At 71.5% G+C, this 55,564-nt stretch carries 55 protein-coding genes and 1 pseudogene; 30 read left to right on the plus strand and 26 right to left on the minus strand.

Annotated elements, in window-relative coordinates; all coding sequences use genetic code 11:
- A pseudogene (locus ACLZN2_RS37715) lies at positions 1–357 on the plus strand (hypothetical protein); the annotation flags it as partial.
- Between the two features lie 383 nt (positions 358–740).
- Here ACLZN2_RS37715 and ACLZN2_RS37720 read toward each other — a convergent pair.
- The gene (locus ACLZN2_RS37720) at positions 741–1,472 is read right to left on the minus strand and encodes a hypothetical protein (protein WP_416984095.1); all 732 of its coding nucleotides are present in this window, start codon (positions 1,470–1,472) and stop codon (positions 741–743) included.
- A 330-nt stretch (positions 1,473–1,802) separates the two neighbouring features.
- Between ACLZN2_RS37720 and purN the strand changes: the two genes are divergently transcribed.
- Both purN and purH read left to right on the plus strand, forming a co-directional pair.
- The gene (purN, locus tag ACLZN2_RS37725) at positions 1,803–2,435 is read left to right on the plus strand and encodes a phosphoribosylglycinamide formyltransferase (RefSeq protein WP_416984096.1); all 633 of its coding nucleotides are present in this window, start codon (positions 1,803–1,805) and stop codon (positions 2,433–2,435) included.
- Entirely contained in the window at positions 2,432–4,009 is a 1,578-nt protein-coding gene (gene purH, locus ACLZN2_RS37730) for a bifunctional phosphoribosylaminoimidazolecarboxamide formyltransferase/IMP cyclohydrolase (RefSeq protein ID WP_416984097.1), read from the plus strand. The genes purN and purH overlap by 4 nt, the downstream gene beginning before the upstream one ends.
- Positions 4,010–4,093: 84 nt before the next feature.
- Here purH and ACLZN2_RS37735 read toward each other — a convergent pair whose 3' ends face one another.
- The 5 genes from ACLZN2_RS37735 to ACLZN2_RS37755 all read right to left on the minus strand — a co-directional run bounded on the left by ACLZN2_RS37735 (position 4,094) and on the right by ACLZN2_RS37755 (position 8,819).
- Positions 4,094–4,564, minus strand: coding sequence for a hypothetical protein (locus ACLZN2_RS37735; RefSeq protein ID WP_416984098.1), 471 nt, complete (start codon positions 4,562–4,564; stop codon positions 4,094–4,096).
- 47 nt (positions 4,565–4,611) lie between these two features.
- Positions 4,612–5,523: a hypothetical protein gene (locus ACLZN2_RS37740; protein ID WP_416984099.1), complete on the minus strand. Its 912-nt coding sequence runs from the start codon at positions 5,521–5,523 to the stop codon at positions 4,612–4,614.
- A gap of 116 nt (positions 5,524–5,639) precedes the next feature.
- Complete coding sequence (locus ACLZN2_RS37745; protein WP_416984100.1) at positions 5,640–7,337, minus strand: protein kinase domain-containing protein; 1,698 nt, start codon at positions 7,335–7,337, stop codon at positions 5,640–5,642.
- Positions 7,334–8,086 (minus strand): FHA domain-containing protein, encoded by a 753-nt coding sequence (locus tag ACLZN2_RS37750; protein ID WP_416984101.1) that lies wholly within the window; start codon positions 8,084–8,086, stop codon positions 7,334–7,336. Before ACLZN2_RS37750 ends, ACLZN2_RS37745 begins: the two co-directional genes overlap by 4 nt.
- Before the next feature lie 115 nt (positions 8,087–8,201).
- Complete coding sequence (locus tag ACLZN2_RS37755; protein ID WP_416984102.1) at positions 8,202–8,819, minus strand: hypothetical protein; 618 nt, start codon at positions 8,817–8,819, stop codon at positions 8,202–8,204.
- A gap of 212 nt (positions 8,820–9,031) precedes the next feature.
- Between ACLZN2_RS37755 and ACLZN2_RS37760 the strand changes: the two genes are divergently transcribed.
- From ACLZN2_RS37760 to ACLZN2_RS37785, 6 genes are all read left to right on the plus strand, one after another.
- Complete coding sequence (locus ACLZN2_RS37760) at positions 9,032–9,886, plus strand: bifunctional methylenetetrahydrofolate dehydrogenase/methenyltetrahydrofolate cyclohydrolase (protein ID WP_416984103.1); 855 nt, start codon at positions 9,032–9,034, stop codon at positions 9,884–9,886.
- Complete coding sequence (locus ACLZN2_RS37765; RefSeq protein WP_416984104.1) at positions 9,876–10,349, plus strand: DUF3017 domain-containing protein; 474 nt, start codon at positions 9,876–9,878, stop codon at positions 10,347–10,349. Before ACLZN2_RS37760 ends, ACLZN2_RS37765 begins: the two co-directional genes overlap by 11 nt.
- A gap of 164 nt (positions 10,350–10,513) precedes the next feature.
- A complete protein-coding gene (locus ACLZN2_RS37770; protein ID WP_416984105.1) occupies positions 10,514–10,963 on the plus strand; it encodes a helix-turn-helix domain-containing protein in 450 nt (149 codons plus the stop codon).
- A gap of 117 nt (positions 10,964–11,080) precedes the next feature.
- On the plus strand, positions 11,081–12,037 hold the full coding sequence (locus ACLZN2_RS37775; RefSeq protein ID WP_416984106.1) for a DUF2690 domain-containing protein: 957 nt from the start codon (positions 11,081–11,083) through the stop codon (positions 12,035–12,037).
- Between the two features lie 365 nt (positions 12,038–12,402).
- The gene (locus ACLZN2_RS37780; protein ID WP_416984107.1) at positions 12,403–13,392 is read left to right on the plus strand and encodes a malate dehydrogenase; all 990 of its coding nucleotides are present in this window, start codon (positions 12,403–12,405) and stop codon (positions 13,390–13,392) included.
- 113 nt (positions 13,393–13,505) lie between these two features.
- Positions 13,506–13,991 carry a carboxymuconolactone decarboxylase family protein gene (locus ACLZN2_RS37785; protein WP_416984108.1) on the plus strand — a complete coding sequence of 162 codons (486 nt, stop codon included), beginning with the start codon at positions 13,506–13,508 and terminating at the stop codon, positions 13,989–13,991.
- Between the two features lie 108 nt (positions 13,992–14,099).
- Here ACLZN2_RS37785 and ACLZN2_RS37790 read toward each other — a convergent pair whose 3' ends face one another.
- Genes ACLZN2_RS37790 through ACLZN2_RS37815 form a run of 6 tightly spaced genes read right to left on the minus strand, consistent with a single transcriptional unit; the run spans position 14,100 to position 22,258 of the window.
- A complete protein-coding gene (locus ACLZN2_RS37790) occupies positions 14,100–14,894 on the minus strand; it encodes an aminotransferase class IV (protein WP_416984109.1) in 795 nt (264 codons plus the stop codon).
- A gap of 10 nt (positions 14,895–14,904) precedes the next feature.
- Positions 14,905–16,083 (minus strand): FAD-dependent monooxygenase, encoded by a 1,179-nt coding sequence (locus tag ACLZN2_RS37795; RefSeq protein WP_416984167.1) that lies wholly within the window; start codon positions 16,081–16,083, stop codon positions 14,905–14,907.
- A 5-nt stretch (positions 16,084–16,088) separates the two neighbouring features.
- The gene (locus ACLZN2_RS37800; RefSeq protein WP_416984110.1) at positions 16,089–17,663 is read right to left on the minus strand and encodes a class I adenylate-forming enzyme family protein; all 1,575 of its coding nucleotides are present in this window, start codon (positions 17,661–17,663) and stop codon (positions 16,089–16,091) included.
- A gap of 32 nt (positions 17,664–17,695) precedes the next feature.
- The gene (locus tag ACLZN2_RS37805; protein WP_416984111.1) at positions 17,696–19,468 is read right to left on the minus strand and encodes an AMP-binding protein; all 1,773 of its coding nucleotides are present in this window, start codon (positions 19,466–19,468) and stop codon (positions 17,696–17,698) included.
- A complete protein-coding gene (pabB, locus tag ACLZN2_RS37810) occupies positions 19,465–21,633 on the minus strand; it encodes an aminodeoxychorismate synthase component I (RefSeq protein WP_416984112.1) in 2,169 nt (722 codons plus the stop codon). The genes ACLZN2_RS37805 and pabB overlap by 4 nt, the downstream gene beginning before the upstream one ends.
- A 28-nt stretch (positions 21,634–21,661) precedes the next feature.
- Positions 21,662–22,258 carry a hypothetical protein gene (locus ACLZN2_RS37815; RefSeq protein WP_416984113.1) on the minus strand — a complete coding sequence of 199 codons (597 nt, stop codon included), beginning with the start codon at positions 22,256–22,258 and terminating at the stop codon, positions 21,662–21,664.
- 222 nt (positions 22,259–22,480) lie between these two features.
- Between ACLZN2_RS37815 and ACLZN2_RS37820 the strand changes: the two genes are divergently transcribed.
- From ACLZN2_RS37820 to ACLZN2_RS37830, 3 genes are all read left to right on the plus strand, one after another.
- The gene (locus tag ACLZN2_RS37820; protein ID WP_416984114.1) at positions 22,481–23,269 is read left to right on the plus strand and encodes a DUF3050 domain-containing protein; all 789 of its coding nucleotides are present in this window, start codon (positions 22,481–22,483) and stop codon (positions 23,267–23,269) included.
- A gap of 138 nt (positions 23,270–23,407) precedes the next feature.
- Entirely contained in the window at positions 23,408–23,773 is a 366-nt protein-coding gene (locus ACLZN2_RS37825; protein WP_416984115.1) for a hypothetical protein, read from the plus strand.
- Positions 23,774–23,786: 13 nt separating this feature from the next.
- Positions 23,787–24,974, plus strand: coding sequence for a glutathionylspermidine synthase family protein (locus ACLZN2_RS37830; protein WP_416984116.1), 1,188 nt, complete (start codon positions 23,787–23,789; stop codon positions 24,972–24,974).
- Here the strand turns inward: ACLZN2_RS37830 and rocD are convergent.
- Positions 24,971–26,194: an ornithine--oxo-acid transaminase gene (gene rocD / locus ACLZN2_RS37835; protein ID WP_416984117.1), complete on the minus strand. Its 1,224-nt coding sequence runs from the start codon at positions 26,192–26,194 to the stop codon at positions 24,971–24,973. The genes ACLZN2_RS37830 and rocD overlap by 4 nt on opposite strands.
- Positions 26,195–26,593: 399 nt before the next feature.
- Between rocD and ACLZN2_RS37840 the strand changes: the two genes are divergently transcribed.
- The 4 genes from ACLZN2_RS37840 (at position 26,594) to ACLZN2_RS37855 (ending at position 30,941) form a co-directional block, all read left to right on the plus strand.
- Complete coding sequence (locus tag ACLZN2_RS37840; RefSeq protein ID WP_416984118.1) at positions 26,594–28,045, plus strand: glycine hydroxymethyltransferase; 1,452 nt, start codon at positions 26,594–26,596, stop codon at positions 28,043–28,045.
- A 144-nt stretch (positions 28,046–28,189) separates the two neighbouring features.
- On the plus strand, positions 28,190–29,203 hold the full coding sequence (trpS, locus tag ACLZN2_RS37845; RefSeq protein WP_416984119.1) for a tryptophan--tRNA ligase: 1,014 nt from the start codon (positions 28,190–28,192) through the stop codon (positions 29,201–29,203).
- 188 nt (positions 29,204–29,391) lie between these two features.
- Positions 29,392–29,973 (plus strand): 2'-5' RNA ligase family protein, encoded by a 582-nt coding sequence (locus ACLZN2_RS37850; protein ID WP_416984120.1) that lies wholly within the window; start codon positions 29,392–29,394, stop codon positions 29,971–29,973.
- Positions 29,974–30,023: 50 nt separating this feature from the next.
- A complete protein-coding gene (locus ACLZN2_RS37855; protein WP_416984121.1) occupies positions 30,024–30,941 on the plus strand; it encodes a YihY/virulence factor BrkB family protein in 918 nt (305 codons plus the stop codon).
- Here the strand turns inward: ACLZN2_RS37855 and ACLZN2_RS37860 are convergent.
- Positions 30,895–32,382 (minus strand): D-alanyl-D-alanine carboxypeptidase, encoded by a 1,488-nt coding sequence (locus ACLZN2_RS37860; protein WP_416984122.1) that lies wholly within the window; start codon positions 32,380–32,382, stop codon positions 30,895–30,897. The genes ACLZN2_RS37855 and ACLZN2_RS37860 overlap by 47 nt on opposite strands.
- On the opposite strand from ACLZN2_RS37860, the gene ACLZN2_RS37865 reads away from it, so the two are divergent.
- The 4 genes from ACLZN2_RS37865 (at position 32,321) to ACLZN2_RS37880 (ending at position 36,184) form a co-directional block, all read left to right on the plus strand.
- The gene (locus ACLZN2_RS37865) at positions 32,321–32,560 is read left to right on the plus strand and encodes an SCO4848 family membrane protein (protein WP_416984123.1); all 240 of its coding nucleotides are present in this window, start codon (positions 32,321–32,323) and stop codon (positions 32,558–32,560) included. The genes ACLZN2_RS37860 and ACLZN2_RS37865 overlap by 62 nt on opposite strands.
- Positions 32,561–32,563: 3 nt before the next feature.
- Complete coding sequence (locus ACLZN2_RS37870; protein WP_416984124.1) at positions 32,564–33,949, plus strand: metallophosphoesterase; 1,386 nt, start codon at positions 32,564–32,566, stop codon at positions 33,947–33,949.
- A gap of 186 nt (positions 33,950–34,135) precedes the next feature.
- Positions 34,136–35,689, plus strand: coding sequence for an ABC transporter substrate-binding protein (locus ACLZN2_RS37875; RefSeq protein WP_416984125.1), 1,554 nt, complete (start codon positions 34,136–34,138; stop codon positions 35,687–35,689).
- Positions 35,690–35,782: 93 nt separating this feature from the next.
- Positions 35,783–36,184 (plus strand): ATP-binding protein, encoded by a 402-nt coding sequence (locus ACLZN2_RS37880; RefSeq protein ID WP_416984126.1) that lies wholly within the window; start codon positions 35,783–35,785, stop codon positions 36,182–36,184.
- A gap of 9 nt (positions 36,185–36,193) precedes the next feature.
- On the opposite strand, the gene ACLZN2_RS37885 is transcribed toward ACLZN2_RS37880, so the two are convergent.
- Together ACLZN2_RS37885 and ACLZN2_RS37890 are read right to left on the minus strand one after the other, a co-directional pair.
- Positions 36,194–37,711, minus strand: a complete 1,518-nt coding sequence (locus ACLZN2_RS37885) for a sensor histidine kinase (protein WP_416984127.1) — start codon at positions 37,709–37,711, stop codon at positions 36,194–36,196.
- A complete protein-coding gene (locus ACLZN2_RS37890) occupies positions 37,708–38,397 on the minus strand; it encodes a response regulator transcription factor (RefSeq protein WP_416984128.1) in 690 nt (229 codons plus the stop codon). The genes ACLZN2_RS37885 and ACLZN2_RS37890 overlap by 4 nt, the downstream gene beginning before the upstream one ends.
- A 167-nt stretch (positions 38,398–38,564) precedes the next feature.
- Here ACLZN2_RS37890 and ACLZN2_RS37895 point away from each other — a divergent pair, with 167 nt between their 5' ends.
- Entirely contained in the window at positions 38,565–40,970 is a 2,406-nt protein-coding gene (locus ACLZN2_RS37895) for an MMPL family transporter (RefSeq protein WP_416984168.1), read from the plus strand.
- Here ACLZN2_RS37895 and ACLZN2_RS37900 read toward each other — a convergent pair.
- From ACLZN2_RS37900 to ACLZN2_RS37910, 3 genes are read right to left on the minus strand one after another with little or no spacing between them, the layout of a single operon-like run.
- Positions 40,963–41,766: a TetR family transcriptional regulator gene (locus ACLZN2_RS37900; RefSeq protein WP_416984169.1), complete on the minus strand. Its 804-nt coding sequence runs from the start codon at positions 41,764–41,766 to the stop codon at positions 40,963–40,965. The genes ACLZN2_RS37895 and ACLZN2_RS37900 overlap by 8 nt on opposite strands.
- Positions 41,767–41,786: 20 nt before the next feature.
- Positions 41,787–42,347 carry a thiol-disulfide oxidoreductase DCC family protein gene (locus ACLZN2_RS37905; protein WP_416984129.1) on the minus strand — a complete coding sequence of 187 codons (561 nt, stop codon included), beginning with the start codon at positions 42,345–42,347 and terminating at the stop codon, positions 41,787–41,789.
- A complete protein-coding gene (locus tag ACLZN2_RS37910; protein WP_416984130.1) occupies positions 42,344–42,754 on the minus strand; it encodes a hypothetical protein in 411 nt (136 codons plus the stop codon). The genes ACLZN2_RS37905 and ACLZN2_RS37910 overlap by 4 nt, the downstream gene beginning before the upstream one ends.
- A gap of 220 nt (positions 42,755–42,974) precedes the next feature.
- Here ACLZN2_RS37910 and ACLZN2_RS37915 point away from each other — a divergent pair, with 220 nt between their 5' ends.
- From ACLZN2_RS37915 to ACLZN2_RS37930, 4 genes are all read left to right on the plus strand, one after another.
- A complete protein-coding gene (locus ACLZN2_RS37915) occupies positions 42,975–43,436 on the plus strand; it encodes an NINE protein (RefSeq protein WP_416984131.1) in 462 nt (153 codons plus the stop codon).
- Complete coding sequence (locus ACLZN2_RS37920) at positions 43,429–43,830, plus strand: DUF2752 domain-containing protein (RefSeq protein WP_416984132.1); 402 nt, start codon at positions 43,429–43,431, stop codon at positions 43,828–43,830. The genes ACLZN2_RS37915 and ACLZN2_RS37920 overlap by 8 nt, the downstream gene beginning before the upstream one ends.
- A 286-nt stretch (positions 43,831–44,116) precedes the next feature.
- On the plus strand, positions 44,117–44,380 hold the full coding sequence (locus ACLZN2_RS37925) for a TM2 domain-containing protein (RefSeq protein ID WP_416984133.1): 264 nt from the start codon (positions 44,117–44,119) through the stop codon (positions 44,378–44,380).
- 100 nt (positions 44,381–44,480) lie between these two features.
- On the plus strand, positions 44,481–44,924 hold the full coding sequence (locus tag ACLZN2_RS37930; protein ID WP_416984134.1) for an SMI1/KNR4 family protein: 444 nt from the start codon (positions 44,481–44,483) through the stop codon (positions 44,922–44,924).
- A gap of 7 nt (positions 44,925–44,931) precedes the next feature.
- Here the strand turns inward: ACLZN2_RS37930 and ACLZN2_RS37935 are convergent, their stop codons facing one another.
- The 6 genes from ACLZN2_RS37935 to ACLZN2_RS37960 all read right to left on the minus strand — a co-directional run bounded on the left by ACLZN2_RS37935 (position 44,932) and on the right by ACLZN2_RS37960 (position 49,898).
- Positions 44,932–45,543, minus strand: a complete 612-nt coding sequence (locus ACLZN2_RS37935; RefSeq protein ID WP_416984135.1) for a Uma2 family endonuclease — start codon at positions 45,541–45,543, stop codon at positions 44,932–44,934.
- 164 nt (positions 45,544–45,707) lie between these two features.
- Positions 45,708–46,469: a succinate dehydrogenase iron-sulfur subunit gene (locus ACLZN2_RS37940; RefSeq protein WP_416984136.1), complete on the minus strand. Its 762-nt coding sequence runs from the start codon at positions 46,467–46,469 to the stop codon at positions 45,708–45,710.
- Positions 46,469–48,226, minus strand: a complete 1,758-nt coding sequence (sdhA, locus tag ACLZN2_RS37945) for a succinate dehydrogenase flavoprotein subunit (RefSeq protein ID WP_416984137.1) — start codon at positions 48,224–48,226, stop codon at positions 46,469–46,471. Before sdhA ends, ACLZN2_RS37940 begins: the two co-directional genes overlap by 1 nt.
- A gap of 22 nt (positions 48,227–48,248) precedes the next feature.
- Positions 48,249–48,731 (minus strand): succinate dehydrogenase hydrophobic membrane anchor subunit, encoded by a 483-nt coding sequence (locus ACLZN2_RS37950; protein WP_416984138.1) that lies wholly within the window; start codon positions 48,729–48,731, stop codon positions 48,249–48,251.
- A 5-nt stretch (positions 48,732–48,736) separates the two neighbouring features.
- Positions 48,737–49,117, minus strand: coding sequence for a succinate dehydrogenase, cytochrome b556 subunit (gene sdhC / locus ACLZN2_RS37955; RefSeq protein ID WP_310765524.1), 381 nt, complete (start codon positions 49,115–49,117; stop codon positions 48,737–48,739).
- Between the two features lie 190 nt (positions 49,118–49,307).
- On the minus strand, positions 49,308–49,898 hold the full coding sequence (locus ACLZN2_RS37960) for a 2-oxo-4-hydroxy-4-carboxy-5-ureidoimidazoline decarboxylase (RefSeq protein ID WP_416984139.1): 591 nt from the start codon (positions 49,896–49,898) through the stop codon (positions 49,308–49,310).
- Positions 49,899–50,099: 201 nt separating this feature from the next.
- On the opposite strand from ACLZN2_RS37960, the gene ACLZN2_RS37965 reads away from it, so the two are divergent.
- A complete protein-coding gene (locus ACLZN2_RS37965) occupies positions 50,100–51,776 on the plus strand; it encodes a beta-N-acetylhexosaminidase (RefSeq protein ID WP_416984140.1) in 1,677 nt (558 codons plus the stop codon).
- A 128-nt stretch (positions 51,777–51,904) separates the two neighbouring features.
- Complete coding sequence (locus ACLZN2_RS37970; protein WP_416984141.1) at positions 51,905–52,456, plus strand: hypothetical protein; 552 nt, start codon at positions 51,905–51,907, stop codon at positions 52,454–52,456.
- 547 nt (positions 52,457–53,003) lie between these two features.
- Here the strand turns inward: ACLZN2_RS37970 and ACLZN2_RS37975 are convergent.
- Positions 53,004–53,489 (minus strand): DUF1877 family protein, encoded by a 486-nt coding sequence (locus ACLZN2_RS37975; protein WP_416984142.1) that lies wholly within the window; start codon positions 53,487–53,489, stop codon positions 53,004–53,006.
- Positions 53,490–53,623: 134 nt separating this feature from the next.
- Here ACLZN2_RS37975 and ACLZN2_RS37980 point away from each other — a divergent pair, with 134 nt between their 5' ends.
- The 3 genes from ACLZN2_RS37980 (at position 53,624) to ACLZN2_RS37990 (ending at position 55,390) form a co-directional block, all read left to right on the plus strand.
- On the plus strand, positions 53,624–54,016 hold the full coding sequence (locus ACLZN2_RS37980; RefSeq protein ID WP_416984143.1) for a hypothetical protein: 393 nt from the start codon (positions 53,624–53,626) through the stop codon (positions 54,014–54,016).
- A 157-nt stretch (positions 54,017–54,173) separates the two neighbouring features.
- On the plus strand, positions 54,174–54,629 hold the full coding sequence (locus tag ACLZN2_RS37985) for a hypothetical protein (protein ID WP_416984144.1): 456 nt from the start codon (positions 54,174–54,176) through the stop codon (positions 54,627–54,629).
- A gap of 125 nt (positions 54,630–54,754) precedes the next feature.
- Positions 54,755–55,390 (plus strand): RNA polymerase sigma factor, encoded by a 636-nt coding sequence (locus ACLZN2_RS37990; protein WP_416984145.1) that lies wholly within the window; start codon positions 54,755–54,757, stop codon positions 55,388–55,390.
- The last annotated feature ends 174 nt before the right edge of the window (positions 55,391–55,564 follow it).

The following is a 55,564-nucleotide window of genomic DNA, read 5'->3' on the forward strand; positions in this document are numbered from 1 at the left end:
GTGGGGGGTGCGGTGGTGGTGTGGGTGGTGGGGATGGGGGTGCCGGTGGGGTTGTGGGTGCGGAGGTGGAAGGGGCGGGGGGTGAGGGAGTTTTCCTGGACGGGGGTGGGGGCTGTTGTCGGGGGGGAGCGGGATGGGGAGGGGGACGGTGGGGTGGAGTCGGGGGGTGGGGGTGAGCCGTACGACTTCGAAGCGGAGGAGGGGATGGGGATGGGGATGGAGATGGGGATGGAGATGGGGGAGGGGGGAGAGGAGGTCGGGGTGTCCTCGGGGGAGCCGGGGTGGCATGGGGATGGGGCTCGGGAGGTGCGGTGGGCTGCGTTGCGGGAGGTGGCGGGTGACGAGGAGTCCGGCTGAGGCCGGTTTTGTCTCGCCCCCGCCGCCCTTACCCTTCCCATCCCCCAGGGGCTCCGCCCCTTCGACCCGGCCAGGGGCTCCGCCCCTTGACCCCGGCGGGGCTTCGCCCCTGCGCCCCACCGGGGGCTCCGCCCCTTGACCCCGGCGGGGCTTCGCCCCTGCGCCTCGCTGGGGCTGCACCCTAGACCCCCGCGGGGCTTCGCCCCTGCGCCTCGCTGGGGCTGCACCCCAGACCCCCGCGGGGCTTCGCCCCTGCGCCCCTCTGGGGGCTGCGCCCCCGGACCCCGCTTCGGCCCTGAACGGGCCTCGTCCTCAAGCTCCCCCAGAGGGGGCACCCTCAGAGGGGGCACACCCGGACGGGTTGGATTTGTCTGGGCCGGTGCTTAGGTGTTCGCGCCCAGGATGCTTCTCAGTTCCTTTGGGAGGAGGTCTTTGCAGGATTGTTCGGCCTCGGTGGTGAGGGCGTCCTTGGTGCAGGTGTAGTAGTCGCGGTAGACGAGTTGGGCGGTGAACGTCGTGGCGACCAGGGCGAGGGCCAGGGAGGCGGTGACCAGGCCGCTGATCGCGGCCGTGGTCTGGGGGCGGGCCTGGGGAGCCGCCGGGGTGTCGGGGTCGGGGGTGCGGGGCTTGGCGCGCAGGGCGCTGATGCCCCAGTTCAGGGCGAGAGCGCCGAGGAGCAGGGCCACGTACGGCCAGCCGAAGAGGGCGAAGAAGAAGGCCCACATGCCGCACAGCAGGGCGTAGCGGGCGCGGCGCTGGGCGGGGTCGGTGGGGTCCCAGCGGGGGTTGGGGGTGGGGGTCGGGCCTTCCGGGCCGTTGTTGGGGCGCTCGCCGAAGCCGCCGCCGGGGGAGCGGCCGGGCTGCTGGTCGCTCCAGTGGCCGCCCCAGGGGGCGCGGCCGCCGTCGGGGGAGTCGTCACCGTTGTCCGACGGGCGGCGGGGCTGCCAGGGGCGGTCCGGGGTGCCCTCGACGGGAGGGGCGAAGGGGTTGTCCTCGTCTCCCTGCGGCTTGTCGGACTCGGGCGGCGATGAAGGGCGCTCGCGCAGCAGGGCGCCGCGCTCTCCCGGCACGGGCTGCGGGGGGAGCGTGTGGAGTCGCAGGCTGCGGTCCGGCATCAAGTGAGCGTCTTCCCCTAGGTAATACGGCTTAGGTGGTACGGCTGTGGGTGATACGGCTGTCCGGCTTCGGCTTTCGGTGAGCTCTCAGAGAGGAAACGCACCGCAATGGCACCGCGTTCCCGATCCCGCTCCTCGCAGACGCTACCTTCCGGCCACGCCCCCGTCCCGTGGGGGCCGCCTGGTGTGCCGGTATCGTTGCTGACGGTCGGCTGCTTCGTAGGCTTCCCCGTATCCGGGGGCGCGATGCATTCGTACGAACGTACAAGTCGCAAGCCGTAAGTCGCCGCCGGCCGTGCGCAGCTGCTTCCCCGAGAAAGGGCTTCCCCCGTGGCCGCCAAGCCGTCCGTGGCCAAGCGCCTCGTCGTGCTGGTCTCCGGATCCGGTACGAATCTGCAGGCACTCCTCGACGAGATCGCCGCCACCGGCGCCGAGGCCTACGGGGCCGAGATCGTCGCCGTAGGAGCCGACCGGGACGGGATCGAGGGGCTCGCCCGTGCCGAGCGGGCCGGGATCCCCACCTTCGTGACGAGGGTCAAGGACTACGGGAGCCGGGAGGAGTGGGATGCCGCCCTCGCCGACGCCGTGGCAGACCATCAGCCCGACCTCGTCGTCTCCGCCGGGTTCATGAAGATCGTGGGGAAGGAGTTCCTGGCCCGGTACGGGGGGCGGTTCGTCAACACGCATCCCGCGCTGCTGCCCAGTTTCCCCGGCGCGCACGGTGTGCGTGACGCGCTGGCGTACGGGGCCCGGGTCACGGGCTGCACCGTCCACTTCGTCGACGACGGTGTCGACACCGGACCGATCATCGCCCAGGGCGTGGTCGAGGTCCGGGACGAGGACGACGAGAGCGCTCTGCACGAGCGCATCAAGGAAGTCGAGCGAAGGCTGCTCGTCGAGGTCGTGGGGCGGCTCGCCCGCAACGGCTATCGCATTGAGGGACGAAAGGTAGTTATCCAGTGACCGCCCAGACCGCAGAGAGCAGCTCCCAGCGGGCGATCCGGCGCGCGCTCGTCAGCGTGTACGACAAGACCGGGCTCGAGGAGCTCGCCCGTGGGCTGCACGAGGCCGGTGTCGAGCTGGTCTCGACCGGGTCCACCGCCTCCCGTATCGCCGCCGCCGGCGTCCCCGTCACCAAGGTCGAGGAGCTCACCGGCTTCCCCGAGTGCCTGGACGGCCGCGTCAAGACCCTGCACCCCAAGGTCCACGCGGGCATCCTCGCCGACCTGCGCCTCGACAGCCATCGTGAGCAGCTCGCCGAGCTCGGCGTCGAGCCGTTCGACCTGGTCGTCGTCAACCTCTACCCGTTCCGCGAGACCGTCGCCTCCGGTGCCTCCGACGACGAGTGCGTCGAGCAGATCGACATCGGCGGCCCCTCGATGGTCCGGGCGGCGGCGAAGAACCACCCGTCCGTCGCCGTCGTCACCAGCCCCGCCCGCTACGGCGACGTCCTCGCCGCCGTGCAGAGCGGCGGCTTCGACCTCGCCGCCCGCAAGCGGCTCGCCGCCGAGGCATTCCAGCACACCGCCGCCTACGACGTCGCGGTCGCCTCCTGGTTCGCCTCCTCCTACGCCCCCGTCGACGAGTCTCGCTTCCCCGACTTCCTCGGTGCCACCTGGGAGCGCCAGAGCACCCTGCGCTACGGCGAGAACCCGCACCAGCCCGCCGCGCTCTACACCGACGGCAGCGGCACCGGCCTGGCGCAGGCCGAGCAGCTGCACGGCAAGGAGATGTCGTACAACAACTACACGGACACGGACGCCGCGCACCGCGCGGCGTACGACCACGCCGAGCCGGCCGTCGCGATCATCAAGCACGCCAACCCGTGCGGCATCGCGATCGGCGCCGACGTCGCCGAGGCGCACCGCAAGGCGCACGCCTGCGACCCGCTGTCGGCCTTCGGCGGGGTGATCGCCGTCAACCGGCCCGTCAGCAAGGAGATGGCCGAGCAGGTTGCCGAGATCTTCACCGAGGTCATCGTCGCGCCCGACTACGAGGAGGGGGCCCTGGAGGCCCTCACCAAGAAGAAGAACATCCGGGTGCTGAAGGCGCCGAACGGTCCCTCCAACGCCGTCGAGCTCAAGCCCATCGGCGGCGGTGCGCTGCTCCAGGTCGCCGACCGCCTCCAGGCCGACGGCGACGACCCCGCCCACTGGACCCTCGCGACCGGCGAGGCGCTCGGCGCGGACGAGCTGACCGAGCTCGCCTTCGCCTGGAAGGCCTGCCGGGCCGTGAAGTCCAACGCCATCCTGCTCGCCAAGGACGGTGCCTCCGTCGGCGTCGGCATGGGCCAGGTCAACCGGGTCGACTCCTGCAAGCTCGCCGTCGAGCGGGCCGGTGAGGAGCGGGCGCGCGGTTCGTACGTCGCCTCGGACGCGTTCTTCCCGTTCCCGGACAACATCGACGTCCTGGCCGCCGCCGGGGTCAAGGCCATCGTCCAGCCGGGTGGTTCGGTCCGTGACGAGCTGGTGGTCGAGGCCGCGCGGAAGGCGGGCATCACCATGTACTTCACCGGGACGCGGCACTTCTTCCACTGACGGGTGCGTACATCCGACAGGTAGGAGGGCGGTCCGGCGTGTGCCGGGCCGCCCTCCGCCCTCCGTCGTCCGTCGTCCGGTTGATCAGGTGAGCCAGTTCGAGCACTCGCCGGAGGTCACCCACTTGTGGGAGCGGATGTTGTTGTCCACGACCGGCCCGCTGGTGAAGAAGTTGTCGGACAGGTTGTCGGCGAAGTACTCGCCCGGGGCCAGACAGGCGTAGCCGTAGGTGTAGTTCTCGAGGAACCAGAACTGCACGACGTCCCTGCCGCCGGTGTACCCGGCGTTCATGACCGACGACGCCTTGTCGGAGGCGTTCACGAACCCGCCGCCCGACGCGTTCCAGTCGGCGTCGTTGCCCGCGGTGTAGCCCAGCCGGGTGCCCTGGCAGTCGTAGCCGTCCCAGGCGTAGACGTTGCCGTTGCGGCCCGGCCAGGCGTTGTTGCAGCCGACGACCTGGACGCTCGTGTCGGCCGCCTGGGCCGTCGCCGCGGGCACGGTGAGCCCGAGCGCGGTCAGGCCGACGACGGCCGCCGTGATGGCGAACTTCCGCATGGTGAATCCCCTCGTTTGTGTGATGCGTTCGTGTGCTGACTGATGCGTCAGGCGCGCTGCGGCACGATCCGTACCGCGCGGTCGTACGCCTGCCGCGCCAGGCGCCGGTAGGTGTCGAGCGCCTCGCCGTACCGGTCGGGAAGCCGGTCGACGTAGTGGGTCTCCCGGGCCGTGGCCACGGCCCTCAGGGAGGTGGTGCGGGCGCAGCCGGCGTCGGCGACGGCGGTCGCGCGTTCCGTCGCGAACGCCCGGTCGGCGTGCGCCGGGCCCAGCCGCGCGGTGTTCTCCCGCACCGCGTCCCGAGCCGCCTGCGGGTCCGCGTAGGACAGCCCGGCCTTCTTCATGCACCGCGACCAGGCGGTCACGGCGGTGGTCAGCCGCCGGTCGTGCCGCAGGTCGTCGGCGTACAGGGAGTTGAGCCCGGTGGCGGTCTTGGTGGCGCGGAACCATGCGGCGGGGTCGCCGTAGAGGGCCTCCTGCGCCTCCGCCGTACAGCCGCCGAGCCGTTTGCGGACCTCGCGGGCGCCGCCGGGCAGGGTCGCCGACAGCACCTGGGAGCCGGAGCCGCCGTCGAGCGCCTCGTCGAAGGCGGCCCGGCGCGCTGCCGACAGGCCCCGGCGGTAGGCGGCGATCGGGTTGTGCAGCCGCAGCCGGTCCTGCTTCGCCTGGATACGGCCGCCGTAGCCGTACGTCCGTGCCCAGGCCACGTCGTCCTGCACGTACCGCACGGGCATGCTCTCGCGCAGGCTCAGCGTGCGGTCCTCCGCGTAGGTGAAGCCGTGCCGCTCCATGCACCGTGCGGTCAGGTGCTGTTCGGCGTCGGTGACGCGGAGCTCCTGCTGCCAGGTGAGCGGCTCGGGCCGGGTCTCGGGAGCGGTGCCCCGGTCGTGGCCGCATCCGGTCGCGGCGGCCCCCGTCACCGCCGCGACCGCACACAGTGAAGCGAACACTCGCCTCATGGGACGTCCCCCGTTCCCCCGTTGTCCCGTGATCTCCCCCGTCGCCGCCCCGTGGTGGTGCGGCACTCACACCGTGGGGCACGCCGGGGGGCGGGGGTACCTCGGACCTCTGAGGGTCACCGCTGCGCGGGCGGGGTGTACTCCTTGAGGTAGCGGGCGACGCGGACGGTGTAGCCGCGGCACTGCGGGGGGATCCCGCCGACGGCGTTCACCTTCTTGTACGACGTCCGGTACGAGGCCGCGATCAGCAGGCGGCGGTCGCCGGGCAGGGACGTCGTCAGGCGCGGCTCGATGAAGCAGAGGTAGCGGCCCATGGCGCGGATCGACTCGGTGGCGGACAGCGGCGGGCGGGGTGTCGCCGACGCGGGGACGCCGTCGGCGCGGATCCACCAGCGCAGTACGGCCGGGGTCCAGCGGGCGATGCCGTACTCGCCCGTGGCCGGGTCGGAGAGGTCCGGGTCGAAGTCGCTCTCCGCCTTCAGCATCGCCGCGATGAGGACGGGACTGACCTCGCGCTGGAGGCATTCGTGCGCCGAGTCGACGATCATCCGGCGGTACCGCACCGGGACGCCCTTGTCGGTGCGCAGTTCGGAGGCGCCGTAGACGGCCGCGGAGTTCTTGCCGTCCTGCGGCTCTCCGCCGGGGTCCGTCCCGTGGGTGAGGCCGTAGCCGAGGACCGCCACGGCCGCGGTCGCGGCGGCCGAACCCAGTGCCACAGCTGTACGGCGGTGGCGTGCGCGGCGCGTGAGCGGGGCCCGCAGCAGTGCGCGCGGCAGCGGGAGTCCGAGCAACCGGGGCGGGGTGCCCGTGCCGGCCGCCTCCTCGACCCGGGGCAGCAGTGCGTCGGTGCCGACGCGCTCGGCGTGCGTGCGGGCCAGGCAGGCGCGGACGATCCCGGCCCAGGCCGCGGGGAGCCCGGGGGACAGGCGCAGTTCGGCGGTGCCGCGGGCGTAGGCGACGGCCGCGTCGCGGCGGGCCGCCGGGGTGGCGCCGGGCAGCGGGAAGGAACCGGTGAGGACGAGATGGGTGAGGACGCCGAAGGCCCAGACGTCCGCGGAGGGGCGGATGCGGCGGCCGCGTTCACCGATCTCGGCCCACAGCAGCTCGGGCGGGGTGTAGTCGGGGGTGGAGAAGGCGGGGGTGTAGCCGTGGGTGCCCTCCAGTTCGGCGGCCATGTTGAAGTCGGCGAGCCGGGCCGAACCGTCCTTCATCAGCAGTACGTTGGCCGGTTTGAGGTCGCCGTGCACCCAGCCCGCGCAGTGCAGTTGCGAAAGGCCCGCGCAGACCTGGGCGAGCAGGAGGGGGCCGGTCGCCGGTGCAGGGGTGCGTTTCAGCAGGGCCGACAAGGAGTCCTCGGCCTTCTCCAGGACCAGCACGGTGGCGCCGTCGAGGTCGGGGTGGGAAGGGTCGTCGACGGTGAGGGTCTCGTAGAGGCGGATGAGGTGGGGGCTTGTGCGGCGGGGGCCGGTGAGGCGGGGGTTGGCGAGGCGGGGTTTGGTGAGGCGGCTCAGCAACTCCCGCTCGCGCTCGGCGAGTTCCCGCAGATGGGTGAGCTGTCGGGGCGTGCGGGTGCCGGTGGGGAGGAACTTGAGGGCGGCCGACCTGGGAAGACCGGTCGGGGCATCGTTGTCATCAGGGCGGTCGGAGCTGTCGGGGCCGGCGGGGCCTGCGGGGTCGTCGGGCCCGGCGGAGTCGTCAGGGCGCCGCCGCGCCGCGTACACACTGCCGAACGCCCCCGTCGCGATCGGCTCCCGCACCTCCCAGCGGCCGACCCGGTAGCCCCGGGGGACCCGGACGGCGTACGTCCCGCTCACCGCGCGGGCGCCTGGGGGAGAGCCGTCAGGACGCCGAGATCGTCCTCGCGGACGAGGTCGAAGCGGAGCGCCAGCGACACCAGGGTCTCCTTCTTGCCGTTCAGACGCGGGCCCGGGTCGGCCGTCTCCGGGCCCGGTTTGAGGCGCAGCTTCACGGCCAGGTAGTCGATGTTCCACTGCACCGAGGTGCGGGAGGCGGCGGGCCAGCCCGGCCGCAGCCGGGTGACCACCTGGTCCACGGTGGGCAGCGGGGCATGGGGTTCGCCGCGCAGCCGGGGCTCGCACAGCGCGGCCAGAACCGCGAAGTAGCGCTTGCCGCGGTCCAGGGAGAACGCCGGTGCCGTGGTCGCGCCGTCCAGGCCCGACGGCGGCCCCAGATAGTCGTGGCGCGGCGCCCACACCTCGACGGCCAGCAGATCGCCCGCCGCCGGCAGCACCAGCCGGGCGAACTCGAACGGAACCGGCGCGTCCAGCCGGCCCGGCGCGACCTTGATGTGCTCGCCCGCGCCCTCCGGGTTCTCCACGACGTACGTCTGCTCCCGGCTGAAGTTGCTCAGTGTCCAGAACGCGCCCTGCGCGGTGATCTCGCCCGCCCGCCGGGAGACGCCGTCGTGCGGGATGCCCAGGTCGTTGCCGTCGGCCGACCGCCCGAAGCGCAGCCGTTCGCCGGGGGCGAGCCGCAGCCGGCGGTCAGCCCCGCCGCGTCCGGGTCCCGGTTCCGGCGGAGGTACGACGATGATGCTGTACACGGTGTGTCTCCCGATCCCCACCCGCGCCTACCGCCCCAGAGTGGGCGACGGGCCGGGGCCGTGTCACGACGCGACACGGCCCCGGTGAGGAATGGCGAGAAGACGCCGCTGCGGCTCAGTAACGCGGACGGTTGAACCAGTCGCCGCCCTTGATCATGCCCACGAGGATGGTGATGCCGAAGGCGAGCGAGATGATGCCGCCGAGGGCGCCCGAGGCCGCCGTCTGGGAGACGCCCTGCCCGATGTTGACGAGGCTGCCCAGGATCATCAGCGACGCGTAGATCATCGTTCCGATGCGGATGCCGCCGCGGCCGTTGCGCATCTTCACGCCCAGGAAGATCGACAGGGCGCCGAGCGCCAGCATCAGCAGCGCGATCGCGGCGACCACTCCGGCCACGATGTCCACGTCGCTGTCCGCGCTGCTTGCCACCGCGACGAGGATGCCGAAGATCACGGCGGCCAGGAACTGGAAGCCCGCGAGGATGAACAGCAGCACCCGGGCGGTCTGGATGATCCCCGGCATCTGCATCGGCATCTGCATGGGGTAGCCGTACCCCTGCGGCACCGGCGGCGCCTGCGGGTAGCCCTGGCCGGGCTGGGGAGCGGTGGGGTAGCCGTAGCCGGGCTGCTGGGCGGCGGGGTAGGACGGGTAGCCGGGCTGCTGCTGCGGCGGCTGGCCGGGCTGCGGCTGCTGGGGCGGGCCGTAGGGGTTGTTCGGGTCGCCGAAACTCATGGCGCTTCTTCCTCCGTCGGTCGTCGAGTGCAGGGGACGGCGGGCGGCGCACTGCGGAGGAAGATCAGAGATGCGGTGCGTCCCCCCGGTACTGCCCGCGGCACTGTGGCATCAATCGTTCTGCAATGGCCGGTTTCTTGTCCAGTTCCTTCTCCGGCCGCATTCCGGGCCCGGATTGGAACCGGGAGCCCGTCATCCGGGAGGATGGGGGCATGACCGCCCAGATTCTCGATGGCAAGGCCACCGCGGCCGAGATCAAGTCAGAGCTGACCGCCCGCGTGGCGGCGCTGAAGGAGAAGGGCGTGACGCCCGGCCTCGGCACGATCCTCGTCGGGGACGACCCCGGCAGCCAGAAGTACGTCGCCGGCAAGCACCGCGACTGCGCCCAGGTCGGCATCGCCTCCATCCAGCGCGAACTGCCCGCCACGGCCACGCAGGAGGAGATCGAGGCGGTCGTCCGCGAGCTCAACGACGACCCGGCCTGCACCGGTTACATCGTCCAGCTGCCGCTGCCCAAGGGCATCGACGAGAACCGCGTCCTGGAACTGATGGACCCGGCCAAGGACGCCGACGGCCTCCACCCGATGAACCTCGGTCGGCTCGTCCTCAACGAGCCCGCCCCGCTGCCCTGCACCCCGAACGGCGTGCTCACCCTGCTGCGCCGGTACGGCGTCGAGATCAAGGGCGCCGAGGTCGTGGTCGTCGGCCGCGGCGTCACCATCGGCCGTCCGATGCCGCTGCTGCTCACCCGCCGCAGCGAGAACGCGACCGTGACCCAGTGCCACACCGGCACCCGAGACCTCTCGGCGCACCTCAGGCGCGCGGACATCGTCGTCGCCGCCGCCGGGTCCGCCCATCTGATCCGCGCCGAGGACATCAAGCCGGGCGCGGCCGTCCTCGACGTCGGTGTCTCGCGCGACGCCGAGGGCAGGATCAAGGGCGACGTCCACCCCGACGTCCGCGAGGTCGCCGCGTGGATCTCCCCGAACCCGGGCGGCGTCGGCCCGATGACCCGTGCGCAGTTGCTCGTCAACGTGGTCGAGGCGGCGGAGCGCAGTGCCGGCTGAGGACACCCGAGGCGAGGCCGAGGACATCGAGGTGCGGGACCCCGTCAGCGCGCCGGACCCGGACGGCGTGGCGCGCCGGCACACCCGGCGCTTCCCGCTGTTCACCAAGGACACCGCGCGCCCCGAGGGAGCGGGGCGGGCCGCGGCCGGCGACGCGCTGGCCGCTCGGCAGTGGCCGATCATCGTCGTCCTCGCGCTGGTCGCCGCCGGTCTGCTGGTGACCGCGCTCGACCAGTTCCGGGCGGGCACGATCGTGATCGGGGTCGGGCTGTTGACCGGGGCGGTGCTGCGGTGGCTGCTGCCGGGTGTGGGCATGCTCGCGGTGCGGTCGCGGTTCACCGACATCGTCACGTACGTGGTGTTGGGCGCGACGATAGTGCTGCTGGCGTTGATGGCTCAGCCGGATCCCTGGCTGCAGATTCCGTTCCTTAAGGACACGCTGCATTTCACGGTCAGCAGTTAGCCGGGTTGTTCTTCGGGTGCTGCGCCGTCGTGGCTGGTCGCGCCCACGCGGCGGAGCCGCATATAGGCAGAGCCCCGCGCCCCTTCGGGGCGCGCGGTCGGCCAGGGAACCGGTCGGGTGCCGGATGTCGTCCCGTCCATGGGATCGACGAGGAGGTGGGCGGGATGGGCGCCTGGCAGCCGCTGCCGGACGGGCTGCCGCCGGAGGTACGGAACTTCGTGGAGCTACTGCGGCAGCTCAAGGACGGCACGGGCCTCAGTCTCGCCGCACTCGGTGCCCGCACCGCGTACAGCAAGTCGTCCTGGCAGCGCTATCTCAACGCCGTCCAGCCGCCGCCCCGGCAGGCCGTCGCCGCGCTGTGCCGGGTCGCCGGGCTGACCGGCGCGGACGCCGAACGGCACGTCGTGCGCTGGGAGCTGGCCGTGGAGGCCTGGCCGCGCCCGGCCCCGGCGGATCCCGGTGAGCGGTACGAGGACGACCCCACCGTCCCCTGGTGGGAACGCCTGGAGGAACCCGAGCCGGCCCGCCCCGCCGGACGGCTTCTCCTCCTCGCGCTCCTGCTGCTGCTCGTCCTGCTGCTCACCGCGGTCGGCGGAGCGATGCTCTTCGGCTGAGGACCGGCCGCACGGCAGCCGTGCCGATACGTCGGCGGTTCGGGTTTGTGTCCCGGATCGTCTGGACATCGGGGCTAACGTGGCCAAAGGGGGATTTGGCGCAGGGAGGGGGGTTCCATGCCTCGTTGGCGGGATCTGCCGGACGGACTCGACCCGCACGTACGGGAGTTCGCGGAGCAGTTGCGCAGGGTGGTGGACCGTGCGGGGCTGAGCCTCGGGGCGGTCGCGGACCGGACCGGGTACAGCAGGACCTCCTGGGAGAAGTACCTCGACGGCCGGCTGCTCGCCCCCAAGGGCGCGGTCGTCGCCCTCGCCGAGGTCACCGGCACCCCGCCCGTCCAGCTGATCACGCTGTGGGAGCCGGCCGAGCGGGCCTGGAGCCGTGCGGAGCTGCGGCAGGAGCGGACCGTGGACGACTCGCGGATCGCCCGGGCGCGGGCCCCGCTGGGGGAGTTCGGGCCGCCCGGGGACGGTGGGCGGCGGGGCCCCGAGCGTGCGGTGGCCGTCCCGGGAGCCGCCGGTCCCGCGGGGGCGTCGCCGGCCCTGCCGTCCGACACCGCCGGGGGAGCGGGGCGAGGAACTCGTGCGCAGCGGCCGGCCCTGTTCCTCGCCGGGGTGGCGGGGGTGCTGGGCCTCGCCGTGGCCGCCTTCCTGCTGACCGATGCCGTCGTCCCGGGGCGGACCGCCGGTGCCTCCGCCTCGCCCTCGCCGTCGGCCCGCACGAGTACGACCCTGCCCGCCGGGGTGCTGTGCGCGGGCTCCGGCTGCACCGGCAAGGACGCCGAGCGGATGGGGTGCGGCGGCGACCTGGCGACCACGGCGAAGAGCACGGCGGTCGGCCCGGCCGTGGTCGAGGTCCGCTACAGCAGAACGTGCGGCGCGGCCTGGGGGCGGATCACCCGGGCCGTACCGGGGGACGTGGTCCGGGTGACCGTCGGCTCGCGCAGCCGGACCGGCACCATCACCGCCGCCGACGAGACGATCGCGTACACCCCGATGATCGCCGTACGCGGTCCCGACCAGGCGGAGGCGTGCGCGGTACTGGCCTCGGGCGCGGAGGGGTGCACCGGCTAGGACACGACCTGGGTACGACCTGGGTACCTCCCGGGAGGATCCGTCGGGAAAATCCGCCGGGAAAAAGTCGGCGTACAGGAATACCCGCTTCCCCTCTGGGCACGCGAACGGTACCCCCACGGGAGTCCGGAGCGACCGGTACCCCCACCGGCGGCCGCCCGGTTCCACCTCTCCCGGACCGGCGGCCGCCTTTCGCGTGCCGTGGGCCGGGTCTGTGGGCCGGGCCACACGGCCCCGGACGTCCGACATCCCGGATGCGCGATAGCCTGACCGCCGGTGGATCTCTTGATACCAAGAGATCGATCATCTGTACGTCCCATCCGGGGCAGGGACGCCCCACCGACAGCTGTCATACGGAGAACGCCATGACCCGCACTCCCGTGAACGTCACCGTCACCGGCGCGGCCGGCCAGATCGGTTACGCCCTGCTCTTCCGCATCGCCTCCGGCCAGTTGCTCGGCGCGGACGTGCCGGTCAGGCTGCGCCTCCTGGAGATCACCCCCGCGCTCAAGGCCGCCGAGGGCACCGCCATGGAGCTCGACGACTGCGCCTTCCCGCTCCTCCAGGGCATCGACATCAGCGACGACCCGAACGTCGCGTTCGACGGCGCCAACGTCGCCCTCCTCGTCGGCGCCCGCCCCCGCACCAAGGGCATGGAGCGCGGCGACCTCCTGGAGGCCAACGGCGGCATCTTCAAGCCGCAGGGCAAGGCCATCAACGACCACGCCGCGGACGACATCAAGGTCCTCGTCGTCGGCAACCCGGCCAACACCAACGCCCTGATCGCCCAGGCCGCCGCCCCGGACGTACCGGCCGAGCGCTTCACCGCGATGACCCGCCTCGACCACAACCGCGCGCTGACCCAGCTCGCGAAGAAGACGGGCTCGACCGTCGCCGACATCAAGCGGCTGACCATCTGGGGCAACCACTCCGCCACCCAGTACCCGGACATCTTCCACGCCACGGTCGCCGGCAAGAACGCCGCCGAGGTCGTGAACGACGAGAAGTGGCTGGCGGACGATTTCATCCCGACCGTCGCCAAGCGCGGCGCCGCCATCATCGAGGCCCGTGGCGCCTCCTCGGCCGCCTCCGCAGCCAACGCCGCCATCGACCACGTGTACACCTGGGTCAACGGCACCGCCGAGGGCGACTGGACCTCCATGGGCATCCCGTCGGACGGCTCCTACGGCGTCCCGGAGGGCCTGATCTCCTCCTTCCCGGTCACCACCAAGGACGGCGTGTACGAGATCGTCCAGGGCCTGGACATCAACGAGTTCTCCCGCGCCCGCATCGACGCGTCGGTGCAGGAGCTGGAGGAGGAGCGCGAGGCGGTTCGCGGCCTCGGTCTCATCTGAGCGGTCCTGTAACGGCCACGGGCCCCGTTCCGGTTCTCGGAGCGGGGCCCGTGAGTATACGGGGCCATTGAAAAAGGGCTCCGGAATGCGAATTCGCGGATATAGTCGAGCCCATGAGCAACCGTGACCAGATATCCCGTGTGGCCCTGAAGAAAATCACCCCCGACGTCTCCTCCGCGATGGGGTCCCTGCATGCCGCCGCCGTCGCCGCGGCGCAGGACGCGAAAGTCGAACCGGAAATCCTGGAGCTGCTCAGGATCCGCGCCTCGCAGCTCAACGGCTGCGCCTTCTGCCTCGACATGCACACCAAGGACGCCCGCGCCGCCGACGAGACCGAGCAGCGGATCTACGCCCTGAGCGCCTGGCGGGAGACCCCCTTCTTCACCGAACGGGAGCGCGCCGCACTGGCGTTGACCGAGGCCGTGACCTTCGTCGCCGACGGACACGTGCCGGACGACGTCTACGCCGAGGCGGCCGAGGTCTTCGAAGAGGCGCAGATCGCGGCGCTGATCTGGGCGGCCACCGTCATCAATGCCTACAACCGGATCGCGATCGCCACACGCATGGTCCCGGGGGCTTATCAGCCCGCCAAGAAGTGAAATCCCGGCAAGGCGCGAATTTCCTGGATTAGAGAAACGCGAATTCGGGCATCGGCAATTCCGGCCGATGCCCGTCGTTGTCTCCGGGTCCTACTTCGTTTCCGGGTCCTACTTCTCCGGCAGCGGTTCCGTCAGTCCCTCCAGCCATTCCCGCCATTCCGCCGCCCGCGTCGCGGCACCGGCCGTCATCACCTCTCCCGTTGCCTCCCCGGCCCAGCCCGTCACCGGGCGGATCCCGTGCAGCGCGTTCACCACCCACACCTCGCGGCCGGCCAGCTCGGCCACGGTCCGCTCCCGGTGATCGACGCGAATGTCGTCGCGCACGGCCCGTTGCAGGATCAGCGCGGTGGTCACCGAGGGCAGTACGGGCAGCCCGGGCGGCGGCAGACACAGGGTGTCGTCCTCCCACCACAGCACTCCGGCCGTCGGCGACTCCAGCACCACCCCGGACGGCCCGACCAGCACCGCCTCCTGGGCACCGGCGTCGATCGCCCGTCCCCGCACCTGGGCCAGTACGTCCAGATCGGGGCCCTTGCGGCGGGGCGCGGTGCGCGGGTCCTCCTGGCCCGCGGCCCACAGGCGGATCTCCGTGCCCAGCGGCGGGGCGTGCCGCAGCCGCAGCCTCAGCTCCAGTGACCTGGCGGCGAGTTCCACCCGGGGGAACCACTCACCCGTGCGCGGCAGCGCGGCGGTCATGTCCTGCCAGAACTCCGCCAGCCGGCCCGGCCCCGGCCCGCCGACCTCCCCGCAGGCCCGCAGGAAACGCTCCCGGTGACGGTCGTAGGCCCGTACCCGGCCGTCCCGCACCAGCCACGAGTCCGCGGCCAGGAGCGGGCCCTCGGACGCCGGGACCGGTGTCAGCCCACCGCCGGGCGACCAGCCCGACAGCCCTTCCGCACTCATCCGGTCCTCCTCAGTACTTGCCGCCCGCGACCGCCGGCGCCCCGTGCCGGGGACCGTACGGCGCGTGTTCCAGCCATGATCCGCACGACGGCAGCACGGGCGCGAGAGCCGCCGCCGCGCGCTGGCGCATGCGTACGATCCGCCGGTGCGGACGCAGATGGCCGAGCGCGATCCCGGCCGCCTCGCTGTTGAACAGCCCGGCGGCCCGCCGTACGTCGGCGAAGCCGTCCACGGCAGCGGCCGTTCCGGTGGCGATCGCCTCCGCTGCCTCCGCCGCGTCCGCGATCCCGCTGTTCATGCCGCGTGCCCCGAACGGCGGGAAGAGATGCGCCGCCTCCCCGACCAGCAGCACCCGCCGGTGCGGATCGGTGAAGGAGGCGGCGACCTTGCGCAGGAAGCGGTACGTCGACACCCACAGGATCCGGTCGTCGTACCCCTCGCCGACCACGCCGGGGAGCCAGCGGCGTACGGCGTCCTCGGTGCCGTACGCCTCCTCCTGGTCGTCGTCGAAGCACTGCAGGTCCACCTGGAAGCCCCCGGTGAACGGCACCCGCATCACGCTGCGGCCGCCGACGCCCGGATGCTCGTAGTGGAAGACCCGCTCCAGCGGCAGCTCGGCGCCCGGCACGTCCGCGAGGTCGACGACCACGTGGAAGCCCTCGCCGCGCGTGCCCTCCATGGCGATGCCCAGCCCGCCCCGGACCGCCGAACGCGCGCCGTCGGCGGCGACGACGTACCCGGCGCTCCACTCGCGCCCGTCCTCGCCGGTCAGTACGACACCTCGGGCGGCGGCGGAGACGCCCGTGATCCGCGCGCCCCAGACGACGTCCACGCCCGCCCGCTCGCACGCCCCGCGCAGGAAGCGCTCGGTGTCCACCTGGCGCAGGCTGGTGAACGGCGGCAGCCCGGACGGGGGCGGGAAGGTGCGGGAGTACACCTCACGGCCCCGGTAGAGGGTGCGGCGGGTGTGCCAGGTGCGGCCGTACGCCGTGATCTCCGCGGCCAGGCCCGGGGACATGGCGTCGAGCAGCCGCAGGGTCTCGCGGTGCACGAACAGGGCGCGGCTGCCGGGCCGTTCGCGGTCCTCGGGGTCCGCCTCCAGCACGGTCACCGGCAGCCCGTGCGCGCGCAGGCCCAGCGCGGCCGAGAGGCCGACCGGGCCCGCGCCCACCACGATCGCCGGTTCCACCGAGGTCACGCGCGCACCGTCTCTCGCGCCTCGGCCAGCATCCGGGTGATCTCCACCCGCTTCACCTTCCAGGTGGCCGTCATCGGCAGTTCCTCGAACCGCCACTGCCTCGGCTCGGCCATCTTCGGCAGATCGGCCGTGGCCTCCGCCCAGCGCTCCGGGTCCAGCGGCCGTTCGCCCCGTACGCACACCACCGGCACCGGCTCGCGGTCCGCGCCCGGCACGATGACCACCTCACGCAGCTCCTCCAGGCGGTCCATCAGGGTGTCCTCGACCTCGAGGTTGCTGTGCACGGCGTCGATCTGGTCGATCTCGCGGTCCATCAGGTACAGCGCGCCCAGCCGGGTGCGGTAGCCCATGTCGCCCATCTGCCACCAGCCGTCGGTGAGCTGACGGTCGTACTGCTCCTGCATGCCCAGGTAGGTGAGGATCCGGCCGCGCGTACGGGCCTCGATCCGGCCGGGCGTGCCGGGCCGGAGCCGCTCTCCGCCCGGGCCGGTCACCCGGACCCGGGTGAAGCCGGGGATGCCGGTGCCGACCCGGCGGCCGTCCGCGCGGGCGACGGAACGCCGGGTGAACCACTGGAACGCCACCGGGCCGCTCTCGCTCTGCCCGTACAGCTGGATCAGCCAGGGCGCACGGCGCTTCGAGGCGTCGAGGAGCCGCCGTACCGTGCGCGGATGGATCGCGTCGAACGTCGATCCGTACGACTTCACGCGCGACAGCGGGGCGCCGGGCGCGTCGGCCAACTCCTCCCACAGGACGAAGGTGTTGGGGTGGGTCTCGACGATCCCGGGGCGGTGGCGGACCAGGAGCGGGCCGACCGACGCCGGGTCCGGGTCGGTGATCAGCAGCAGCGGGCTGCCGAAGTGCAGCAGCACGCCGAGCAGGTGGTAGAAGCGCGAGTGCACGAACGACATGTGCAGCGCCGCGACCTCGCCCCGGGTGGGCCAGCCCATCGCCTTCTGCGGGACGAGCCGGTTCCACATGGTGTTCGCGCAGTGCACGGCGAGCTTGGGCACGCCGGTGGTGCCCGAGCTGTGGGTGATCAGGGCGGGTTCACGGGGGTGCAGGCGCACGGGCCGGGGGGTCTGCGCGCCCGCGTACTTCTGCAGGGACTCCGCGCCGGGTACGTCGGCCACGGTGAGCGTGCGCCGGACCAGAGCGTCCAGGTCCTGGCCCTTCAGCGGGCCGTCCAGCTTCGCCCCGTCGGTGACCAGCCACGGCCGCTGGAGCCGGGCGAGCAGCTTGCCCACCACGTCACCCGCGAGCCCGGGCGACAGCAGCACCGGCACCGCGCCGATCCGGGAGATCGCGCAGGTCAGCAGCACGATGTCGACGTTGTCCGTCTTGTGTACGACGACCTGCTCCGAGGGCCGTACGCCCGCCTCCCACAGCCGCCCCGACAGCTCCTCGACCACCTCGGCCAGGACCGTGTAGCTGAGGGCCGTGCCGAGGCCGGGGTGGGTGTCCAGCGGGCGGTCCAGGGTGACGAACACGGCACCGTGCCGCTCGGCCGCCCGGCGCAGCATCGGGCCCAGGTAGAACCCGCGGTCGGCGAGAACGGGCTGCTGAGACATGTGACGGTTCCTCTCTGCGGTGGTCGGCACGGTCACCAGGCCCCTTGACGGACCAGATGGCGGCGGAGCTTGCCGGTGGGGGTGCGGGGGAGGGAGGGGACGAGGCTGACGCTGCGGGGGACCTTGAAGGCGGCGAGCCGTTCCCGGGCCAGCCGCAGCAGGTCCTCCTGGAAGCCCTGCGGCGCCGGTGCCCTCGCCGGTACGACGAAGGCGCGCAGCCTTCCCGCCCCGCTCGCGTCGGTGACGGCCGCGACCGCGACCTCCTTCACCGCCGGATGGGTGCGCAGTACGGCCTCCACCTCCAGCGGGGAGACGGTGATGCCGCCGACCATCTCCATGTCGTCGGCACGGCCCAGGTGCGCGTACGCGCCGTCCGGTTCGCGGCGGGCCCGGTCGTGGGTGTTGAGCCAGCCGTCGACCAACGTGCGGGCGGTCTCCTCGGGCCGGTTGAGATAGCCGGGCGTGACCGTCGGCCCGTGGACCCACAGTTCGCCCTCCGCGCCGTCCGGCACCGGGCGTCCGGCCTTGTCGCGCAGCTCCACCTCGAAGCCGGGCACCGGACGGCCGACGGTGCCCGGGTGGTTGTGGGCGAGGCTGTTGGCGCAGAACGCGTGGCCGGCCTCGGTGGAGCCGATCTGCTCCAGCACCGGCGCGCCGAGCAGGTCGGCGACGCGCCCGCCGAGCCCGTCCGGCATGCTCTCGCCGGCCGACACGGCGGCCCGTACGGAGGCGAAGCAGGCGTCGTGGCCGCCGCCCCGGTCGGCGACCAGCGCCGCGTACGCCGACGGCACGGAGTAGACCAGGGTCACCCTGTGCCGGGCGACCAGCTCGTCCACGGCGGCCGGGGTGGGGCGGCGGTCCACCAGGACGGCCGAGGAGCCGGAGAACAGGGGGAAGACGAAGGCGTTGCCGAAGCCGTAGGCGAAGAACAGCTTGGACACGGACAGGGTGACGTCGTCCGGGGTGATGCCGAGCAGCGGCCGGCCGATGAGCTCGTGGTACGCCACCGGGTCGGCGTGTGTGTGCACGACGCCCTTGGGCCGGCCGGTCGTCCCGGACGTGTACTGGATGTAGAGGGGACTGCCGGGCCCGACGGGACGGGCGTCGACCGCTTCCGCTGTGGCGGCGAGCGCGAGCAGCTGGTCGGCGCCGAGGCAGGCCCGTCCGCCGAACCGGTCGTCCTCCAGCCCCGGCCCCGTCACACAGAGCACCGCGCCGGTGTCCGTGGCCATGAACGCGTGGTCGGAGGCGGGAAGTTCGGGGTTCACCAGCACGGCCACCGCGCCGAGCCGGGCGACGCCGAGGAAGGCCGCCACCCAGGCGATCGAGTCGGGCAGCGCGAGCAGCACCCGGTCCCCGGGCCGCACCCCCTGCCCGGCGAGCACCCCGGCCGCCCGCGCCCCGAGCCCGTGCACCTCCCCATGAGTCCAGGTCCGATGCCCCTGATGAAAGGCGGCCCGCCCACTCCACCCCTCCCGCTCGACCAGCCCGGAGAGGAGGCCTGCGAGATTGGCGTCCTGGGACTGCGCCGCATCGGCGGCTTCGGAGAGCCGGCGGTCGGTGTGCTCGGCCGGCCGGGGGGCGGCGGGCTGGGGCTGCGCGGCAGCGGTGTCCAGGGGCGGTTGGGCGCCGGCCTGGTCGGACGGTGTCGTGCCGGCGGGCTCGGGCCGTGCGGTGTCAGCGGGCTCGAGGGGCGCGGCGGTGGCGGCCTCGGACGGCGGGGTGTCGGCGTGCGGGGGCGGTGCCGGGGCGGTGGTTTCGGGGGTTGGCGTGCGGGGGGCCGCGCTGAGCTGGGGAGGTGTCATCGGGCGCCCTCTTCCAGGGCGTCCAGGGCGTTCAGGGCGTTCAGCGTGTCCGGTGCGGTTGGGGCGGCGTCCGTGTACGCCCGCATCTGCGCGGCCGTCTTCAGCAGCATCTCGTCGTACTCGGCGACCGGGTCGGAGTCCAGGACGATCGCGCCGCCCGCGCCCAGCTGCATCCGGCCGTCGGCGAGCACGGCGGTGCGGATGACGATGTTGAGGTCCGCGCCGCCGCTGCACCCCAGGTAGCCGAGGGCGCCGGAGTACACGCCCCGCGCCTCGGTCTCGATCCCGTCGATGATCTCCATCGTGCGCAGCTTCGGCGCACCGGTCATGGAGCCGCCGGGGAAGCAGGCGCGGACGCAGTCCACGGCGTCCGTGCCGGCGCGCAGCCGGCCCTCGACGGTGGAGACGAGCTGGTGCACGGTCGCGTACGTCTCGACGGCCATCAGCCGGGACACCCGTACCGTCCCGGTCCGGCAGACCCGGCCGAGGTCGTTGCGGAGCAGGTCGACGATCATCAGGTTCTCGGCGCGAGTCTTGGCGTCCGCCGCCAGCGCGTCCCGGAGCCGGGCGTCCTCGAGCGGGTCGGTTCCGCGTGGCGCGGTGCCCTTGATCGGCTTGGTCTCGGCGACGCCGTCCCGGGTGATCCGCAGGAACCGTTCCGGCGAGGCGCCGGCCACGTCGAGGTCGCCGAACCGCAGGAAGGCCGCGTACGGCGCCGGGTTGACGCGTCGCAGCTCCCGGTAGAAGGCGTAGGCGTCGGGCGGGGCGGGCATGCGGGCCGCGTCGGTGAGACAGATCTCGTAGCTGGTGCCGGCCCGCAGCTCCCGTTGGCAGGCCTCGATGTCGGCGAGGTACGTCGTCCGGTCGCGCGTCAGCCAGGGCTCGGCGGCGCCGAGGTCGGGCTCGGCCGTAGCGGGCGGGGGCGGCCGGTGGCCGTCGGGGGCGACGAAGGTGAGCTGGGCGACCGTGTGCTCCAGCCAGTCGGCGGCCTCGCGGGCGGCCTGCGGGGTGTCCTCGGCGAGGCAGACCGCGTAGGTGAAGTCCTCCTCGTGGTCCACCGCGATCAGCCGGTCGGCGAACAGCCAGGCCGCGTCCGGGGTTTCGGCGCGGTGGCGGCCCGGTGAGCCGCAGTCGGCCTTGGTCTCGTAGCCGAAGTAGCCGACGTATCCGCCGGTGAAGTCGAAGGGGAGCCCGGTGGCGTCGACCCGGCGGTTGGCCAACTGCCGCTTGAGATAGTCGAAGACGCTCGCCGCGACCTTGCGCGGGGGCCGTCCGGCCCGCTCGATCTCGCACCGGCCGGCCTCGACGTCGTACCGGACGAACTCGGCGAGCGGACCGCTGTCGTCGCCGAGGAACGAGAAGCGCGCGAGGCCCTGCTCGACCCGGGAGCTGTCCAGCCAGAACGACCGCGCCGAGCCGGCGAACAGCCGGGTGAAGACGGCCTCGGTGTCGACGGCCCCGGCGATGCGGCGGGTGTGCAGCCGGTAGGCGGGGAGGTTGCCCTGCCGGGGCCGGGGAATCGTCGGCCCGGCGGCCGGGGGGACGGCGGTGTTCTTGCTGCGGGGGCGGCGGGCCCGCTCGGCGGTGAGGTTGCGGAAGTTCACCAGCATGCGGTGGCCGTACTCGGTGAGCACCGACTCCGGGTGGAACTGCACGCCCCACAGCGGCCGTTCGCGGTGCCGGATGCCCATGAGGACGCCGTCCTCGGCCCAGGCGGTGGCCTGCAGCGTCTCCGGCAGCGGCTCGTGCACGGCGAGGGAGTGGTAGCGGACCGCGGTGAAGTGCTGGGGCAGCCCCTGGAACAGGTCCCGGCCGTCGTGCCGCACCTCGGTCAGATGCCCGTGCCGGGGCTGCCGGGCGGGTGCCACCCGGCCCTGCTCCCCGAGGGCGATGCCCTGGTGGCCGAGGCAGACACCGAGCACGGGCACGGTGGCCCCGGCGAGCACCGCGGCGCTGATGCCGAAGTCACGGGCCGTTCCCGGATGCCCCGGACCGGGCGAGACCACGACATTGTCGAAACCGTCGAGAACGTCTAATACGTCGATCCCGTCGGCACCGCCGGTGTCATTGTGGATCACCACCGGCTCCTCGCCGTTGACCTCGGCGACCAGCTGGAACAGGTTGTACGTGTACGAGTCGTAATTGTCGATGAGCAGGGTCTTCACCCGCCCACCTCCTTCGTCGTTCACGAACCTATACGGTCCGTCGTTTGTGCCGCCCACGCAGCGCCTGAAGCGGTGGGTACAGCCATTTCTTGAAGAAACGCTGAAGGCGCGGCATGAGAATCCAGGTGACGAGAGCCGTCACACACAGGCAGAGCAACAGCGTGCGAATGAGCGGATTGAGGCCGCCGAGATAGGGCAGCACGATCAGATTGAACAGGAGCACCGGCGGGAACACCGCGCTCATATTCACGAACCACAGTTTCCATTTCGCCGGCGGGGCGGGCGGAGCAGGTGGGGGCGGGGGTGGAGGTGGGGGGCCCTGGGTGTCGAACCACTCCTTGGACCCCTCAACGCTCCGGCGGCCCGCCCGCTCGGCGATGCCCTGAGTACGGACGTCCCACTGGACCCGGTCGGGCGAGACCTCCCAGGCCAGAGCCGTGTCCTCGGTGGCGAAGCGATAGACGACATGCCACTCCGCCTCTCGATCGACAAGGACGCCACCCCCGAGGAAACCCGGCTGCCGGGCGCTCGCGCCCAGCATTGCCCACCCCCAGGTATGGAAGTCGGCCTCACGGCCCGGCACCACGTGATAGGCCACGGTCACGGTGACGGGATTACTGCTCACGGGGTGGAGTACGGGCCGCCGGGTCCCCGCGTTCAAAGATTCAACGAGTTTTTTGTGGCCGTCCTGTGACTGTCCGAATCGCGGCTCTTTGCTGGCGTTTCCGACTCCTTGATGTCATCTGTCGGCCGGTACTGCGAGTAACTTCCGCCGAATTCATGAAACTGCTTGCCGTCGTTGCCCGAATGGTTGGACGATCGCGGTCCGAGATCGAAGGAGATCTTCATGTCCAGGTACGACTGGAAACTGACCGCCGGGGGACACGAGGGAATCGAACGGGCTCGTTCCGTGCTGGAATCCGCCCGGAAAGAAGTAACGACCCACCCCATTTACCAGCGGATATCCGGGCAGGAACACCTGAGGACGTTCATGGCCCACCACGTGTTCGCGGTGTGGGACTTCATGTCTCTCCTCAAGTCGCTCCAGCGCGAGCTGACCTGCGTCGACGTGCCCTGGGTGCCGCGCGGCTCGGCGGTCGCGCGCCGGCTCATCAACGACATCGTGCTGGTCGAGGAGAGCGACGAGCTGAACGGCGGCTTCACCAGCCACTACGAGCTGTACCGGGCCGCCATGGCCGAGGCCGGGGCCGACACCACCCGCGTCGACACGTTCCTCGACCTCATCGGCGAGGGCCACGACCTTTCCGCGGCCCTGCGCGTCGCCCAAGTGCCCGCGCCCGCGGCGGAGTTCGTCACGACGACCTTCGACATCATCGCCCACAGCCCGCTGCACTGCCGGGCCGCCGTCTTCGCCTTCTCCCGCGAGGACCTGATCCCCGACATGTTCGACCAGGTCATCAAGGAGGAGGGCACCGACCGCTTCCCCCTCTTCCGCGACTACCTCGCCCGCCACATCGAGGTCGACGGCGAGGAACACACCCCCATGGCCCTGCAGATGGTCACCGACCTCTGCGGCACGGACGACACCCGCTGGCAGGAGGCCGTGGAGACGGTCACCGTCGCCCTGGAGGCGAGGTCCCGCCTGTGGGACGGCATCACGGAGGCGATGACCTGACCCACCCGGCGCACGCCCCTGCGCCCCGCGCGCATCCCCCCGGGGGGGCGGGGGTGCGCGTGCTCTCGCCGATCTTTAGGCTTGCGGCCGGAAATCGCCGTAGGGGCGAAGTGAAGACGGCAACGGGGAGACGGGGACATGGCGGAATCACGTAGGCGCTTGCGGTCCAGCACGGTCGTACTCGGCGGCATGGGCGTGGTCGCCGCCGCCCTCACCTCCTGCGGCTCCGACCCGGACCGCCGCTGCGTCGACCGCGACAGCTACGACTCCCTCTACGGCTACAAGGTCGTCGCCGACAAGAACTGCAAGTCGTCCTCCGGATCCTCGTCCACCTCCGGCAAGGGCAGGAAGACCACCTCCGGCACGGCCACGACAACCGACGCCGACTGGTACTACGACGCCGACGTCGACAGAGGCTGGGCCGACTACGGCACCTTCAGCAAGAGCGAGGCCGTCGACCGGGGCGGCTTCGGCTGCTCCGGCTCCGGCAGCAGCGGCGGCTGAGCGGCCGTACGCCATGCAGCGCCACACCATCGAGCCCCGCCCCGGCTGGCAGGAGACGGTCGAGGAGCAGGGGCTCGTCTACCCGCTCACCCGCCACCCCGACGGCAGCCTGCGCCCGTACTGGGACGAGAGCGCGTACTACGCCTTCACCCTCGACGAGGTCGAGGCCCTGGAGGAGACCGTCGAGGAACTCCACCGCATGTGCCTGGCGGCGGCGGACCACCTCGTCACCGCCGGCCGCCTCGCAGACCTCGGCATCACCGACCCGCGGGTCGCCGCCGCCGTCACCGAGGCCTGGCACCGGCGCGCCGAACTCCCTTCCGTCTACGGCCGTTTCGACCTGCGCTACGACGGCACGGGCCCGGCGAAACTCCTGGAGTACAACGCCGACACCCCGACCTCCCTCGTGGAGGCGGCCTCCCCGCAGTGGTTCTGGATGGAGGAGCGCTTCCCGGGCGCCGACCAGTGGAACTCCCTGCACGAACGCCTGGTCGAGGCCTGGCGGAAACAGGCCCCGCTCCTCCCGCCCGGCAGCCCGCTGTACTTCGCGCACTCCACCGCCGACGAACTCGGCGAGGACCTGATGACGGTCGCCTACCTCAAGGAGACCGCCGAACAGGCCGGCCTCGACACGGCGTTCATCCCCGTCGAGGACATCGGCTTCGACCGGCTCTCCGGCCGCTTCGTCGACCACCGGCTCCGCTTCATCCGCAGCTGCTTCAAGCTCTACCCGTGGGAGTGGCTCACCACCGACCGCTTCGCCGGCCATGTCCTCGACACCCTCGACAACGGCGGCGGCACGGGCAGCACGATGTGGATCGAGCCCGCCTGGAAGATGCTGCTCAGCAACAAGGCGCTGCTCGCCGTCCTCTGGGAGCTGTACCCGGACCACCCCAACCTCCTCCCCGCCTACCTCGACGGCCCCCGCGAGCTGGCCGCCACCACCGGTTACGTGGCCAAACCCCTGCTCGGCCGCGAGGGCGCCGGCGTCACGATCCACGAGAAGGGCGCCGATCCCGTCGTACGCACCGACGAACCCTGCTGCTACCAGCAGCTCGCCCCGCTGCCCGCTTTCGACGGCAACCACGTCGTCCTCGGCGCGTGGGTCGTACGGGAGGAGTCCGCGGGCCTCGGCATCCGCGAGTCCTCGGGCCTGATCACCGACGAGTACGCCCGCTTCGTCCCGCACGTGATCCTCTAGGGCCGCCGCAGGGGCTGGAGGTCCAGCACCGCCCGGATCTGCTCCAGCGCCCAGTCCAGATCCTCCCCGGTGATGACCAGGGGCGGCGCGACACGGAACGTCGGGCCGCGGGTGTCCTTCACCAGCACGCCCCGCTCCACCAGCCGCTCCGACACCTCCCGCCCCGACCCGTACCCCGGCGCCACGTCCACCCCGGCCCACAGGCCCCGCCCCCGCACCGCCGTCACCCGCCCGGTGCCGGCCAGCACGCGCAGCTCCCGGTGCAGCCGCTCCCCGAGCAGCGCGGCCCGCTCCTGGTACTCGCCCGACCGCAGCATCGCGATCACCTCCAGCGCGACCGCGCACGCGAGCGGATTCCCGCCGAACGTCGACCCGTGCTCCCCGGGCCGGAACACCCCGAGCACCTGCGCGTCCGCCACCACCGCCGACACCGGCACGATCCCGCCCCCGAGCGCCTTCCCCAGCACATACACATCCGGTACGACCCCCTCGTGCTCGCACGCGAAGGTACGCCCCGTCCGGCCGAGCCCCGACTGGATCTCGTCGGCGACGAACAGCACCCCCCGCTCCCGGGTCAGCTCCCGCACCGCCGGCAGATAACCCTCCGGCGGGACGATCACCCCCGCCTCGCCCTGGATCGGTTCGAGGAGCACCGCCACCGTGTTCTCGGTCACCGCCGCCCGCATCGCCGTGAGGTCCCCGTACGGCACGATCTCGAAGCCGGGTGTGTACGGCCCGTAGTCCGCCCGGGCCTCGGGGTCGGTGGAGAAGCTGACGACCGTCGTCGTACGGCCGTGGAAGTTGTTGCCGGCGACGACGATCTTCGCCATCTCCGCCGGGACCCCCTTCACCCGGTAGCCCCACTTCCGGGCGGTCTTCACGGCCGTCTCCACCGCCTCCGTGCCCGTGTTCATCGGCAGGACCATCTCCTTGCCGCACAGCGCGGCCAGCTCGGCGCAGAACGCGGCGTACCGGTCGTGGTGGAACGCCCTCGACGTCAGCGTCACCCGCTCCAGCTGCGCCTTCGCCGCCTCGACCAGCCGCCGGTTGCCGTGCCCGAAGTTCAGCGCGGAGTAGCCCGCCAGCAGATCCAGATACCGCCGCCCCTCCACGTCCGTCATCCACGCCCCGTCGGCCGTGGCGATCACCACCGGCAGCGGGTGATAGGTGTGCGCGCTGTGCGCGTCGGCGGCGGCGATCAGCGACTCGGTCGTGCTCACAGGACCTCCCGGGATCTCCAGCGTGCGCCCTTCCCCGGTCGCTCGCATGGTGGACGCCACGCCTTCACGCGCGCGCGTGCCCGGTAGGCTGGCGGCGGGCCGTGACTGGCGCGCAGGGCCCGGTCGTCACATTCCCGTCGTCCGCCCGGAGGGCGCGCGGCGCGGCGTCTGGTGCGTGCGATCGCAAGGCGCCGGAGCACCCGCGTGGCGGAGCCACGTGGGTGGTTCGGCAACGCGGCGAGCGTGCGTGCCAGGCGTCGCGGCGCAGGCGGGAATGTGACGACCGGGCCCGAGGATGGGACGGACCATCGGGGAGCGGCCCGTAGTGATCAAGTGCCGTGCGCCTGGGCCAGCCGTGCATCGTGACCGTTCCCGACACGCCACCCGGAGGCCGACGACATGTCAGAGCAGCAGTCCCTCTCCACCGAGTCCACCGCCTTCCGCGCCGCCCTCGACGTGATCCGCGCCGTCGAGCCGCGCGTCGCCGACGCCATCGGCCAGGAGGTCCACGACCAGCGCGAGATGCTCAAGCTGATCGCCTCCGAGAACTACGCCTCCCCGGCCACCCTCCTCGCGATGGGCAACTGGTTCAGCGACAAATACGCCGAGGGCACTGTCGGCCGCCGCTTCTACGCCGGCTGCCGCAACGTCGACACGGTCGAGGCGCTGGCCGCCGAGCACGCCCGCGAGCTCTTCGGCGCCCGGCACGCGTACGTGCAGCCGCACTCCGGCATCGACGCCAACCTGGTCGCCTTCTGGGCCGTTCTCGCCGACCGCGTCGAGGTCCCCTTCCTGGAGAAGACCGGCGCCCGCCAGGTCAACGACCTCGCCGAGGCCGACTGGGCGGAACTCCGCCAGGCCTTCGGCAACCAGCGCATGCTCGGCATGTCCCTGGACGCGGGCGGCCACCTCACCCACGGCTTCCGCCCGAACATCTCCGGCAAGATGTTCGACCAGCGCTCCTACGGCACCGACCCGGCGACCGGCCTCATCGACTACGACGCCCTGCGCGTCCAGGCCCGCGAGTTCAAGCCGCTGATCATCGTCGCCGGCTACTCCGCGTACCCCCGTCTGGTGAACTTCCGGATCATGCGCGAGATCGCCGACGAGGTCGGCGCCACCCTCATGGTCGACATGGCGCACTTCGCGGGCCTCGTCGCCGGCAAGGTCCTCACCGGCGACTTCGACCCGGTCCCGCACGCCCAGATCGTCACCACGACCACCCACAAGTCCCTGCGCGGCCCGCGCGGCGGCATGGTCCTGTGCGACGATTCCCTCAAGGACCAGGTCGACCGCGGCTGCCCGATGGTCCTCGGCGGCCCCCTCCCGCACGTGATGGCCGCCAAGGCCGTCGCCCTGGCCGAGGCCCGGCAGCCCGCCTTCCAGGACTACGCCCAGCGGATCGTCGACAACTCCCGCGCGCTGGCCGAGGGCCTGATGCGCCGGGGCGCCACGCTGGTCACCGGCGGCACCGACAACCACCTCAACCTGATCGACGTGGCCTCCTCCTACGGCCTCACCGGCCGCCAGGCCGAGTCGGCGCTCCTCGACTCGGGCATCGTGACGAACCGCAACGCGATCCCGGCCGACCCGAACGGCGCCTGGTACACGTCCGGCATCCGCATCGGCACCCCCGCCCTGACGACCCGCGGCCTGGGCACGGCGGAGATGGACGAGGTGGCGGGCCTGATCGACCGCGTCCTGACGACGACCGAACAGGGCACGACGAAGTCGGGCGCCCCGAGCAAGGCGACCCACGTCCTGGACGAGAAGGTGGCGGAGGAGATCTCCCAGCGGGCAACGGACCTGGTGGCGGGCTTCCCCCTGTACCCGGAAATCGACCTCGGCTGAAGTCTTCAGGGGCGCGGGGCCGCATCATTTGCGGCTCCGCCGCGGGGCGCGACCAGCCACAACGGCGCCGCGGTTCCCCGCGCACCGCACCACCCCTCACCTCCCGGGCCAAACTCACCCTCTCCCTCTGAGAGAATGGTGAACATGGCCTCAGATCGACCCCGCGTGCTCTCCGGAATCCAGCCCACCGCAGGCTCGTTCCACCTCGGCAACTACCTCGGCGCCGTCCGCCAGTGGGTGGCCCTGCAGGAGTCCCACGACGCCTTCTACATGGTCGTCGACCTGCACGCGATCACGGTCCCGCAGGACCCGAAGGACCTCACGGCCAACACCCGCCTGGCCGCCGCCCAGCTCCTGGCGGCCGGCCTGGATCCCGAGCGCTGCACCCTCTTCGTGCAGAGCCACGTCCCCGAGCACGCCCAGCTCGCCTGGGTCATGAACTGCCTCACCGGCTTCGGCGAGGCCAGCCGGATGACCCAGTTCAAGGACAAGTCCGCCCGCCAGGGCACCGAGAGCGCCAGCGTCGGCCTGTTCACGTACCCGATCCTCCAGGTCGCGGACATCCTGCTCTACCAGGCCCACGAGGTCCCGGTCGGCGAGGACCAGCGCCAGCACATCGAGCTCACCCGTGACCTCGCCGAGCGCTTCAACGGCCGCTTCGGCGAGACCTTCACCATCCCGAAGCCGTACATCCTCAAGGAGACGGCGAAGATCTACGACCTCCAGGACCCGTCGATCAAGATGAGCAAGTCGGCGTCCACGCCGAAGGGCCTCATCAACCTCCTCGACGACCCGAAGGCCACCGCGAAGAAGGTCAAGAGCGCGGTCACGGACACCGACACGGTCGTCCGCTACGACACCGAGAACAAGCCGGGCGTCAGCAACCTGCTCACCATCTACTCCACGCTCACCGGCAAGAGCATCGCCCAGCTGGAGCAGGAGTACGAGGGCAAGATGTACGGCGCGCTGAAGACGGACCTCGCGGACGTCGTCGTCGACTTCGTCACCCCGTTCCGGGACCGCACCCAGCAGTACCTGGACGACCCGGAGACGCTGGACTCGATCCTGGCGAAGGGCGCGGAGAAGGCGCGCGCCGTCGCCGCGGAGACGCTCTCCCAGGCGTACGAGAGGGTCGGCTTCCTGCCCGCGAAGCACTGAAGGCGCTAGGAAGCACCCGGGGCGCACCGCACACTCGTTCCTCCGGGCAGAGCGCTGCACATCACTTCCTCTGCGCCTGCCCAGAGCACAGCCGTGGCCGTACAGTCGATAGCCGTACGACTGAGACGACTGAGCACGAACCCGGCACCACGACCGGCATCTCATCGGACATGACGACAGGAGACGATGTGGGGACCGTAACGATCGGCGTGTCGATCGCGGTCCCGGAGCCTCACGGCAGCCTGCTCCAGGAGCGGCGCGCGGGCTTCGGCGACGCCGCTGCTCACGGCATCCCCACGCACATCACGCTGCTGCCGCCGACCGAGATCGAGGCGAGCGCGCTGCCGGCCGTCGACGCCCACCTCACCGAGGTCGCCGCGATCGGCCGCCCCTTCCCGATGCGGCTCTCCGGCACCGGCACGTTCCGGCCCCTGTCGCCGGTCGTGTACATGAGGGTCGTCGAGGGCGCCGAGGTCTGCGCCTGGCTCCAGCAGCTGGTCCGTGACGCGTCCGGCCCGCTGGTGCGGGAGCTGCTGTTCCCGTACCACCCGCATGTCACCGTGGCGCACGGCATCGACGACAAGGCGATGGACCGGGCCTTCGAGGAACTCTCCGGCTACGAGGCCGACTGGTCCTGCACCGGCTTCGCCCTCCACGAACTGGGCCCGGACGAGGTCTGGCGCGAGCTCCGTGAGTACACGTTCGGCGGCACGACGGTGATCCCCCCGCAGTCCGCCCACGCGGACAGGGGCACCCTGCCAACACGCTGAGGGCAAGCGCCCCTCCGCGTCGTTCCCCGCGTACAGGGCAGAGTCGGATCATGGACTGGCTGAAGAAGCTTCCCGGCGTCGGGCCCTGGGTCACCCGCCTCATGGCCACGCACGCGTGGCGGTCGTACGAACGCCTCGACCGGGTGAAATGGACCCGGCTCGCCGCCGCGATGACGTTCATCAGCTTCATCGCGCTGTTCCCGCTGCTCACCCTGGCCGCCGCGATCGCCGCCGCCACCCTCAGCGAGTCCCAGCAGCAGGAACTCCAGGACAAGATCGCCGACCAGGTCCCCGGCATCTCCGACCAGCTCGACATCCACAGCCTGGTGCAGAACGCCGGCACCGTCGGCCTCATCGCCGGTGCCGTGCTGCTGTTCACCGGCATCGGCTGGGTCGGCCAGATGCGCGACTGTCTGCGCGCGGTGTGGGAGCTGCCCGACAAGGAGGAGAACCCGGTCCTGAGCAGGGGCAAGGACGCGGGCATCCTGGTCGGGCTCGGCGGCGCGGTCCTGGTCACCCTCGCCATCTCCACCGTCGCCTCCGCCCTGGTCGGCCGGATCACCGACGCCCTCGGCATCGACGAGGCGGGCTGGAGCGGCATCCTGCTGCACGTCGCCGCCTTCACCATCGCCGTCCTCGCCGACTTCCTGCTCCTCCTCTACGTCCTCACCCTGCTGCCCGGCGTCGAGCCCACCCGCCGCCGTCTGATCGTCGCGGCGCTGATCGGCGCGGTCGGCTTCGAACTGCTGAAGCTGTTGCTCAGCGGCTATATGCAGAACGTGGCAGGCAAGAGCATGTACGGCGCGTTCGGCGTGCCCATCGCCCTGCTGCTGTGGATCAACTTCACCTCGAAACTGGTCCTGTACTGCGCCGCGTGGACGGCGACGGGCAGCGCACCCGACAGCGCGGCGGGCGACGACGTCAGCGGCGACGGCGTACCAGATCCGGCAGCGGCCAGCGGCGGTTGACGACATACGCCCCGGCGGCCAGCAGCACCAGCACGCCGCCGGTGATGCCCAGCGCCGTCCACATGCCGCGCGAGCCGTCGTCGGCGACCGCACTCGCCACCGGCTGCTGCGAGCTGCCGCCCCGCCCGGCCTTGGCCGACTCGCCGGAGGACGGGTTCGCGCCCGGCTGCGCACTGGCCTGTGCGCTGGGAGCCGCCCCCTGCGGCGGGACCAGCTCACCCACCGGCGTCACCTTCCCGGCCGCCGCGAAACCCCAGTCGAACAGCTTGGCGGTCTCCTTGTAGACCTCGTTGTGGTCGCTCTTCTCCGGGTTCATCACCGTGACCAGCAGCACGCGCCCGGCCCGCTCGGCGACACCCGTGAAGGTCGCGCCCGCGTTGGTCGTGTTGCCGTTCTTCACACCCGCGATGCCCGGGTACTGCGTGACGTCGTAGTCGCCGGCCAGCAGCCGGTTGGTGTTCTGGATCTCGAAGGACCCGCGGACCTTCTTGCCCTTCTTGTTCTTCTTCGTCTCGCCCGGGAACTTGGCCGAGACGGTCGAGCAGTACTCCCGGAAGTCCTTCTTCTGCAGCCCGGACCGCGCGATCAGCGTCAGGTCGTACGCGGAGGAGACCTGGCCGGGCTGGTCGTAGCCGTCGGGGGAGACCACGTGCGTGTCGAGGGCCTGGAGCTCCTCGGCGTGCTGGTTCATCTCCTCGACCGTGTTCTCGACCCCGCCGTTCATCGCCGACAGCACATGCACGGCGTCGTTGCCGGAGCGCAGGAAGACACCGAGCCACAGGTCGTGGACCGTGTACGTCTCGTTCTCCTTTATCCCGACCAGGCTGGAGCCGGACCCGATGCCGTCCAGATCCTTCGGCACCACCTTGTGCGCGGTGGTCTTCGGGAACTTCGGCAGCACGGTGTCCGCGAACAGCATCTTCATCGTGCTCGCCGGGGGCAGCCGCCAGTGCGCGTTGTGCGCCGCCAGCACCTCGCCGGACTCGGCGTCCGCGACGATCCACGACCGCGCGGTGAGGTCCTTCGGCACCACCGGGGCGTCCCCCGCGAGCGCCACCTGTGTCCCGGCCTGCCCGAGCCGGGCCCCGCCCACGGTGGACATGGTCGCCGGGGGAGTGGCCGAGGGGGACGCGCTCTTGGAAGGAGAAGAAGGAGAAGAAGACGGAGAAGAAGACGGAGACGGACTCGGCGCGGCGAGGGAGACGGGCGCGGTCAGCGCGAAAGAGGTGAGGGACGCTGCGGTGACCAGCAGGGATCGCCTGACGGTCTGCTTCATGGGTGCGGGCACGACGGAGAACGTACCTGGCAGCCGACGGGAAGTCCCGCCGCCCTCCCCACCCCGGTCATCGAACCGGACACCCGACGGCGATACTGAACCCATGAAGCTCAGCCGCCCCCTCTCCTGGTTCCTGCTCGCCTTCGGGGTGTGGAGCTGGGTCATCTGGGTCACTTTCGTCAAGAATCTGGTCAAGGACAGCAGCGGTCTCGCGTTCGACGACGGCGAGCCCACCGCGTACTTCTGGGTGCATCTGACGCTCGCCGTCGTCTCCTTCGTATTGGGGACGGCCATCGGGGCCATCGGGTTGCGCGGTCTGCGCGCACTGCGCCGGACGTCATAGCCGATGGTGATCCTCTTCGCACTGCTCGCGCTGACGGTCCTGGTCGGCGCCAACTGGTACCTGTGGCGCCGGCTGTTCCGCGACACCACCCGCGGCCCCGGCTGGGCGCGCCGCGGCGGCGCCGTGCTGGTCGCGGGCGGCTGGGCCCTGGCGATCGGCGCCCTCGTCGGGGAGCGCACCGGCGCCCCCTTCTGGCTCCAGCGCACCCTCGCCTGGCCGGGCTTCCTCTGGCTCGCCCTGTCGATCTACCTGCTGCTGGGGCTCGTCGCGGGCGAGATCGTACGACCGCTGCTGTGCCGCTTCCTGGAGCGGCGGGCCCCCGCCGAGCAGCCCGTGCCGCAACCGCAGCCGGAGCCGGAGCCGGAGCCGGTCCCGGCGGGGGCCCGTACGAGGCCGGCCGAGCGGTCGGCCCCGGCCGCCGCCCCGGGGTCGCCGACCGGGCAGCCGGAGTCGCCGCACCCGGCCCCCGAGGCAGCCGAGCGGCCCGCCCCCGAGGGTGCCGAAAAGCGCAGCCCCGCGCCCGAGAAGGCCGACCCCGCGCCTGAAGCGGCCGAAAACCTCGCCCCCTCCCGGCGGCTCTTCGTCTCCCGGGTCGTCGGCGGCGCGGCCGCCGCCGTGGCCCTGGGGACCGTCGGCGCCGGTACCTACGGTGTGCTGCGCGGTCCGAAGGTGAAGCGGGTGACCGTCCCGCTGGCCAAACTTCCGCGCACCGCCCACGGCTACCGGATCGCGGCCGTCAGCGACATCCACCTCGGCCCGGTCCTCGGCCGGGGCTTCGCGCAGAAGGTCGTCGACACGATCAACGCCACGCAGCCCGACCTGATCGCCGTCGTCGGCGACCTCGTCGACGGCAGCGTGAAGGACCTGGGCCCGGCGGCCGCCCCGCTCGCCGGGCTGCGGGCCCGGCACGGCAGCTTCTTCGTCACCGGCAACCACGAGTACTTCTCCGGCGCGGCCCAGTGGGTCGACGAGGTGCGCCGGCTCGGCATCGACCCCCTGGAGAACGAGCGCACCGAACTCCCCTGGTTCGACCTCGCCGGCGTCAACGACGTCGCAGGTGAGAGCGAGGGGCAGGGCCCCGACTTCAACCGGGCCCTCGGTGACCGGGACACCACGCGCGCGTGCGTGCTCCTCGCCCACCAGCCCGTGCAGATCCACGACGCCGTACGCCACGGAGTCGACCTCCAGCTCTCCGGGCACACCCACGGCGGCCAGCTCTTCCCCGGCAACCTGATCGCCGAGGCCGCGAACCCGACCCTGGCCGGCCTGGAGCGCTACGGCGACACCCAGCTGTACGTCTCCCGGGGCGCCGGCGCCTGGGGCCCGCCCACCCGCGTGGGCGCACCCTCGGACATCACGGTGATCGAGCTGGCATCCCGTCAGGCGTGAGGCGGAGTCTGAGAGAAACCTGTGAAACCGGGCGGAAACAGCGCGTCGGTAAGTTCTTTCCCATCTACCCAGAAGTCCCTTCCGCCCGCTGAAACACGTGTGGTTAGGTGAGCCCCGCCACCAAGGGGGGTGGCTTTCTGGGGAGTTCTGGGCCTTCCTATGGCCCGGGGAGGGCAGGGCATCACCATGCGCTCGGTTCGCATGCGGATCCTCGTGACACTTCTGGTTCTCGCGGTTGTGGGTGTGGGCGGCTGGCAGTTACTGCCGTCCCAGCAGAACAGCGGCGCCACCATCACCGTGGGCACGACGGACACCATCACGTCACTCGATCCGGCAGGCGCCTACGACGCCGGTTCCTGGGCGTTGTTCAGCAACGTCTTCCAGTCGCTGCTGACCTACGCGCCGGGCGGCGTCTCGCCCGTCCCGGACGCCGCCAGGAGCTGCTCCTTCCCGAAGGGCGCCCTGACGACGTACACCTGCGAGCTGCGGGACGACCTCACCTTCCCCAGCGGCCGCAAGGTGACCGCCGAGGACGTGAAGTTCTCCTTCGACCGGGTCAAGAAGATCAACGCCGATGTCGGTCCGGCCTCGCTGCTGTCCACCCTGAAGTCGGTGGACGCCGCCGGACAGAAGGTCACCTTCCATCTGACGACCCCGGACGCCACGTTCCCGTTCAAGGTGGCCACCGGCGCCGGCTCGATCGTCGACCAGACCCGCTACCCGGCCGACGGCCTGCGCACCGGCACCTCCGTCGACGGTACGGGCCCGTACACGCTGACGTCGTACACGAAAGGCAAGCGGGTCCACCTCGAACCCAACTCGCGTTACAAGGGCGCCGTGAAGGCGGGCGCGCCGGTCGAACTGCGCTACTACGCCGACCCGGACGCCCTGGAGAAGGGGTGGAAGGCCAAGGACATCGACGTGGCCACCCGGCAGCTGCCGCCCGCCGTCCTCGCCGCCCTCAACGCCAGCGACCCCGAGATGCGGGTCAGCGAGGCCGACAGCTCCGACACCCGCAACCTGTACTTCAACACCCGTGAGTCGTCGCCGCTGAACTCCACGGACGTGCGCAGGGCGGTGGCCTGGCTGATCGACCGTGAACAGCTCGCCGCGACCGTGTACGACGGCACGGTCGACCCGCTGTACTCGCTCATCCCGGCCGGCCTCACCGGCCACACGACCTCGTTCTTCGACACCTACCCCGAGCGGAGTTCCCAGAAGGCCCGCAAGCTGCTGGAGGAGGCCGGCGTCAGCATCCCGGTCGGCTTCACCTACGGCTACGGCCTGGGCAGCGGTGCCGCCGCGGCCGAGGCGAAGGAGCTCAAGCGGCAGCTGGAGGCCTCCGGGCTGTTCAAGGTGAACGTCAAGGGGTACGAGTGGACCGACTTCCAGAAGCGGTGGGCGAGCGGCAAGCTCGACGCGTACGCCGTCGGCTGGGTCGCCGACTACCCCGACCCGGACACCTACGCGGGCCCGCTCGTCGGCACCGACTCCACCATGAACACCGGCTACAGCAGCAAGACCGTCGACCGCTACATCACCGACAGCCAGCAGTACGCCGACCGCAGCCAGGTCGCCGACGACTTCAAGAACCTCCAGCAGGCCATCGCCGACGACGTGCCCGTGATCCCGCTGTGGCAGCGCAAGGAGTACGTCGTCACCGACGCGGACATCGGCGGCGGCCAGTACCTGGCCGACGGCAACGGCGTGTTCCGCCTGTGGGCCCTGAACTGGATCTGATCCTGCCCGTTCGGGCATGCGTCCCCGCCACACCGGGCAGTCACCACTCGGGGTGACCATGTGACGGAGCTGTGTGCGGGGTGAGGAGCAGAGGTGCTGAGACGCAACTCCTTCCGGCTGCCCCGGCATCCGGCGTCCGTCGGCCTGGCCCGGCGCCGGGTGCGGGACCATCTGGCGAACTGGGGGCACGGCCCCGACGACCGGGCGCTGACCGACGCGGTCCTCGTGGTGTCCGAGCTGGCCACCAACGTCATCCGCCACGGACCCCTGCGGGAGCGGGAGTTCGAGGTGGCGGTCACCGCGCTCGCGGACGGCTCCTGCCTCATAGAGGTCTCCGACGAGGACCGCCACGAACCCCGGCCGCGGAGAGTCGCCGAGTGGGAGGAACACGGCCGCGGCCTACACCTCGTAGAACACCTCACCACCGCGTGGGGCGTGTGGGGGAGGGGAAGCCACGGCAAGACGGTATGGGCCTTGGTCCTGGCAAGCCCCTGAGCGGGCGCGTCAGCGCCCCAAAGGGCGCGGGGCTGTATCGATATGCGGCTCCGCCGCGTGGGCGCGACCAGCCACAACGGCGCCGCACCCAAACGGCAGTTCCACCGTCACCCCGAGCCCCTCGCCCGGCGCCGTCCGCACGCTCACCTCGCCGCCGTGGGCCCGCACCACACCCTGCACGATCGCCAGCCCCAGCCCGCTGCCCGCGCCGCCGCCCGCCCGGAAGAACCGGTCGAAGACCCGCGCCGCGTCCTCCGACGCCAGCCCCGGCCCCTCGTCCCGCACCGACAGCCGTACGACCCCGTCCACGCGCTCCACGCCGAGCCGCACCGGCACCTCGGCGGGTGTGTGCGTGCGCACGTTGGCCACCAGGTTGCCCAGGACCTGCCGCAGCCCCGACTCGTCGGCCCGCATCAGCAGCGCCCCGTCCGCGTCGACCGTGACCGGCCGGGCCGGCTGCTGCGCCCGCAGATCCTGGGCCGCGTCCCGGACCAGCCGGCTCACGTCCACGTTCCGCAGCCGCAGTTCGGGTCGCTGGTCCAGGCGGGCCAGCGTGAGCAGTTCGTCGACGAGCCGGCCCATCCGGTCCACCTCGCCGTTCATCCGTTCCCAGGCCCGCTTCCGCTCCTCCGGCTCGCGCAGCATCCCCTGGTCGTACAGCTGGAGGTAGCCGCGTATCGCGGACAGCGGGGTGCGCAGCTCGTGCGAGGCGTCGGCGACGAACCGGCGCAACTGGCCCGCGCTGCGCTCGCGTGTGCGGTACGCCGTCTCCACCTGGTGGAGCATCGAGTTCAGGGCGAGCCGCAACTGCTCCACCTCCAGGCTGGTCTCCCGGCTGGAGGGCACCCGCCGGGTCAGATCGCCCTCCGCGATCGCCGACGACGTCTCCACCATGTCCTCCAGCGGCCGCATCCGCCGCCGCACACTGAACAGGGTGAGACACGCGAGCAGTGCCAGCAGCAGGGTGCCGACGGCGAGGTCCAGCTTGAGGGCCTTGACCATGCCCCGGTGCAGGGCCTCGGTGGAGGTCGCCATCAGGACGTAGGTGCCGTCCCCGAGCCGGGTGGCCGTGACCCGGTAGGCAGCGCCCCGCATGCTGACGTCGCCCGGGTCGGGGGCGAGGGTGAGCGCGTGCGGGTCGCGCACGGCGGCGGCGAGGTCGCGCTGGGCCGCGGTGGGCGGCACGCCGAAGAGGGACACGGCCCGGCCGGTGCCGTCGGTGGCCGTGAAGACCGTGTCCGCCGCGGACTCCTCGTCGCTCTCCCCGGGCGCGATCCGGTCGCGGAGGAAGCTCAGCGCCGACAGCGAGTCCAGCTTCCGCAGGGTGAGCCCCGTACCGGCGATCGAGTCACGGGTCTTGACCAAGTCGGAGTCGATCTGATCCAGCAGATAGTGCCGCATCCCCATCAGGCTGACCGCGGTCGCCGCGACGATCCCGATCGCGAGCAGCGCCACGTTCGCCAGCGTCAGCTTCACCCGCAGCGAGTGCATGCCCCGCCCGCACCGCAGGGCCCGCAGCCTCCTCATGCCAGTCCGTACCCCACGCCCCGCCGGGTGGTGATCACCGGGGGGCCGAGGGTGTCCAGCTTGCGGCGCAGATAGCTGATGTAGGTCTCGACGACCGTCGACTCCGGTGGTGTGTGCTCGTACTGCCAGACATGGCGCAGGAGTTGCTCCTTGGGCACGATCCGGCCGCCGTTGCGCACGAGGAAACGCAGCAGCGCGTACTCGGTGGGGGTCAGCTCGACCGAGCGGCCCGCGCGGTGCACGCTGTACGTCGTCTCGTCCAGCTCCAGGTCGCCGTAGCGCAGCGGCGGGCGCTGCGGCAGGACGTCCGCCGGGCGGGTGCGCCGCAGGACCGCGCTGATCCGGGCGACGACCACGTCGATGTCGAACGGCTTGGTGATGTAGTCGTCGCCGAAGCCGAGCGCGCCGACGATCTCACCCGGCGCGTCGCGCGCGGTGAGGAACACGAGGGCCAGGTCGGGCCGCCGCTCGCGCAGTTCGCGCCCGAGCGCCCGGCCGTCGCCGTCGGGCAGCATGACGTCGAGCAGCGCGACGTCGGGCCGGGTGCGCCCGGCCAGGGCGAGGGCCTCGCGGACCGTGCCCGCGATCATGACCTCGAAGCGGTGGTAGCGCAGCGCGATGGCGAGGACGTCCGCGATGCTCGGCTCGTCCTCCACGACCAGCACGGTGCCGGGGGCCGTCGACATGTCCCCAGTATCGGCGGGCCCACTGACAACCGGGCCGGTTCCCGCTTTGGAGTTACTTGAGAGTCATGGCGGGTCGATGTCCACGCGCGTGTGCCGACGCCGATGCTGTTGCCCAGGACCTGGGGGACCCGTCGACTGTGAGTGAGGAGTTGCGCATCGTGGCGGCATTGGCACGCTGGTGCTACCGGCATCGGCTGGTGGTCCTGTTGCTGTGGGTGGGGGCGCTGTTCGGGCTGGGATTCTCGGCCTCGACGGCGGGCACGGACTACGCGAACGTGTTCTCCCTCCCCGACACGGACTCCAAGAAGGCGTACGACCTGATGGAGAAGGCGTTCCCCGCGCGCGCGGGCGACACCGACACCGTCGTCTGGAAGGTGGACGAGGGCACGGTCCGCGACCAGGACGTACGGTCCCGGATCCGGCCCGCGCTGGAGAAGATCGCGGACATGAAGGGCGTCGGAGAGGTCACCAGCCCCTACGCCGGCGAGCAGGGCGCGGGGCAGATCAGCCGCGACGGGCGGATCGCGTACGCCCAGATCACCTTCGCCGACCAGGCGAACGCGGTGCCCAAGGAGCTCGTCCAGGACGTCGTCGACACCGCGCGGGACGCCGAACGCGACGGCCTGGAGGTCGAACTGGGCGGCCAGGCCATCCAGCGCGTGCAGGAACCGCCCACCGGCCTCGCCGAGATGGTCGGCCTGGTCGCCGCCGCGATCGTCCTGTTCCTCGCCTTCGGCTCCCTCTTCGCGATGCTGCTGCCGCTCGCCGTGGCGGTCTTCGGCGTCGGCACCGGACTGTTCTCGACCCAGCTGCTCAGCCATGTCACCGACATCCCCGACCTGTCCCCGCTGCTGTCCTCCCTGATCGGCCTGGGCGTCGGCATCGACTACGCCCTGTTCATCGTCACCCGCCACCGCAAGGGCATCCTGCGCGGCCTGGCGCCGGAGGAGTCGGCGGTCGTCGCCCTCAACACCTCGGGCCGCGCGGTGCTGTTCGCGGGCGGCACGGTCTGCATCGCCCTGGCCGGCATGCTGGTGACGAACCTGCGCTTCCTGGACGGCGTCGTCGTCGGCACCTCGCTGACGGTCGTCCTCAGCGTCCTCGCCGCCACCACCCTGCTGCCCGCCCTGCTCGGCTTCCTCGGCCCGCGGGTGCTCAGCCGCAGGCAGCGCCGGCGCCTGGCCGCCGAGGGCCCGGAGGAGGAGCGGACGAGCGGCCCGGCGGCCCGCTGGTCGGCGGGCGTGCAGCGCCGCCCCCGTACGGTCGCCGCGCTCGCGCTGGTCGTCATGGCCGTCCTCGCGCTGCCCGTGCTGTCACTGCGCCTGGGCGCCACCGACCAGGGCAACGACGACGCCTCCACCACCACCCGCAAGGCCTACGACCTGCTCGCCGAGGGCTTCGGGCCGGGCTTCAACGGCCCGCTCCAGGTGGTCGTGGACGGCACCGACACCACGGCGCTCGTCAAGGGCATCGAGGCCGCGCCGGGCGTGGCCCAGGCGGCGGCGCTGCCGCCCGCGCAGGGCGTCACCGTCATCCAGGTCGTCCCCACGACCTCGCCCCAGTCGGAGGAGACGGACGCCCTCATCGACCGGCTGCGCGACGACGTCATCCCGGAGGCGGGAGCGCAGGCGCACGTCGGCGGGGTCACGGCGGTCTCCAAGGACTTCGCGACGGTCACCGGCGACCGGCTGCCGCTGTTCGTCGTGACGATCATCGGCCTGGGCTTCCTGCTCCTGCTGATCGCCTTCCGCTCCCTGGTGGTGCCGCTGACCGCCGCCGTGATGAACCTGATCGCGGCCGCCGCCTCCTTCGGCGTCCTCGTCGCCGTCTTCCAGTGGGGCTGGGGCCTGGAGCTGCTCGGCCTCGGCAAGGAGGGCCCGATCAACGCCTTCCTGCCGGTCATCATGCTGTCCCTGCTGTTCGGCCTGTCGATGGACTACCAGGTGTTCCTGGTCAGCCGGATGCACGAGGAGTGGGTGCACACGCGCGACAACGCGCGCGCGGTGCGCGTGGGCCTCGCCGAGACCAGCCGGGTCATCAACTCCGCCGCCCTGATCATGGTCTGCGTGTTCCTCGCGTTCGTCCTCAGCGGCGACTCGGGCGGGGCGATGGCCGGTGTGGGCCTCGCGGCGGCGGTCGCCCTGGACGCGTTCATCCTGCGTACGGCACTCGTGCCGGCCGCGATGCATCTGCTCGGCGCCTCCAACTGGTGGCTGCCGGCCTGGCTGGAGAAGCGGCTGCCGCATCTCGCGGTCGAGCCCAAGGAGGAGGACGTCACGCTCTCCGCCGCCCCGGGGGACGGCCCCGCGACGGCCGTCCACGGCTTCGTGCGCGACGTCTCCGGCGACCCGGTGGAGAACGCCTCGGTCGCCCTGCTGTCCAAGGGCGGCCGCCCGCTGGACCAGGTGACCTCGCTGGCCGACGGCTCCTACATCGTCTCCGTCCCGTCGCCGGGCACGTATCTGCTGTCGACGACGGCGGCGTCGTACACCACCCAGGCCCGTCAGGTGACCGTCGGGGGCGAGCCGCTGGTGTACGACGTGGAACTGGCGCAGATGTCGGAGGTCAACTGACCGACGGGCCGGCGGCCGACCGCTGACCGCGCTTCTTCTTCTGCGGGTCCGGCAGGGCGTTGGTCATGCCGGGCAGGAAGTCCGTGAAGAGTTCGTGGATCTCCAGGACGAGAGGCCGCAGGATGCGGAACCGGGCGAGCGCCACACCCCGCGCGGTGAGGCGCGCGCCCCGTTCCGCGAGCCGGTAGCTGCGCTCGCGGCCCTCCGTGCGGTCGTAGATCCAGTACATGACGAGGCCCATCTGCGCGAGCCACATCAGCTCGGGCAGCACCTCGCGCAGTTCCTCGGGCACCTTCGCCTTCGAGCCCGCGAGGACCTCCTTGTGGACGGCGATCGCCTCCACGCGCGCGTGCTCCGACTCCGCCGAGAAGGGGCTGAGCGGGCTGTCGGGGTCGGCGGCGTTCTTGAAGAACTGCACCGCGAACTCGTGGTACGGCGTCGCCACGTCCAGCCAGACCCGCAGCACGCCCGCCATCCGGGCCTCCAGGCTGGTCTCCCGGGCCAGGAGCTCGCGGACCGCCTCGCGGTGCTCGGCCGCGAGACGGTCGTAGAAGCCCTGGATCAGCCACTCCTTGCCGGCGAAGTAGTAGTAGGCGTTGCCTACCGAGACCCCGGCCTCCTGGGCGATGGCCCGCATCGTGGTCTTGTCGTAGCCGCGCTCCTGGAACAGCCGCATCGCCGTCTCCAGGATCAGCGCGCGGGTCTGCTCGGACTTCGAGCCGGTCGTCGGGGACGGCTCGCGGGGCTCGGCCGGGGGAGCGGGCTCGGTGCGGCCCCCGTCGGCGGACTCGTTCATGGCGGACACGGACAGAGAGCCTAGTCAGTGGAGCAGGAGCCGTCGGCACAGGAGGGCGGGGTGGGCGGCGGTGTGTAGGTCCAGCCGTGCTGCGGGTCGAAGGACCAGCCGTCGGCCGCGTAGTACACGCGCCCGCCCCAGCCCGTCTCCTTGCGCCGAGCCACGCCCCGGCCCGCCTCCTCGCGCCGCGCCCCGCGCCACTTGGCGGCGGCCAGGACCGCGCCCTTGGCGAGTTTCGCGCCCGCGGGGGTGCTCAGCCGGTGGGCGAGCGGCCGGTGCTCCCGTAGCGCCCACAGGGTGACGATCCAGGCGGCGGCGCCCCGGTAGACCTGCCCGCCGTCGCCGACGACGGTGATCTCCTCCAGGGTGGCGCGGTGGTCGAGCCCCGGGAAGCGGGCGGCCGCTTCGGCGGATCCGGCAGCGACCGGCTCCAGCGGGACGAGCTGCGGCTGCCGGACCAGCCAGTTCCGTACGAAGGCGCACAGGGCGCAGTCGGCGTCGTAGAGGACGGTGAGCCGGCGGACCGGGACGCGAGCGGCGCCCCGGTCACCTTGCGCTGACGTGGTCGGCACGGCGGTCACGCCCCGGCCGACGGGGTGGTCCAGGCCTGCGGCTCGACCGGCGGCACCTGCTCCCGGGCCTGCAGTCCGCGCCGCCGGATCCGGTTGAGCACGAACACGTTGCCCAGGTGCATCGCGCCGAGCACCAGCAGCACGACGCCGAGCTTGGTCGACAGGACCTCGAAGATCTCGCGGGTGTCCTCGACGATCCGGTACGGGTCGCTCAGGAAGAGCGCGACGAAACCGAGGTTGACGAGGTAGAAGCCGACCACCAGGAGGTGGTTGACGGCGTCGGCGAGCTTCTCGTCGCCCCTGAGCACATCGGCGAGGAAGACCCGGCCGTTGCGGCTGAGGGTGCGGGCGACCCAGATGGTCAGAGCGATGCTGACGACCAGGTAGATGACGTAGGCGATGACGGTGAGGTCCATGCGTCCCCCTTGTTGAACGCGTTCAAAACGCTGACGGGGATGACTGTAGCTCAGTTTTGAACGCGTTCAAGATGTTGGTGCGTGCGACCTGCGTCACGGCTCCTTCCGACCCGGCTTCTCCCGGGCCGGTTTTCTGCTGCAAGATGACGTGCACCCACATTGCACGCAGCTTTTCCGCTCATCCGATCGTCCGCTCATCCGACTACGGGGAGAACTCGCCTTGACCGAACAGCCGCAGCAGCCCCAGCAGCCGCCCCAGCCCGGGTACGGCTACCCCAACGCCGGTGCCCCCGGCCCGTACGGCGCCCCGCAGCCCGGCGGCCAGCCCGGCCCCTACGGCTACCCGCAGCAGGGCCAGCCCCAGCCGGGCTACCCGCCGCAGGCCGGTTACCCCGCCCCCGGTTACGTCCCGCCGGGCACCTTCACCGGCGACCCCAACGCCCCCTACGGCTACGACCCCTACGGGCGTCCCTACTCCGACAAGTCCAAGATCGTCGCGGGCATCCTCCAGCTGACCCTGGGCACCCTGGGCGTCGGCCGGTTCTACATAGGCCACGTCGGCATAGGTCTCGCCCAGCTGTTCACCTGCGGTGGCCTCGGCATCTGGGCGCTGATCGACGGGATCATGCTCCTGACGGGCAACAACACGACGGACGGCAACGGGCGGGTCCTGCGTGGCTGAAGCGGAGCGCCCGTCCGCGCTGCGACACCCGGCGGCGGCACCCCTCGCGGTGCTCGTCGCCGGCGCGGCGGGCTCCGCCTACCTCTACGGCACCAACCCGCACCAGACCGGCCATGTGCTCCCGCAGTGCCCGTTCCGCCTCGTCACCGGTCTGCTCTGCCCCGCCTGCGGCGGCACCCGCATGGTGTACGACCTGATGCACGGCCACTTCGCCCAGGCCTGGCTGGACAACCGCGTCCTGCTGCTCGCCTCGCCCTTCGCCCTCGCGCTCCTGGCCCGCTGGGCCTGGGAGGGCCTGCACGGCCGCAGTTGGCGGCCGAGCCTCGCCGGTCGGGAGGTGGCCGTCGTGCTCGGGGTCGCGGTGGCCTGGATGGTCGTTCGCAACCTGTTTTAGTAATAGAGGCGTTCGCTCTCCGTCCGTCGGGCATCCGGAAGCATTTCCAAGTTGACTGGTTTTGATCACGGAATAGGAACGATCGGTCCTCACTACTCCCTTTCGCCCCGCTGGTCTCTTTACTGTCACATGACACAGGGGGGACGTCCGCGCGTGGTCGATGCCATGCACGGGCGTGGTCGTCGACGGCGGTCGACGCGCATGAGCAACTCGTCCATCCCTCCTGGAGTCCCCGTCCGGAGCAAGCCGGCTCCGGTCACTCGAAGTCATCCCAGGAGCAGTTCTCATGACCGTCCCCACTCCCGAGGCCCCCTACGGCGTCGACCCGCTCGGCCGCCCGTACTCCGACAAGTCGAAGATCGTCGCCGGTGTTCTCCAGCTCTTCCTGGGCACCCTCGGCATCGGACGCTTCTACGTCGGCTCCGTCGGCGTCGGTGTCGCCCAGCTCCTGACCTGCGGTGGCCTCGGCATCTGGGCCCTGATCGACGGCATCCTGTTCCTCACGAGCAACGACCGCACCGACAGCCAGGGCCGCGTCCTGCGCGGCTGAGCCCAAGGCGCCACCGACGAGGGCCCCCCTCCTTCGAGCCCTTCGAGGAGCGGGGCCCTCGCGGCGTCCGAGGGCCTGAGGACCTACGAAGGATCACCGTATGTGGATCGAGCTCATCTCCTCGCTGTCGTCGGACGTGAACATCGCCGACGGTCCCGGATGCGAGGAGCAGATGCGCGTCGCGGAAGTGGTGTTGGGGCATCCTCTGCCCGCCGAGCTGAAGGACTTCTGGCGGGTGGCGGACGGCGTGCGGGACAAGTACGGGGCCGGGATCGTGTGTTCCGTCGGTGAAGTCGTGGACCGGAACCTGGAGTTCAGGAGTTCGGCCGACTTCCGGGGCCTCTACATGCCGTTCGATCCGCTGCTGCTCTTCGGGGAGAGCGGAGGGGGCGACCTCTTCGGCTTCGTCGTGAAGCCCGAGCGGCCGGACATCTTCGTCTGGGAACACGAGAGCGACAGCCGCCGCTGGGTGGCGAAGAACCTGGAGGACTACCTCCGGCGCCGACTGGGCAGCGACGATCCGGAGTGGCACGGGTCCTGGTGACGGGGGGTCAGTCGCTCGTCGGCTGACCCGCCTTGAGGATCTCGGCCACGTCGAGGGTGACCTCGGCGCCGATGGAGTCGGGCAGGACGACTGTCTGGCCGGAGCTGTAGATCCGGTGGTTGTCGTACTCGTCGGCGATGGGGTCGGTGAGGACGTGGAGGCGCTGGTGTTTGCGGTCGACGATCACGTAGACCGGGACCTTGGCGTTGGCGTAGGCGGCGACCTTGGTGTGCAGGTCGGTCCTCCAGTTGCTGGAGGTGACCTCTACGACCAGGCGGAAGACCGCGGGATCGTAGTAGGTGCTCTCGATCAGGTGCTCGCGGTAGTCGGCGTCCACGACGGAGAAGTCGGGGATGGCGTAGTCCTCGGCTCCTTCCGGGAGCCATACACCGAGGCCTTGGATCAGCTTTGACTCACTGCTGTGCAGGCCGGCGGCGATGAACGGGAGTGTGAGGTCGGTCAGGGCTTCCCCGTGGGGACCGTCCGGCGGTGGGGTCACGAGGATCTGGCCTCCGATGATCTCGACGCGATACCCCGGATGGCGTTCCATGATCTCTTCGGCCAGGGCCGTCAGCGAGATGTCGTCGTGCGGCTGCTGCTCGACGGCTGCTGCGGACATCGGTGCCTCCTGTGGGTGGTGCCGAGAACATCATCGTAGGCCGGGTGGCTGCGGGAGTCCCGTTTGAACGGGTTCACCCGATCGTGGTGTTTGAACGCCCGAGGGCCCCGCCCCCGGTGACGAAACCGGGAGACGGGGCCCTCGTGGACGTACGGAAACGCAGCTCAGTAGCGGCGCGTGATCAGGGCCTTCTTGACCTCGGCGATCGCCTTGGTGACCTCGATGCCGCGCGGGCAGGCGTCCGTGCAGTTGAACGTGGTGCGGCAGCGCCAGACGCCGTCGCGGTCGTTCAGGATCTCCAGGCGCTGCTCGCCCGCCTCGTCACGCGAGTCGAAGATGAAGCGGTGCGCGTTGACGATGGCCGCCGGACCGAAGTACTGGCCGTCGTTCCAGAAGACCGGGCACGACGAGGTGCACGCGGCGCACAGGATGCACTTCGTGGTGTCGTCGAAGCGCTCGCGGTCCTCCGCTGTCTGGAGCCGCTCGCGGGTGGGCTCGTTGGTGTCCTTCGTGATCAGGAAGGGCATCACGTCCCGGTACGCCTGGAAGAACGGCTCCATGTCGACGACCAGGTCCTTCAGGACCGTCAGGCCCTTTATGGGCTCGACCGTGATCGGCTTCTCGGGGTTGATGTCCTTGATCAGCGTCTTGCACGCGAGGCGGTTCTTGCCGTTGATCCGCATCGCGTCCGAGCCGCAGATGCCGTGGGCGCAGGAACGGCGGAAGGTCAGCGTGCCGTCCAGGTCCCACTTGATCTTGTGGAGGCCGTCGAGGACGCGCTCCTTCGGGTCGATCTCCAGCTGGAAGTCTTCCCAGACCGCCTCGGCCGAGACCTCCGGGTTGAACCGGCGGACCCGGAAGGTGACCGTGATGTACGGGGACGCCGCGGCGTCCGCCTCGACCTTGTCCAGAACAGGGGTTGCCATCAGTACTTACGCTCCATCGGCTGGTAGCGGGTCTGGACGACCGGCTTGTAGTCGAGACGGACGGAGTCGGTGCCGTCGGCGCCGACCTCGCGGTACGCCATCGTGTGACGCATGAAGTTGACGTCGTCGCGGTTGGGGTAGTCCTCGCGGTAGTGACCGCCGCGGGACTCCTTGCGGGCGAGGGCCGACACCGCCATGACCTCGGCCAGGTCGAGCAGGTTGCCCAGCTCGATGGCCTCGAGGAGGTCCGTGTTGAAACGCTTGCCCTTGTCCTGGATCGAGACGTTCTTGTAGCGCTCGCGCAGCTCCGCGATCTTCTCGACCGCGGTCTTGATCGTCTGCTCGGTGCGGAACACCATGACGTTGGCGTCCATGGTCTCCTGGAGCTCGCGACGGAGGGTCGCGACCCGCTCGGTGCCCGTCGACGTGCGCAGCCGCTCGATCTGGTCGACGACCAGCTGCGCCGGGTTCTCCGGCAGCTCGACGAACGTCGCGGTCCGCCGGCTGTACTCCGCCGCGGCGATACCGGCCCGGCGGCCGAAGACGTTGATGTCCAGCAGCGAGTTCGTGCCGAGGCGGTTGGCGCCGTGGACCGACACACACGCGACCTCGCCGGCCGCGTACAGGCCCGGGACGACCGTGGTGTTGTCCGCCAGGACCTCACCCTCGACGTTGGTCGGGATGCCGCCCATGGCGTAGTGCGCGGTGGGCTGGATCGGGATCGGGTCCGTGTACGGCTCGATACCGAGGTACGTCCGCGCGAACTCGGTGATGTCCGGGAGCTTGGCGTCGAGCTGCTCCGGCGGGAGGTGCGTCAGGTCCAGGTAGACGTGGTCGCCCTCGGGGCCGCAGCCACGGCCTTCGCGGATCTCCGTGTAGATGGAGCGCGAGACGACGTCACGGGACGCGAGGTCCTTCATGACCGGCGCGTACTTCTCCATGAAGCGCTCGCCGTCCTTGTTGCGGAGGATGCCGCCCTCACCGCGGGCGCCCTCCGTCAGCAGGATGCCCATGCGCCAGATGCCGGTCGGGTGGAACTGGAAGAACTCCATGTCCTCCAGCGGCAGGCCACGGCGGTAGACCGCCGCCTGGCCGTCACCGGTCAGCGTGTGCGCGTTCGACGTCACCTTGAAGAACTTGCCGCAGCCGCCGGAGGCGTAGATGACGGCCTTCGCCTGGAAGACGTGGATCTCGCCGGTGGCCAGCTCGTAGGCGACCACACCGGCGGACTTCCTGACGCCGTCCTCTTCGGTGATGAGCTGGTCGAGGACGTAGAACTCGTTGAAGAACTCCACGCCCTCCTTCACGCAGTTCTGGTACAGCGTCTGGAGGATCATGTGGCCGGTGCGGTCGGCCGCGTAGCAGGACCGGCGGACCGGGGCCTCGCCGTGGTTGCGGCTGTGACCGCCGAAGCGGCGCTGGTCGATCGTGCCGTCCGGGGTGCGGTTGAACGGCAGGCCCATCTTCTCCAGGTCGAGGACGGAGTCGATGGCCTCCTTCGCCAGGATCTCGGCGGCGTCCTGGTCGACCAGGTAGTCACCGCCCTTGACCGTGTCGAAGGTGTGCCACTCCCAGTTGTCCTCCTCCACGTTGGCCAGCGCGGCGGCCATGCCGCCCTGCGCGGCGCCCGTGTGGGAGCGGGTGGGGTAGAGCTTGGTGAGCACCGCGGTGCGGCTGCGCTTCGTGGACTCGATGGCCGCGCGCATGCCCGCGCCACCGGCGCCGACGATGACCGTGTCGTACTTGTGGATCTTCATGGTGGTTGCCTCAGCCCCGTGCCTAGCGGATGTTCGGGTCGAAGGTGAAGATCACCAGCGTGCCCAGCAGGATGGTGAACACCGTGGCGGTGTAGAGCAGGCCCTTCAGCCACAGCCGGGTGTTCGCGCGCTCCGCGTAGTCGTTGATGACCGTGCGCAGGCCGTTCGCGCCGTGCAGCATCGCGAGCCACAGCATGAGCAGGTCCCAGACCTGCCAGAACGGGGACGCCCAGCGGCCGGCCACGAACGCGAAGCCGATCTTCGACACGCCCCCGTCCAGCACGAGCTGGATCAGCAGGTGGCCGACGACCAGGACGACCAGCACGATGCCGGACAGCCGCATGAACAGCCACGCGGCCATCTCGAAGTTGCCGCGGGTCGAGCGCGGGGTCTTCTTGGTGCGCTTGCGCGGGGCCTCGATGAGGGGCGCCGGGTTGTCGACGTCGTAGAGCGAGCCGCCCTCGACGGGACCGATCCCGGACGCGGTGGTTTCAGTGGTGGCCATCGGTCTCAGCTCCCGAACAGTTCACGAGCGGCGTGGCCGAGGACGGGGTAGATCGCCCCGAGCATCAGCACGACCCAGACGCCTACGACGGTCCACAGCATCTGCTTCTGGTAGCGCGGGCCCTTCGACCAGAAGTCGACGGCGATGACACGCAGGCCGTTGAGCGCGTGGAAGAGGATGGCGGCGACCAGACCGTACTCGAGGACGGCGACGATCGGGGTCTTGTACGTGGCTACGACCTTGTCGTAGTCCTCGGGGGAGACACGCACGAGAGCGGTGTCCAGCACGTGTACGAACAGGAAGAAGAAGATGAGGACGCCGGTGACTCGGTGAGCCACCCAGGACCACATTCCTTCCCGGCCGCGGTACAGCGTTCCAGCCGGCACGGAAGAACCCTCCGGGAGCGGGGATTGGGGCCTGCCGGCTTGTGCTGTCGGACGGGCCCGGCCGGGTACGGTCCACCGGCCCCCAGCATCGTAGCCAGGCCGCGGCGCTGGGCTTACAGCGGGCCTACCGGTGTGATCAAACTGGCACGCGTATGGGTGAGCCGTGCGGTGTCTGTGGGGGGTTGTGTTGTTATGTGCCGGGTGCGGCTTCGTTGTGGTTGGTCGCGCAGTTCCCCGCGCCCCTGAGGCGGGACAGCAGTCGACCCCTTGCGAGACGCCGTAGCTCCTCTGCTGCCACTACCCGTTCGTCCTCCGGATCGTTTGTCAATCGTGACCGGATGCTTTCCAGGACGAAGTCCAGGGTGTCGTTCGGGGAGACGCCGTCCAGGCAGAGGACGAAGACGTGGCCGAAGCGGGCCTCGTAGGCGGCGTGGGCTGCGGCGAGGGCTGTGTGGGCGGCCTCGTAGGTGCCCTCGGGGAGGGTGGGGAGGGACTCGGCGGCGAGTGCTTCGGTGAGGTCGGCCGCCGTGAGGTCGTAGGCCGCCTCGTCGGATGCGGCGAGGAGGGCGTCGACCGTGGGGTAGGGGCGGTGGTCCGCGACCCTGCGGGCCCAGCAGAGGCTGTGCAGGCAGGCGAGGAGGTCGTCGAGGGCCTCTTCGGCGGGGGCGGTGTTGAAGGTCTCCACCAGGGTGGCCGGGGGTGTCCGGGTCTGCGCCGGTATGGGAAGGCGGCCGGTGAGGTGGGGAAGACGGTGCGCAGGCAGCGTGGATCCTCGCGTCACGTGTGATGTGGCAGGGGATGTGATGAAAGGTGTGCCGCAACGCTATCGGGAGTGGTCATCCAGTGTCCGACGCTTGCCCGAATTTCACTCGAACGAGAGAGTTTCGGAACCGTTGGTGGACTCGTCCTGTGACCGTTCGGTGGCGCGTTCGGTGACTTCTCCGGCGCGACCGCGTCACCCGGGCGACGTACGGTGGGCCGGGTGAGCAGGCACAGGCATCGGCGTCCGGCGCCACGCAAGAAGGTACGGGAGCAGGTCGCCCTGCGGGCCCTGATAGCCGGCGGGCTGGTCGTCGCTCTCGGGGCCGGGCTGGGGCTGTGGGCCTCGGACGGGGACGACGGCGCGCCCGCCGGATCGGCGGCGCGGTCCTCCCCGGGCGCGGGCGTCTCCAGCGGTGAGCGGTCCGTCGGCGCCGCGGCGCCGTCCGCCAGCACCAGCCCCAGCCCGACCCGCACCTATCCGCTGTCCACCGCCCCGCGGACCATCCCCGCCGTGCGGAGTCACACCGCGGCGCGCGGGCCCGGGTGGCGGTCGGCCTCCGGGCACCGCGTGGTCGTGAACGACCCGCGCCTCGCCGACGAGGGTCGGTTGATCGCCGGTGAGCTGGGGATGTCGTACGCGGGGCAGAAGAGCGACACGCAGGCCGGGGATCTGCGGCTGACGCTCGGCGGGAGCGGCGGCGCGGAGTCGTACACCATGACCGTGCGCGACGGGCGGGTCACCGTCAGTGGGCCCTCCGACGCCGGGGTGTTCCACGGGACCCGCACGCTCAAGCAGGAGGTCCGAAAGGGCGGCACGGCTCCGGAGGGCGTCGTGAAGGACGCGCCCGCCAAGCCGCAGCGCACCTTCCAGCTGGACATCGCCCGCAAGTACTTCACGCCGGGCTGGATCGAGGACCGCATCCGTGAGCTGGGGGACCTGAAGTTCAACCAGTTCGAGCTGCACTTCTCCGACGACCAGGCCTTCCGGATCGAGTCCGACACCCATCCCGAGATCGTCGCCGCGCAGCATCTGACCAAGGCGCAGGTGAAGCGGATCGTCGACCTCGCCGCGTCCCGGCACATCACCGTCGTGCCCGAGATCGACTCGCCCGGGCATCTGGGGGCCGTCCTCGCCGCCCACCCCGAGCTGCAGCTGCGCAATGTCAACGGGGTCGCCCGGCGCGGGGCGATCGACATCTCCAAGGACGCCTCCGGGAAGCTGCTCGACGACCTGCTGAACGAGTACGCGGGCCTGTTCCCGGGCGGGCAGTGGCACCTCGGCGGCGACGAGTACCAGGCGCTGACCGTGCCGGACCCGGCCGCCTCCTTCCCGCAGCTCGCCGCCGCCGCGCGGCAGCGCTACGGCGCCGGGGCGACCGTCGCCGACCTCGCCACCGGGTGGCTCAACGACCGCGCCGAGACGGTCCGGGCCCACGACCGGACCATGTGGGTCTGGAACGACGGCTTCTTCCGTGACGCGACCGTGAAGCCCGCCTCCGACCTCGTCGTCGCGTACTGGACCGGCAAGGAGATCGGGGCGCGGGTGCCGGCCGAGTATCTGGGCGCGGGGCGCAAGGTGCTCAACTACAACGACGAGTTCCTGTACTACGTCCTCGGCGAGCCGCAGACCTTCGTCTATCCGACGGGGCAGCGGATCTACGAGCAGTGGACGCCGCGTGTGCTGCGCGGGACGACCGCCGTGTCCTCGAAGTACGACGCCCAGATCGTCGGCGGGGCCTTCTCCGTCTGGTGCGACCTCGCGAACTCCCAGACGCAGGACCAGGTCGGCGCCGGGATCCGGATGCCGCTGCGGGCCACCGCGCAGAAGCTGTGGGACGCGCGCACGCCCGCCCTCACCTGGGCGCAGTTCAGGACGCTTGCCGGCCGGCTGGGCTGAGACGGTCCGTTTCGGCCTGCAGGCCACCCCTTGGCTGAAAATCCACTCTGTGACAGTCTTCCTCCGTCGCACGCAGTAAGGGAAAGTGCGGGCTCCGTGAGGGCGGCGCCCTGGCGAGGGAGACGTGGATGAGCCTGGTGGAACTGATCGCTCAGGCCGACGAACGCGGACTGGCCGCCAGTGGGCTGGCTTGTTTGGACCGTTGTGTGCCGCTTCTCGGCGGTGACGACGGGATCCTGCGACCGTTGTGGGCGAGCCTCGCCGAGACGGGGTCGGACGACGACTGGGGCACCGGGCTCGAACAGGTGCGCGGCAAGCTGGAGTCCGGCGAGGACGGCGGCGAGGCCGCGCTGCTCGCCCGCCGGATGCTCGACGCGGCCCCCGCCGACCGGGCCGACGCCGGGATACGGGTGTGGGCCGACGCCTGCTCCGTCGCCTCGCTCCAGATACACCGCCTCCTCGACCCGGCCCAGGACGCCGACTCGGTCGACTCCCGTCGCGAAGGCCGCACAGAGGGCATGCCGTTCCTCGTCGCCGCCGAGCTGCGCCGCCAGATCACCGTCCTGGAACTCCTCGCCCACCACGGCCCGAGCGGCCTGCGCCAAGCCCTGGACGTCTCCACCGAGGGCCGCCGAGTACTGCGGGCGGTGGTCTCACGCCGAGCCCGCGGCCGGGCTTGACGCCCACGACGCCGAGCACGCCCCGGCCACCGGGGCGGCCTGACGCCGACGCCGTCCCCCTTGCAGGGGTGGCGGACGGGTGGGCGGCCCGGTGCCGTCACCTCGTCGTGCGGGCGCGGGCGGGTTGCCCTCGCTGCGTCGCGGTGCCGGGGCGGGTGCACAAGGGGAGCGGCCTGACGCCGTTGCTTCGCCGCGTGGTCGTGAGGGGCCCGGCCCGGGCGTCTGGCGGTGCCGGTGTGGGTGGGGCCGGGTGTGGCGTTCCGTCCCCGTCGTCGGGGTGGTGGACCGGCGGGTGGCCTGGCTCTGTGGCCGTCCCTGTCGCCGGGCTGGTGCACCAGCGGGGCGGCCTGACGCCGTTGCCTTGCCGCGCGGGGCGGGTCTGCCCTCGTTGCGTCGCGGTGCTGGGGTGAGCTGGGCCCGGCCCGGGCGTCTGGCGCGACCAGCCCCGTATCCGGTAGTTCCAGACACGGGGCGTGGGTGGGGCCGGTCCCGCCATTTCACGGTGGGGTGGACGGGTGGGCTTCGTCGGCTCAGTGCGTGCGTCTCCTCACGGGACCAGCCACTTCACCACCGCGTCCCGGTGGAGTGCCGTCGTGGTGTAGAACGCCGTCAGGTCGCGGTGGGCCGCGGCGAAGGCCGCGCGGGTGCGGGGCTCCTTCTCGGGGCCCCCGTGGCGGGGCAGGAGTTCCGCCCGCGCCGGGCGCCACAGGTCGTCGAAGTCGGCGGCCGCGAGGAACGCCGCGACCCGGGCCGTCTGGGCCGCGGTGAGCAGCAGGAACGGCGGTTCGTGGCTGGCGGCCGAGTAGACCCGGCCGCCGCCGAGGACCGCGTAGGCCCCGGGCCCCGCGTCCGCGTGCTCCGGCGGGGTGCCGCCGTAGAGGAACCGCTGGTCGCGGTCCACCCGGTCCACCCGGTCCCGGACCGGGACGGCCGTGCGGGGGTCGTCATCGTCGTTGAACAGCCTTCTCAGCCACATCGCGCTGTTGCGCAGCGCCGCAGGGGGTACGGCGCGGAAGTCGAGGTACGCGCTCATCACTCCAGGAGCGCACGGGGACGCGGAACCATCACTCCTGTGCGGGTTCCGGGCCGGTTCCGGGGAGGCGCCCGAAAGGGCGTGACGGATCATGGCCGAGCCACGCTCTTCCCTACATGACCAGCATGACCAGCTTGACCAGGACGACTTCCGAGAGCCCCGCCCGGCCCCAGGCCGCCGTGAAGCCGGCGCGGTGGGCGGCCGACGTGGTGTCCACGCTGCGCGAGGGCGCCCGGCTGTACCTCGACCACTCGGCGCAGAGCCTGTGGCGAGTCGACCGGCTGATCGAGGACCTGCGCGCCGAGGGCACCCCGTACCCGGCCGTCGAGAACGTGCTGCGCGGCCTCGGGGCGTACGCCGGTGAGGTCGTCGTCCGCCACACCGGCGCCGAGTGGTGGTCGGCCGGCGGCGACCACTGGATCCGCACCCCCGACGGCCGCCTCTGGGACCCCATCGACGAGGCCCGCCGGTGCTTCGGCGGCCACGGGTCGCTGCGGCTGCTGTGCCGGGACGCGATGCGGACGTGACGGACGTGACGGACGTGACGGACGTGATGTGACGACGTGACGTGACGGAGGACACGTCGGTGACCCGTGATGTTCCGGCGCCGCCGTCCGCTGGGACAGCGGGGAGCCGAGCCGGTTCCCCCGGATCGAGCGGGCCGAGCGAAAGGGGTGGGGTCACATGGGCAGCGGGACGGACGAGCAGCACAGGCGGCCGGACACGCGGGGGACGGGCGCGGCGGACATGCGGGCGTGCGCCACCGCGTTCGTCGAGCGTGCCACCGCGCGCCACCGGCTGCCCCTCGACTACTCCCCGGCCAGCCTGCGCCTGATCGACTTCCTGGCCGACGGGCTGCGCAAGGGCGGCGCCGACCGGGAACGCGCCCACGACACGCTCGTAGGACTGGGCGCGTACGTCGGTGAGGTGCTGGTCCGCCGCGCGGGCGCGGTCTGGGTGGACCTGGACGAGCCGCAGCGCGGCTGGTTCGGGCAGCCGGTCGGGGTGCGGATGCCCGACGGCCGGGTCTGGAACCCGCTCGGCAAGGTCGTCAACCGCTTCGAGACGGGCGGCCCCGAGGAGTCCCTGCGGACCTTCTACCTCACCCTGCACGGCCGGTCCCGCAAGGTGGCGGCCTGAACGCGGTGAAGGGCCCACCGCCCGTGACCGCGGTGAAGGGCCCACCCTGTGACACTTCTGTGCGACCCGGCGCTGAAGACCGTGGGGGCGCACCCCCAGCGAATTCCGTACGAACGAGGACAGTCTTGGGCCAGGGAGGGGAACCCCGGCGCGCACAGGCGTACGACGGGGAGCTGGGAGCGGCCGTGGCACGGGCCCAGGACGGCGACGAGACGGCGTTCGCCGTCGCGTACCGGATCGTCCAGCCGGGGCTGCTCGGCTACCTGCGCGGGTTCGTCGGCGACGACGCCGAGGATGTGGCCTCCGACGCCTGGCTGGAGATCGCCCGGGACCTGGGGCGGTTCAAGGGCGACGGCGCAGGGTTCCGCGGCTGGACGGCGACCATCGCCCGGCACCGGGCCCTGGACCATCTGCGCCGGATGCGGGTGCGGCCGAGGGCGGCGGCGCTGGAGCAGGAGGTGGTCATGGACCTGCCCGGCCCGCACACCACGCACGACCAGGCACTGGAGTCGCTCTCCACCGCCAGGGCCCTGGAACTGGTCCGGGGACTGCCGCAGGACCAGGCGGAGGCCGTGCTCCTGCGGGTCGTCGTCGGGCTGGACGGTCCCGCCGCGGCCCGGGTCCTCGGCAAGCGCCCCGGCGCGGTCCGCACGGCCGCGCACCGCGGTCTGAAACGGCTGGCCCGCCAGCTCGGTGTCGCGGAGGCGAACGGCGAAGGTGTGACGGATGACGGACCCCGCACGCTGGGGGAGTCGAAATGATCGGCCACGGCCACGGACCGCATGGATCCAGGGCCACGGCCACGGGTACGGCCACGGACCGCAGCGATCGGCGGCGGTCGTACGGAACTGATCAGCGGTCGTCGAACGAAACGCATCGGCGGCAGCCGGTCGGAAACGATCAGCGGTCGTCGAACGGAGCGCACCGGCGGCAGC

It is taken from the genome of Streptomyces sp. T028 (assembly GCF_048159505.1).
Classification (GTDB): Bacteria; Actinomycetota; Actinomycetes; order Streptomycetales; family Streptomycetaceae; genus Streptomyces.

Excerpts from the sequence above, each read along its gene's own strand:
- ACLZN2_RS37720 (WP_416984095.1), bottom strand. The coding sequence starts at position 1,472 with ATGCCGGACCGCAGCCTGCGACTCCACACGCTCCCCCCGCAGCCCGTG.
- ACLZN2_RS37735 (WP_416984098.1), bottom strand. The coding sequence starts at position 4,564 with ATGCGGAAGTTCGCCATCACGGCGGCCGTCGTCGGCCTGACCGCGCTC.
- ACLZN2_RS37740 (WP_416984099.1), bottom strand. The coding sequence starts at position 5,523 with ATGAGGCGAGTGTTCGCTTCACTGTGTGCGGTCGCGGCGGTGACGGGG.
- ACLZN2_RS37755 (WP_416984102.1), bottom strand. The coding sequence starts at position 8,819 with ATGAGTTTCGGCGACCCGAACAACCCCTACGGCCCGCCCCAGCAGCCG.
- ACLZN2_RS37760 (WP_416984103.1), top strand. The coding sequence starts at position 9,032 with ATGACCGCCCAGATTCTCGATGGCAAGGCCACCGCGGCCGAGATCAAG.
- ACLZN2_RS37770 (WP_416984105.1), top strand. The coding sequence starts at position 10,514 with ATGGGCGCCTGGCAGCCGCTGCCGGACGGGCTGCCGCCGGAGGTACGG.
- ACLZN2_RS37775 (WP_416984106.1), top strand. The coding sequence starts at position 11,081 with ATGCCTCGTTGGCGGGATCTGCCGGACGGACTCGACCCGCACGTACGG.
- ACLZN2_RS37780 (WP_416984107.1), top strand. The coding sequence starts at position 12,403 with ATGACCCGCACTCCCGTGAACGTCACCGTCACCGGCGCGGCCGGCCAG.
- ACLZN2_RS37785 (WP_416984108.1), top strand. The coding sequence starts at position 13,506 with ATGAGCAACCGTGACCAGATATCCCGTGTGGCCCTGAAGAAAATCACC.
- ACLZN2_RS37790 (WP_416984109.1), bottom strand. The coding sequence starts at position 14,894 with ATGAGTGCGGAAGGGCTGTCGGGCTGGTCGCCCGGCGGTGGGCTGACA.
- ACLZN2_RS37800 (WP_416984110.1), bottom strand. The coding sequence starts at position 17,663 with ATGTCTCAGCAGCCCGTTCTCGCCGACCGCGGGTTCTACCTGGGCCCG.
- ACLZN2_RS37805 (WP_416984111.1), bottom strand. The coding sequence starts at position 19,468 with ATGACACCTCCCCAGCTCAGCGCGGCCCCCCGCACGCCAACCCCCGAA.
- ACLZN2_RS37820 (WP_416984114.1), top strand. The coding sequence starts at position 22,481 with ATGTCCAGGTACGACTGGAAACTGACCGCCGGGGGACACGAGGGAATC.
- ACLZN2_RS37825 (WP_416984115.1), top strand. The coding sequence starts at position 23,408 with ATGGCGGAATCACGTAGGCGCTTGCGGTCCAGCACGGTCGTACTCGGC.
- ACLZN2_RS37830 (WP_416984116.1), top strand. The coding sequence starts at position 23,787 with ATGCAGCGCCACACCATCGAGCCCCGCCCCGGCTGGCAGGAGACGGTC.
- ACLZN2_RS37840 (WP_416984118.1), top strand. The coding sequence starts at position 26,594 with ATGTCAGAGCAGCAGTCCCTCTCCACCGAGTCCACCGCCTTCCGCGCC.
- trpS (WP_416984119.1), top strand. The coding sequence starts at position 28,190 with ATGGCCTCAGATCGACCCCGCGTGCTCTCCGGAATCCAGCCCACCGCA.
- ACLZN2_RS37855 (WP_416984121.1), top strand. The coding sequence starts at position 30,024 with ATGGACTGGCTGAAGAAGCTTCCCGGCGTCGGGCCCTGGGTCACCCGC.
- ACLZN2_RS37865 (WP_416984123.1), top strand. The coding sequence starts at position 32,321 with ATGAAGCTCAGCCGCCCCCTCTCCTGGTTCCTGCTCGCCTTCGGGGTG.
- ACLZN2_RS37860 (WP_416984122.1), bottom strand. The coding sequence starts at position 32,382 with ATGACCCAGCTCCACACCCCGAAGGCGAGCAGGAACCAGGAGAGGGGG.
- ACLZN2_RS37870 (WP_416984124.1), top strand. The coding sequence starts at position 32,564 with ATGGTGATCCTCTTCGCACTGCTCGCGCTGACGGTCCTGGTCGGCGCC.
- ACLZN2_RS37875 (WP_416984125.1), top strand. The coding sequence starts at position 34,136 with ATGCGCTCGGTTCGCATGCGGATCCTCGTGACACTTCTGGTTCTCGCG.
- ACLZN2_RS37885 (WP_416984127.1), bottom strand. The coding sequence starts at position 37,711 with ATGAGGAGGCTGCGGGCCCTGCGGTGCGGGCGGGGCATGCACTCGCTG.
- ACLZN2_RS37890 (WP_416984128.1), bottom strand. The coding sequence starts at position 38,397 with ATGTCGACGGCCCCCGGCACCGTGCTGGTCGTGGAGGACGAGCCGAGC.
- ACLZN2_RS37900 (WP_416984169.1), bottom strand. The coding sequence starts at position 41,766 with ATGAACGAGTCCGCCGACGGGGGCCGCACCGAGCCCGCTCCCCCGGCC.
- ACLZN2_RS37910 (WP_416984130.1), bottom strand. The coding sequence starts at position 42,754 with ATGGACCTCACCGTCATCGCCTACGTCATCTACCTGGTCGTCAGCATC.
- ACLZN2_RS37925 (WP_416984133.1), top strand. The coding sequence starts at position 44,117 with ATGACCGTCCCCACTCCCGAGGCCCCCTACGGCGTCGACCCGCTCGGC.
- ACLZN2_RS37930 (WP_416984134.1), top strand. The coding sequence starts at position 44,481 with ATGTGGATCGAGCTCATCTCCTCGCTGTCGTCGGACGTGAACATCGCC.
- ACLZN2_RS37935 (WP_416984135.1), bottom strand. The coding sequence starts at position 45,543 with ATGTCCGCAGCAGCCGTCGAGCAGCAGCCGCACGACGACATCTCGCTG.
- ACLZN2_RS37940 (WP_416984136.1), bottom strand. The coding sequence starts at position 46,469 with ATGGCAACCCCTGTTCTGGACAAGGTCGAGGCGGACGCCGCGGCGTCC.
- sdhA (WP_416984137.1), bottom strand. The coding sequence starts at position 48,226 with ATGAAGATCCACAAGTACGACACGGTCATCGTCGGCGCCGGTGGCGCG.
- ACLZN2_RS37950 (WP_416984138.1), bottom strand. The coding sequence starts at position 48,731 with ATGGCCACCACTGAAACCACCGCGTCCGGGATCGGTCCCGTCGAGGGC.
- ACLZN2_RS37970 (WP_416984141.1), top strand. The coding sequence starts at position 51,905 with ATGAGCCTGGTGGAACTGATCGCTCAGGCCGACGAACGCGGACTGGCC.
- ACLZN2_RS37975 (WP_416984142.1), bottom strand. The coding sequence starts at position 53,489 with ATGAGCGCGTACCTCGACTTCCGCGCCGTACCCCCTGCGGCGCTGCGC.
- ACLZN2_RS37985 (WP_416984144.1), top strand. The coding sequence starts at position 54,174 with ATGGGCAGCGGGACGGACGAGCAGCACAGGCGGCCGGACACGCGGGGG.